This window comes from Limosilactobacillus oris DSM 4864 (assembly GCF_001434465.1).
In the GTDB taxonomy this organism is placed as follows: Bacteria; Bacillota; Bacilli; order Lactobacillales; family Lactobacillaceae; genus Limosilactobacillus; species Limosilactobacillus oris.
Map to the genome: position 1 here is coordinate 1 of NZ_AZGE01000006.1, position 57,671 is coordinate 57,671.

Sequence of the window (57,671 nt, forward strand, 5' to 3'; positions counted from 1 at the left end):
CCATCAGTACTTAAAATTGTAGAGCCAATTATCAAAACTAACCTTGGAGGAACCTTTATGAAACAGCAATCCAGTACCATTGGAGCCTGGGTGGTCGTGGCAGTCGTTGCGGCGGGGATCATGTCCTTTGCCGGAGTGGTTGTCGAGACCGCCGTCAACATTTCCTTTCCGACCCTGATGCGTGAATTTGGCGTGTCCACTAGTCTGGTCCAGTGGATGACGACGATTTGTCTGCTGACCATTTCACTGACGGTGCCGCTCTCGGCCTACCTCAAAAGGCGCTTTAAGACTAAGCACCTTTTCGTCTTTGCTAACCTGACCTTTACCTGTGGTCTCTTAATTGATATTTTTGCCCCTAATTTTGGCCTGCTCCTACTCGGCCGCTTGGTGCAGGGAATTGGCACCGGGGTTGCGTTGCCCCTAATGTTTAACATCATCCTTGACTGGGTTCCGCAAAACCGGGTCGGCACGATGATGGGCGTGGGGACGATGATTACGGGGATTGCCCCGGCGATTGGACCGACTTATGGGGGCCTCTTGGTCAATAGCCTCGGCTGGCGCTGGATTTTCATCTTCCTCCTTCCATTGTTAATCGCTTCTTTAGTGATGGGGCTGTTCACAATCCGCCAGCAGACTTCCTGTACCCGTCCCCGCTTTGACTGGTGGGGATTAATCAGTCTCGTCTTGATGTTCGTTGGGCTCACGATGGGCTTTGCCAACATGGGCAGCCAGCCGTTCTGGTCACTGCTGGTGGCGGGCAGTTTTGTCCTTGGCCTCCTGGGAGCCGGCGCCTTTATCCGGCGTTCCCTGGCAGTCAGCGCGCCCATCATCAACCTGCGGATTTTCCGGAACAGCAGTTTTGCACGTCTGGCGCTCGGTTTTCTGCTCTTCCAGCTTGTTGCCCTGGGGCTTTCATTCCTGCTGCCTAATTACATCCAGCTCACCAACCACGCGACGGCCATGACGGCGGGCTTGGTTGTCCTTCCCGGTGCCGCCCTAGGTGCCATCACCGGGCCGTTTGGCGGCCGCCTGCTCGACCAGTGGGGTGCCCGCCGACCGGTCCTGGCTGGTTCGGGCCTCAGCTGGTTGGCGGTAATCGGTCTGGCCTTTCTAGCGGGCGGGTTGCTCAGCAATGGCCTGATTGTTTTCCTTTATGCCTGCTTCATGCTGGGTATTGGCCTTTCTTTTGGCAATATCATGACCAGTGCCCTTGCTAGTCTGCCGGACGCGGAAAACGGGGACGGTAACGCCATCCTGAACACGCTCCAGCAGTTTTCCGGGGCGGTCGGGACGTCAGTCGTTTCCGCAATCGTGGCCGCGAGCCAGCGCAACCACCAGCTTTCCCTGGCCCAAACGACCGCGACTGGGACCCAGCACGCCCTAGTGGTCCTCGTCGTAGTTCTGGCAGCCGAATTGGTAATTGTCGCGGTGACCCTGCCACGGCCCCGGCGGGCGTAATTATTAAGAAATTCTCCAGATAAGCCGTAGAATTTGCAGTTCTAGTGGCAAATCGGTAAACTTTCTTTGTATGAGACTACGTGAGCTTGGAGGAAGAAATTGATGGAAGAAGTTTACATTGTGGCAGCGCAGCGGACCGCGATCGGCAAGTTTGGCGGGGCCCTCGCACCACTAACGGCGGCTCAGCTCGGGGCGGCGGCAATTAAGAGTGCCTTGGCGGCCAGCGGGTTGGCAGCAGAGAAGGTCGACCAGGTCCTGATGGGGAACGTCATCCAGGCTGGCGGTGGTCAAAACCCGGCGCGTCAAGCAGCCATTGCGGCGGGACTCCCCCAATCAGTTCCGGCCATCACGGTCAACGATGTGTGTGCTTCGGGGATGTCCAGTATCAACCTAGGTGCTAGTCTGATCCAATCCGGCCAGGCCCAAGTAATTGTTGCCGGGGGGATGGAAAGTATGTCCAACGCGCCCTACCTCCTGCAACGGGCGCGGCAGGGTTACCGTTTCGGTGACGGCCAGCTGGTCGACGCCCTCCAGCGTGACGGCTTGAATGACGCTTGGGGCGGCTACCCGATGGGGATGACCGCTGAAAACGTCAATGACCGCTACCAAGTTAGCCGGGAAGAGCAGGACCAGTTTGCCCTGACCAGCCACCAGCGGGCGGTCGCGGCGCAACGTCAGCACGCCTTCGATGATGAGATTGTCCCGGTGACGGTGCAAAGCCGCAAGCAAACCGTGGTAGTGGACCAAGACGAGTCCCCACGGCCTGACACTTCACTATCCGCGTTAAGCAAACTCAAGCCAGCCTTTAAGCCGGATGGGTCGGTGACGGCGGGGAACTCCTCCGGCTTAAATGACGGCGGGGCGGCCGTAATCCTGGCATCCCGGGAAGCGGTGGAAAAGTACCAGCTCCGGCCGCTAGCTCAATGGCGGGCGTCGTCCTTGGTCGGCTTAGACCCGCAGCTGATGGGGCTGGGACCTTACTATGCCGTCAGCAAGCTCTTCCAGACAACCGGGCTGACGGAAAAAGACGTCGATATCTTTGAACTGAACGAGGCCTTTGCCAGCCAGACGCTTGTCAGCCAGCGCCTGCTTAAATTGCCGGCGGCCAAGGTCAACCCGTATGGCGGTGCGATTGCCCTGGGGCACCCCCTTGGCTGCTCCGGGGCCCGGATTATCGTCACCCTGGTTCACCAATTGCGGAGCCTTAACCAGCGGGTCGGTGTAGCCAGCCTCTGCGTCGGTGGCGGAGTGGGCGCTGCCACTTTGATTACAAGATAAGAAGCCGTGTGCCAAATCAAGTGGCCACGGCTCTTTCTTCGCCTTCATAATGAAAACGGTTAATTATTTTTGCGCAAACGGTTGCACGATTCAAACTAATCTGTTATATTATTATTGCAATTTGATATGAAGCGTTTTCAAAAACGCGTGATAGTTAGGAATTGTTGTATAAAGGAGTTGTTTAGTAATGAGTGAAAAGTCTACTGCGGCTGGATTACCTGCGCTCTCTAAGTCAACCATCTGGATGATTAACTTCGGGTTCTTGGGTGTCCAAACCGCCTTCACTTTGCAAAGTTCGCAAATGAGCCGGATCTTCCAAACCATTGGTGCCGACCCGAATAGCTTAGGATGGTTCTTCATCCTGCCACCACTGATGGGGCTGGTTGTTCAACCAATCGTTGGTTACTACTCTGACCGGACCTGGGCACCAAAGCTCGGGGGACGGCGGCTGCCATACCTGCTCTTGGGGATGATTGTAGCTGTGATCGTGATGCTGCTGTTGCCAAACTCCGGGAGCTTCGGCTTCGGTTACGGGTCACTAGCGGCCCTCTGGTTTGGTGCCATCACCGTGGCCTTCCTGGACTTGTCATCTAACGTGGCAATGCAGCCATTCAAGATGATGGTTGGGGACATGGTCAACGATGACCAGAAGAGTTACGCCTACGGGATCCAGAGTTTCTTGTCCAACACGGGTGCCGTTTTGGCCGCTATCTTCCCATTCCTGTTCACTTGGTTTGGTGTTAAGAACATCGCGCCAAAGGGTGTTGTTCCAGATTCAGTTAAGGTCGCCTTCTACGTTGGGGCCGCACTGCTGGTCATCACCAGTCTCTTCACCGTTTTCCGGGTTCATGAATACGACCCAGCTACTTACGCGAAGTACCACGGTATTTCCGAAGAGGATAACAAGGAGGGTGGTAACTGGTTCACCCTGCTGAAGCACGCGCCAAAGGCCTTCTGGACCGTTACCCTGGTACAATTCTTCTGCTGGTTTGCCTTCCAATACCTCTGGACTTACTCCGCTGGGGCCATTGCCCAGAACGTTTGGAACACGCATGATGCTACTTCAGCTGGCTACCAGGCCGCTGGTAACTGGTACGGTGTTTTAGCCGCCGTCCAATCCATCGCCGCCGTTGTCTGGTCATATGTTTTGGCAAAGGTGCCAAACAAGTACCACAAGTACGGTTACGCCGGCAGTCTGCTGCTCGGTGCCCTCGGTTTCCTGTCAGTCTTCTTCATCCATGACCAATGGACGCTGATTCTTTCCTACATCCTGGTCGGGATTGCTTGGGCTGGTATGAACACTTACCCACTGACCATCGTTACGAACGCCCTGACTGGTAAGCACATGGGTACTTACCTCGGCCTTTTCAACGGTTCGATCTGCCTTCCACAAATCGTGGCTTCACTGCTTAGCTTTGCATTGTTCCCACTGCTGGGCTCTTCCCAAGTTAACATGTTCATCGTTGGTGCGATTGTCATGGCCTTGGCTGCCCTTTCGGTTGGTACGATTAAGGAAACCTACGCCGAATAAATTAATTTCGTTGTAAAACGCTGTTATAATGAGGGATGAGGCGGGAGCCAGCGCTGCTTCCACCTTGTCCACTGTCGAATCAAAATATTTGAGAGGTTGAGCTAGTTCCCAGCCTCTTTTGATAGAGAAAGGACTTGAATTGAATGAAACGGACTTTTGACATTGCCCCATGGCACGTTGCTACCAAGAACTGGGATCCCCAAGACAAGCGTCTCCAGGAATCAATGACCAGTTTGGCAAACGAAAACCTCGGGATGCGGGGCTTCTTTGAAGAAGGTTACTCCGGCGACTGCATGGAAGGGGTCTACCTCGGTGGTGTTTGGTTCCCTGACAAGACCCGTGTTGGTTGGTGGAAGAACGGTTATCCAAAGTACTTCGGTAAGATGATCAATGCGGTCAACTTTATGAAGCTGATCATCAAGGTTAACGGCGAACAGCTGGACCTGGCTAAGCAAACGCCAAAGGACTTCAAGCTGGACCTCGACATGAAGCGCGGCGTCCTCGAACGTGAATTCACTGTTGAAATCGGTGGTACCGAAATGTACTTCAACTTTGAACGGTTCGTTTCCGTTACCCAGAAGGAATTAGTTGGTCAACGGCTCCACATCAAGAACCGTGGTGACAGCGATGCGAAGGTTGAAATCACCAGCATGATTGACGCCGACGTTTACAACGAAGACGCTAACTACGACGAACAATTTTGGAACGTTTTGGGCAAGAGTGCCCAGGGCGAACACGCTGAACTGACTTCCATGACGAAGAAGAACGACTTCGGAACGCCACAATTCACTGTTGGCATGAAGACGACTTCCAAGACCAACCTGGACCACGTGGGTGACGGCACTGACGATAAGGATGCTTACAACACCTTTGCTGGCACCGTTGCTGCGGGCAAGGAAGTTAACTTTGAAAAGCGGACGGTCGTTGTTACTTCCCGGGACTTCGATGGTCAGGAAGCCATTGAAAAGCACCTGGACGAACTGAGTGCGCAACTCGACGCCCAGAGCTTTGACGACCTGCTCGATCCCCACGTTAAGGAATGGGCTGACCGCTGGACCAAGTCTGATGTTGAAATTGACGGTGACGAAGGGGCCCAACAAGGGATTCGCTTCAACCTCTTCCAACTCTTCTCCACTTACTATGGTCAAGATTACCGGCTGAACATTTCACCAAAGGGCTTCACTGGTGAAAAGTACGGTGGTGCTACTTACTGGGATACCGAAGCCTACTGTATTCCGGTTTACCTGGGGGTTGCCAACCCAGAAGTTGCTCGTAACCTGCTGATGTACCGTTACAAGCAACTGGATGGTGCCTACATCAACGCCCAACAACAGGGCTTGAAGGGTGCGCTATTCCCAATGGTTACCTTCAACGGGATCGAATGTCACAACGAATGGGAAATTACCTTCGAAGAAATCCACCGGAACGGGGACATTGCCTACGCCATCTACCTGTACACTAAGTACACCGGTGACAAGTCATACGTTCTCCACGAAGGTGCCAAGGTCCTGACCGAAATTTCACGGTTCTGGGCTGACCGGGTTCACTACTCACAAAACAAGAACAAGTACATGCTCCACGCCGTTACTGGTCCGGACGAATACGACAACAACGTAAACAACGACTGGTACACCAACCTGCTCTGCCGGTGGACGCTCCAATACACGCTGGAAATTCTGGATCAGGTTGACCCAGAGGTTGCTAAGAAACTTGACGTTTCCGAAGACGAAAAGCGGCGTTGGAAGGGCATTGCCGACAACATGTACCTGCCATACGACAAGCAACGGGACATCTTCCCAGAAAACGACGGCTTCATGGACAAGGACCTGACACCAGTTTCCGAAATTCCAAGTGACCAACTGCCACTGAACCAAAACTGGTCGTGGGACCGGATCTTACGTTCACCATACGTAAAGCAGGGTGACGTCATCCAGGGTCTCTGGGACTTCATCGACGACTTTACGAAGGAACAAAAGAAGCACAACTTTGACTTCTACGAACAATTCACCGTTCACGAATCAAGTCTGTCCGCTTCCGTATACTCCATCATTGCCGCTGACCTGGGTTACGAAGACAAGGCCGTTGAACTGTACGAACGGTCGGCCCGGCTTGACCTGGACAACTACAACAACGATACTTCCGACGGTCTGCACATCACTTCGATGACTGGTAGCTGGCTGGATATCGTTCAAGGGTTCGCTGGGATGCGGGTTCGTGACAACGAACTGCACTACGCACCATTCCTGCCAAAGAAGTGGAACTCCTACCAATTCCGTCAGATGTTCCGTGGCCGGATTCTGAAGGTCAAGGTTGACAAGCACGGTACGAAGATCGACTTGGTATCCGGTGACCCAATCACGATTGATCTGGATGGCAAGAAGCTGGAATTAAAGTAATAGCGGAGGCATTTAGAGAATGAAGTTTGAAGACTTGAAGGGTTTTGCCTTTGACCTTGACGGGGTGATTGCTGACACTGCCCGTTTCCACGGCCAGGCTTGGCACCAACTCGCTGACAAGGTCGGCACCGAATGGACGCCTGAACTGGCGGACAGTCTCAAAGGGGTTAGCCGGATGGACTCCCTGGAACTGATCTTAAAGGCGGGCGGTCACGAAAATGACTACACCCAGGAAGAAAAAGAAGCCCTGGCAACCGAAAAGAACGACAACTACATCAAGTTAGTTGAAACCTTGACGCCAGCGGACATCCTTCCCGGGATGAAGAACCTCTTGGATGAATTAAAGGACAACGGTTACCACATCGTTCTGGCATCCGCATCCAAGAACGCACCAAAGGTTCTGAAGTACCTGCAGATTACCGATTACTTCGAGGGAATCGTGGATCCCGCTAAGCTGAGTCACGGTAAGCCGGACCCAGAAATTTATAGCGAGGCCGCAAAGCTGATGAACCTGCCTGCCAACCAGGTGGCCGGATTGGAAGATGCCCAAGCAGGGGTGGAATCCATCAACCGGGCAGGCGAGGTGTCAATTGGCTTTGGCGCGTCACTTAAGGACGCGGCGGTCAAGTTTGACGATACCAGTGAAGTTTCATTGGCTGCCATCGAGGAGCAAATGGCCTAACATCCTTTATACAACCTATCAATCACATTGCTATTTGCTTCTGAGCAACGGGTCGACCGGATTTCCGGCTGGCCCGTTTGTTGCTTGGAGGGGGAATTATGCGAAAAATAAACTTGGCAATCCTAACTATTCTGCTAGTCCTTACTAGCAGTTCAACTGTTGGGGCGGCCCAGCGGCAGCTGACGGACCAGCAGCTTGGTATTCTAGTGAGCTTGGCAGTCGATTCCCGCTGGGTGCGGCAGGAAGCTGCCAGCCAGTCCCTGGTCTACGGAGTCGTCCACCCTGCTGACCAGGTGCCGACCGGTGTTACTGACGATGATAGCTATATCGTGGCCCGCGATGGCCGCGCCCCGGCAGTCGTGTATTACCGGGTAGGTGCTAACCAGCATGTTCAGGTCACTTATCCGCCGGCTGGCAAGGAGGGGCGGTTGCGAACGACTGATTTCACCGTTAAGCAGCTGCGGCGGCGCTTTTTCCGGACGGCGGCCCAACGAAAGCGGGTCAACGCCTACGTCGGGAGTTTGCAAACAGAGTAGCCGGCGATTTCCATCGTTGCCGGGTAGCTCACCATGGCCGTGCTAGTTAATCCCGTGGAGAGCTACCACGGTCCCGGGAAAAGTTATATAATTAAAAGTAAGCGAAACGGAAAGGATGGTTGTGATGGTCGAACTAAAAAACATTAATTCACTGTACCACTTAAATAATGGGGTGACGATTCCCTGCGTTGGCTACGGAACTTTTCGGACGCCCGCTGATGTGGCTGAGCAGGCGGTGGCAGACGCCATTGACGTCGGCTACCGGCTGATCGATACGGCTGCCGTATACGGCAACGAGGAAGCGGTTGGCCGTGGAATCAAGGATTCGGGGATTAACCGCCACCGCCTCTTTGTGACCAGCAAGCTCTGGAATGACCACCGGGGCTATGACAAGGCCAAGCAGGCCCTGGACGAAACGTTGGAACGGCTCCAGATGGACTACCTGGACCTCTACCTGATTCACTGGCCGGCGAACGAAAAGCAGTTTGGTGCCCGGGCAGCCGAAATTAACGCCGAAACCTGGCGGGCGATGGAGGAGGCCTACCACGAAGGTAAAATTCGTGCTCTGGGGGTAAGCAACTTCATGCCCCACCATATTATTGAACTGATGAAGACCGCGGAGGTGGCTCCCGCTGTTGACCAAATTGAAGTTCACCCTGGCTGGCCCCACGTTGAGGAAGTTAAGTACCTGCAGGCCCACAATATCCTGGTAGAAGGGTGGGCACCGCTGGGTGGTCAGGGTGCCGAGGTAATGACCAACCCCACGATTTTGCAGCTGGCTGAAAAGTATGATAAGACGCCGGCCCAGCTGTGCTTGCGCTGGCTGATCCAGCGGGGTGTCCTGCCATTGCCAAAGTCAGTCCATAAGGAACGGATGGTTCAAAACACCCAGCTCTTTGACTTTGAAATCAGTGACGAGGATATGCAAAAGATTACCGCCCTGCCAAACCTGGGCGGCCAGTGCGCAGACCCGGACGCGGTTGACTTTTAGAAGGGATGGTTAAAGCCAGTGCAATTCATTAAAACAACACCGGACGTTGACTTGGCGGAAAATATCGTCGAGACGCCTCGCCAGACCGTTACTCATTTGGTGATCCCAGCGGGGAAAGCCGTCCCCAAGCACCACGTTCCTGAAGACGTGGTAGTTGTGCCGATCAAGGGCCGGGTAGTTTTTGAAGATGTCAGCAACGGGACTGCCCAGGCCCTTGTCCCAGGCGACATTGTCAAGCTGGCGCCAAACGAGTGGCACGCCTTAGAGGCAGTTACGGACACGGAAGTAATGGTAATTAAATCCCAGCTCGCCGATTAGCGAGGAATAATTAACACCAGAAGAGCGGCTAGAAAGCCGGTTTTCTGGTGTTTTTGTTCACCCTCCGTCCCGGATTGTTTTATGATAGAGGTAGTGAATTTTTGATAAGGAAATGATAGAAAATGGCAGACAGGAAGAAAGAGACGATTTTTTCGAAGGACGTTGTGCTGGTAATGGCCGCGGCGTTCTTCTTCATGTTTAGCAATATGTACTGTAATCCGTTGATTAACGGCTATGCGAAGAGCCTTGGTGCCAGCAGCGCCTTCGCCGGGGTCATTGTCGGAATGATGAGCATTGTCGCGATGTTTTTGCGGCCAATCGCGGGCAACCTAACTGACCGCTTTTCCAAGTACCAGCTGTCCTTGATTGGGGGTCTGTTATCGTTTGCCGGCGTCATGGGCTATGTGTTGACCCCGAATAGCGGGATACTGCTCCTCTTCCGGCTGGTTAACGGCTTGGGTTATGTCCTCTGTACGGTCTGCATGACAACCTGGCTCTCCTACCTGGTACCCTTTTCCCACGTCGGCGAGGCGATGAGCTTTTACGGGCTGATGAACGCCCTGGCAATGTCGCTGGCGCCGGCAATCTCAATTGACCTCTACCGGGTGATTGGCTACCGGCTGGCGATTGTGATTTCGGCCGTTTCTGCTCTGATGGTCGTCGTCACAATTCAGTTCGTCAGCAACCGGGCCGTCCCGGATACCGCTGCCGCGCCAGCACCAGGGATCCGCCACCTCAAGATTATCCAGCGTGACTCTTTACCCGTGGCCGCCCTGATTGCCCTCTTTGCTATCCCCTATTTTGCAACCCAGGCAGACATTGTCAGCTACGTTGAACAGCGGCACCTGAATGTGGCAGTTGGCGCCTACTTCCTGATTTACGCGGTCGTATTGCTGGCAATCCGGCTGGTGCTGCGCAACCAGTTTGATACGGTGCGCTTCGGGGTCTGGCTTGTCGGCTGTACAATTGCCACCGCCTTTTACCTGGTGATGCTGGCGGTCATGGAGAATAATTGGCAGATGGCCCTAGCCGCGGCGGGGATGGCCTTGGGCTATGGAATCATTTACTCTGTTTGCCAGTCGACTGCCATGATGCTCGCGCCAGGAAACGAACGCGGACTGGCGAGTGCCACTTTCTTCGTGGGAATGGACATTGGAATGTCGCTTGGTCCGATTGCCGGGGGAATTATCGACAGTTTGCTGCCGGTAGAGTATTTCTACCTGGTAATGCTGGTGGTTGTGCCGGTAATTTTGCTGATTTACCTGGCTAACCGGCGCAAACTAAACCAGGCGGTTATCCAGCACCAGCAAGACGTTAACTAGCGGGGGCTGAGTGATGAAAAATATTTTGACTGCAATCGGCCAGCAGACCCGCGCTTTTCAACGGCACTGGCTCAGCTATTTTAGCCTATTTGTCAGCGTTGACCTGGTGATTCAGCTAATTGTAATCCCGCTTTTCCGGCTAGCGACAACTGTGATTTTGCAGGCGGCGCAAATCCCGTTTATTTCCTACCAAAATGTGGTGATGATTGCCCGCCACCACCCGCTAGTCGTTGTGGCCCTGCTGGTGGAATTGATCTGCCTGTTGCTGGTAGTAGACCTGCAATTTGCCGCGGTCCTGCTCGGCATTCGTGATATTTCCCGGGAAATGTTTACCGTCCGCGGCCTGGTTAGGAAAATTTGGCAGACGTTGCGCCGCTTGCGCCCGAGTTCGCTCCTGGTCCTAATGGTTTATTTCATTTTAGTAATCCCCTTCGCGGACCTCGTCTACCGGACGCCCCTGCTAGCGAAAATTCAGGTGCCCCAGTTTATCCTCGACTACCTGACCCGTAACGGCTTGCTGCTGACCGCCACGGTAACGATTTATCTTGTCCTGACCTTCCTCGGCCTGCGCCTGGTCTGGGCCCTCCCCTTAATGGTTTACCAACGACTGCGCCCGCGGGCGGCCTTTCACCAAAGCTGGCAGCGAACCCAGGGTCGGCGGTGGTTAGCGGTAGCCCTGCGCTTGCTGGCCATTGGTTTTCTCGCGGTGCTGGTCATGGCGGCCTTTTACACACTGGTAATCGGGGCTCAATGGCTGCTGGACTTCCTGCCGCAGCCAGTGGCGGCGCTGTTTGCCAACATTAACCTGCTAATCATTCAGCTGGGCAGCGAGTTGGTCACCACCTGGACCGGGGTGGTCACGGTTAGCCTGCTGTTCTTGCCGTTAACCACGGCTGCTCCGGTGACGGCCTCGCAACGGCTGGCTGCGAAGGGCAACCGGGTCTTTGCCGGTCTGATCCTGGTCGTTTTGGTGGTCGTAGCGGCCGCCGGGAACGGCCTCTACCTCTCGACGAGCCAGCACCACCGGCCGGTGACGATTTCCCACCGGGGGGTAGCGGAAGAAAATGGGGTGCAAAACACCATCCCGGCGTTGAAACGGACCCACCGCCTGCACCCGGACTACGTGGAGCTAGATGTTCACGAGACTAAGGACCGGTAATTCGTGGTCCTGCATGATGAAAACCTCAAAGAGCTAGCGGGGGTTAACAAAACACCGCGCCAGCTGACGCTCAAGCAGTTGACCCGGTTGACGGTTCACGAGAACGGCCACCAGGCCAAGCTGGCTAGTTTTACCACCTACCTGCGGACTGCTGACCGTCTCCACCAGAAGCTGCTGGTGGAGATTAAGCCCACCCCGGCGGATTCACCTGGGATGGTGAAGCGGTTTGTAGATCGTTATGGCACTGACCTGATCCAGCACCATGCCCTGGTCCACTCGTTGGACTACGGGGTCGTTGAACAGCTAAAGCGGCTGGAGCCACGGCTGCCGGTGATGTATATCCAGCCCTATAATTTCACCTATCCGAATACCGCGGCTAACGGGTACTCGATGGAGTATTCGACCCTTACCTATGACTTCATTACGCTGGCCCATCTGCAAGGCAAACGGGTGTATGCTTGGACTGTCAATGAGCCGGCTGTTATGATGCAAATGATGTACAAGAACGCCGATGGGATCATTACCGATAACCTGGCGGAATTGAACCGGCAAATCGCAACTTACGAGGATCAGCGCAGCTATGCCCGGCAGCTCTTAAACTACATCCTGGTCGTGCCGACTAACACAGAATTTGCGCCTTAACGGAATTTTAAGGGCTTGCCCCCTAATAAAGTCAAATAAACGCTGTTAAAATAGCAAAAAGACACAAGGAGTTGGAAACACAATGTCGATTTACGGGCCTTATGAAGAAACTCTTAATAATATCCTGGCAGACGTTGAACAGCAGCTGGCGGAGTGGAATGATCACCAGCTGGCGGCTAACCAACCAAAACTGTACGAGCACCTGATTGGCCGGGTGAAGACGCCCGCTAGCATGGCGGAAAAGTGCCGGCGCAAGGGCTATCCGGAGAGCACGGCCGCGGCCCTGCGTCAGTGCCGGGATGCGGTGGGAGTCCGGCTGGTCTGTAACTTTATTAGCGACATTACCCGCTGCCTCTCCTTGATTGAGCAGGCGGACTGGTGCACGGTGGTTAAGAAGAAGGACTATATCACCAATGCCAAGCCCAACGGCTACCGGAGCTACCACCTGATTTTAGACGTGGTGGAACCCTACGAAGACGTCGACGGGCAACGGCCCGGTCACTTCTTCGTGGAGGTACAGCTGCGGACGATTGCCATGGACTCCTGGGCGAGCTTGGAACATGAGATTAAATACAAGCACCACGTTGCCAACCCAGAGCGGATCAGCAAGGAATTGAAGCGGTGCGCCGACCATTTAGCGTCGTGTGACATCCAGATGCAAACGATTCGGCAGCTGGTCCAGGAAGGAGAAAGAGATAAATGAAAATTCTGCTTGCGGAAGATGAGGCCCAGCTGGCCCGGGTGTTAAAGCTGGCAATGACCAGCAGCGGCTACCAAGTTGACGCGGTCGACAATGGACAAAAGGTTGTGGACTTGGCAGCGGCTAACGCCTACGATGTGATGATTTTAGATATTATGATGCCGGTCAAAAGCGGCCTGGACGCCCTCCGTGAATTACGGGCCCGTGGCGACCGCACCTATGTCATTATGCTGACGGCGATGGCGGAGGAAGACGACCGGGTGACTGGTCTGGACGCGGGGGCGGATGATTACCTGACTAAGCCATTTTCGCTCAAGGAACTGCTGGCCCGCTTGCGGTCATTAGAACGGCGGGTCAAAAGCTATGATGACCAAGATCTGGCCTTTGCTGACCTCCACCTCAATAGCGGCGAGCAGGTCTTAGAAAGCCATAATTCCATCAGCCTATCCCGGGAAGAAACCAGGATGTTGCAATACTTGATTCATAACGCGGGAAAGGAGCTCCCGGCAGCCGACATTTTGCAGCGGGTGTGGGACGGTGACCAGGGCGCGGATGAAGAGGATGTCTGGATTAACATCTCCTACCTTCGCCACAAACTGCAATCGATTCAGTCAACAACCGAAATCGTTGGTGAAAAGGGCGGTCCGTACGTACTAAGGGGGTGAGCTGTGATGATTCAGCATTTTCGCAAGAAATTTATCCTCATTTCAACCAGCGCGTTGCTGGTCGTGATTATCACAATCATTGGCAGTATTAGCGCCGTAACTTACTTTCAAGCGCGACAGGAGGTTAACTCTGTGTTGTCGATTCTGAGTGACAATCAGGGGCGGATGCCGGCCCGTCAGGTTCCCAGCCAGTCGAACTTCTTTCCCCAGCAGCGCTTTACACGGGAAAGCCTTTCCCAGTATCGCTACTTTAGTGCCACAATTCCGCACAACGGCGACCCGATTCAGGTCGATAACCAGCACATTTTGTCGGTGTCGGTGGCCACGATTCGGCAACTGGCGCAGCGGGTGGAGCGGCGGAATAATGACCATGGTCAGGTCCTGTACAACAGCAACGTGTATGCTTACCAGGTTCGGCGGATGGGCAAGCGCACGCTGGTCGTCTTTTTGGATGAGAGTTTGATGATGTCCCGTGCCCGTGAAATTATCAATCTGGGAGTCTTGCTGGGTGTGGTTAGCTTGGTTCTCTATACGATTATCCTGGTCCTCTTTTCCCGGCGCGCAATTCGGCCCATCATCGAGGCCGAGCAGCGGCAAAAGGAATTTATCACCAATGCCGGTCACGAGTTGAAAACGCCGCTGACGGTGATCTCTGCCAACACCGAAATGCAGGAACTGACGAATGGGGAGACAGAACTAACGACCAGCACGAAGGAGCAGGTCAGCCGGATGACCAAGCTGATCAACTACCTGGTATCGCTCGCCCGCCTGCAGGAACAGCCGCAGATGAACATCGTCCTGGTTGACGCGAGCGCGGTGGTGGACAGGGCAGTGGCGGGCTTTAAGAATGTTGCGGCCAATGCGGGCCACCGGTTTGAAGCGACGGTCGCGCCCGCTATTACCGTGATGGCCGACGAAAACTACCTGTATGAGTTGGTTAGCATTCTGATCGATAACGCCAATAAGTACTGTGACCCCGATGGTACCGTTAGCGTCCAGCTCGCCGCGGTCAAAAAGAACGCGGTCCTGACGGTTACCAACAGCTATGCAAAGGGCGCACAAGTGGATACGAAGCGCTTTTTTGAGCGCTTTTACCGGGAAAACAAGGCCCGGACCCTGTCGAAGAACGCGGGGTATGGGATTGGCCTGTCGATGGCGCAGACGATTGTTCACAACTTCAATGGCCGGATCAGTGCGAAGTACGCTGATGGTCGGATTTCCCTAGTGGTGAGCCTCCGGCAGGTAACGAAGTAATAAAAAACGCAAGCGATTCATCGCTTGCGTTTTTTATAGTCTTAGTAATCACCGTTCAAAATGGAGTTCTTGACGATAACGTAGTCGACCTTGCGAATCGCTTCCAGGTCGCGGCCACCAGCATAGGAAATCGATGACTGGAGGTCTTCTTGCATTTCCTGGAGCGTATCCTTGATGGAGCCGCGGAATGGGACCAGCATTTGTTTGCCTTCGACGTTCCGGTAGGCACCCTTCTGAACTTCCGAAGCAGAGCCCCAGTATTGCTTATACTGCTTGCTATCAATTGTAATTACGTGACCGGGAGACTCGAGGTGACCGGCCAGCATGGAGCCAATCATAACCATTGAGGCCCCGAAGCGGACGGACTTGGCGATGTCCCCGTTGTGGCGGATCCCGCCATCCGCGATGATTGGCTTTCGGGCAGCCTTAGCGCAGAGCCGGATTGCAGCCAATTGCCAGCCCCCGGTTCCGAAGCCGGTCTTGAGCTTGGTAATGCAGGCTTTGCCGGGGCCGACCCCGACCTTGGTTGCATCCGCGCCAGCGTTTTCTAAGTCCCGCACGGCTTCCGGAGTCGCGACGTTGCCGGCAGTCACAAAGCTGGTCGGCAGTTGCTTTTTGATGTACTGGATCATTTTAATAACAAAATCCGAATGACCATGGGCGACGTCAATTGTAATGTATTCTGGAACCGATTGTTCGGCCTTTAGCTGATCGATGAAGTCGTATTCAGCATCCTTGATGCCGACAGAAATAGAGGCAAATAGCCGCCGGTCATGCATCCGTTGAACAAAGGCCAGCCGGTCCTCAGGCTGGAAACGGTGCATGACGTAGTAGTAACCGTTTTGCGCTAGCCAGACTGCTAAATCTTCGTCAATGACGCTTTCCATATTTGCCGGGACAACCGGGATTTTAAAGGTCCGCGGGCCAAACTGAATGCTGGTATCAGCCTCTTTCCTGCTCTTGATCACGCACTTATTCGGAATCAGTTGAATATCATCATAGTCGAACGTTTCCACAATAACGGCTCCTTTTCGTTAAAAAATTCCGTTAGTTATTATGCACTAAACTTTGTCATCCGTCAATGATAATTTCGTACAATTTTGTCAATAATTTTAAAAATAGTTCGATTCATCATTGACCTTTAGGGTGAACTTCGGTAGGATAAGGAAGTAAAAACGTCTTTTTACGAAAATAAACGATGAGGTGAAAATAAATGTCATCAGTTGTTATTGTTGGTAGTCAATGGGGAGACGAGGGAAAGGGTAAGATGACCGATTACCTGAGTCAGGACGCGGATGTCGTTGTTCGTTCCCAGGGTGGTAACAATGCCGGGCACACGATTGCCTTCGATGGTAAGAAGTTCGCGCTGCGGCTGGTACCGTCCGGCATTTTTGGAAAGGACAAGTTAGCGGTAATTGGTAACGGCGTTGTTATCAACCCACCAGCCTTGTTGAAGGAATTGCATTACCTCCAAGACAACGGGATTGACATCTCGGGCCTGCGGATTTCCAGCCGTTCTCACGTTACCTTCCCTTACCACATTCTCTTGGACAAGTGCCAGGAAGAGGCTAAGGGTGATCACAAGGTCGGCACGACTAAGAACGGGATTGGCCCAACCTACATGGACAAGGTTTCCCGGGTCGGTATCCGGATGTGCGACCTGCTTGAAAAGGATACCTTCGAGACTAAGCTGCGCCGGAATCTAGCGGAAAAGAACGAGCTGTTTACTAAGCTCTACCACGTCGACCCAATCAACTTCGATGATATTTTTGAAAGCTACTACGAGTACGGTCAAGAACTGAAGAAGTACGTTACCGACACTTCCCGGATTGTCAACGACGCCCTTGATAATGGCCAACGGGTTCTCTTTGAAGGGGCCCAGGGGGTAATGCTGGACGTCGACCAGGGAACCTACCCATACGTAACTGCTTCAAACCCGATTGCCGGTGGTGTCTGCACCGGGGTTGGGGTTGGCCCGAACAAAATCAATACCGTTGTCGGCATCTGTAAGGCCTACTCGACCCGGGTCGGTGCTGGTCCGTTCCCAACTGAGCTGACGGATGAAATTGGTGACCGGATCCGTGAGACTGGTCACGAATACGGGACCGTTACTGGACGGCCACGGCGGGTCGGCTGGTTCGACAGCGTAGCCATGCGGCATGCTCGGCGGGTTTCTGGGATTTCCTGCCTCAGTCTAAACCTGCTGGACGTCCTGACTGGCTTGAAGACTGTCAAGATTTGTAAGGCTTACAAGCTGGACGGCAAGGAAATCGACTACTACCCAGCCAGCCTCAAGGAATTGGACCGTTGTGAACCAGTTTACGAGGAACTGCCGGGCTGGGATGAAGACATTACCGGGGTCAAGAAGTTTGAGGACCTGCCGGTGAATGCCCAGAACTACCTCAAGCGTGTCAGCGAGTTATCCGAAGTACCGTTGGCAACTGTGTCCGTTGGTGCCGACCGGATCCAAACGATTATCGTTAAGAACCCGTGGGAATTAGCTGAATAGTTAAAAATAAGTAAGGTTTTGGCCGTGGGGCTGAAACCTTTTCTTATTTCTGGCCAAAACGCGGTACAATATTACTAAATCAACAGAATGAGGGATGAAGATGGCAAACTTGACAATTACAGTGAGCCGGCACTACCTGGACTGGCCGCTCCACCAGACAATCAACCAGGCCGACCTGGTTCGGCAGCTTGGCGTGCACGTAACCGGCAGCAATGGAGAAGATTTGATGAACAAGCTCGTGATTAACTTGACCCAGGTCAACATTGACCAACAGGGTGAGTATCCGGTGATGCTGAGCGCGATGGATGCTACCGGGCAGACAGCTCAGCAGAGTGTCACCCTGCACGTCCGTCCGGCGGAACAAGTTGGCAATAGTCAGCAGGCCGCGGCTCCGGCACAACAGACAAAGGGTAAAAAACGGAACTGGCTGTTAGCAATTTTGGCAGTTATTATTCTCCTGCTGGTGTGGTGGGGAGTGAGCGCTCATCACCGTGCCCAACAGCAGGAACAGGCCGCTAATAATGCCCAGCAAAGCAGCCAGATTTCGGATAATTCCAGTAGCATCGCTAAGCTGAGTTCCGATAACCAAAAGCTGGCTAACCAGGTTGCCCAGCTGAAGGGTGCCGCCAAGCAGTACCAAAAGGATCATGACCAGCAGGCCTTGAATGAGCGGTTGGATCAAATTCAGTCGCAAAACCAGGAATTGCTTAACCAAGCCCAAAACTCAACCACTAAGGAACACCTGAATGAGGTTACTAACGTTGTTAACCAGGTGCGGCAAGATCCGGATAACGGTGTTAGCGTTGTGAATGACCTGAAGAACCAGCCGGGCTTTAATCAAATTTGGACTACCGTTTCCCAGCGCCTGTCGACTTGGCTGAGTCGCTTTAGTAATTAAACGATTGACAGTGGATTGGGAGCCAATTACAATAAAATAAATAGTTTCCTTTAAGTGGCCCAGTGAGACCGGCAAGGACCGATGGAATGTTGTTCTCCGTTAGTTACTTGTGCTGCTAACGGAGCTTTTTGGTTGGAAGAGAGAGTGGAATTAAAAAGGAGTGGCAATTATGGCACATGAAATCGTTGATGGCTCAAGTATGCAGCGGGCATTGACCCGGATTACCTACGAGATTATCGAACAAAACAAGGGGGTCGAAAACCTGGTCTTTGTGGGGATCAAGACCAGGGGGATCTACCTGGCTGAGCGGCTCGCTAAACGGTTGAACCAGCTGGAAAAGGTCGACGTTCCGGTGGCGGCCCTCGACGTGTCGCTATACCGTGATGACCGTCATGTGCCAGACCACCATATCGAACCAACCGTCAACACAAAGCAGCTGGATGTCGATATTACTGACAAGCACGTGATCCTGGTCGATGATGTGCTCTTTACCGGTCGGACAGTGCGGGCAGCCTTGGATGCCTTAATGGACATGGGCCGGCCGAAGCGAATTTCACTGGCTGTGCTGGTCGACCGGGGCCACCGGGAGTTGCCAATCCGGCCGGACTTCGTGGGGAAGAACATCCCGACTTCCTCTGACGAAACGGTCCACGTGGCTGTGGAAGAATACGATGGTCACGAGGACATTACAATTGAACGCAATTAGGTAAGCTAAAAGGGAGCGTGACAGAAGTCATTTATGACTTCGTCTTCACGCCCCTTTGTGTACTGCGCTGTTCGCTTTTTGTTAAAGTAATAGGACTTATGTCACAGCCCTTTTTATGTGTCGGGGAATGTTTCCCGGGAAATTATTTTTCCTTCCAGTAACGGGCATTGGTTAGGATTTGCCGGGAGCGTTCGTCTGCTGGCCGGTAACCTTTATTGAAGAGGTGCCGGAAGTACATCATGTTGTAGAAGAAGGCAAAAACGACGGAGGGAATTGGAAATTCCAATAGCCAGTTAAGGCCAAAGAACAGGGCCACCAGGGCGTAGTCCAGGTCTAAGACGATGATTAACAAGAAGTTGTAATAGTCGCCCCGAAAGAGTGCCGGTAGTGGGCCAAACCAGAGGGTCGTCCATGAGATTCCCACCTTGGCGATCCGGATGTCACCCTGATCGTTAACAATCTTGGTGTAATTTGGTGGGAGGGGGAGATTATTCAAGTTAAACGGGTTTTGGTCATTATTATTGTTGTTGCCAAATGGGTTTTGCATATCTCTTGTCCACTTCTTTCTGTTAAATAATAATGATAACACATTCGGGTGACTGACACTACTTTAGTGCCGGAGAGACAGCTTGACGACAGCTTCACAGCGGGCCGTCTGGGGCATCATGTCGATGGGCTGGATGTAGTCAACGTGGTAGACGCTGGTTAGCCGCCGGAGATTGCGGGCTAAGGAGGCCATTCCACAGGAAACGTAGGCAAATTTGCGGGGCTTGACCCGTAGAATCTGTTTAATCAGTTCGTCATCTAAACCGGTCCGCGGTGGATCGACAACCAGGGCGTCAAATTGCAACCCTTCATCGAGCCAGCGCGGCATCAGCTCTTCGGCCTTGCCAACTTCGTACTGGGCGTTGGTAATACCATTTAGCTTGGCATTGGCATTGGCGTCCGCGACGGCCTCAGGGATGACTTCCATCCCCCGGACGGCCTTCACCCGGGAGGCCAGCGAAAGACCGATGGTACCAATCCCGGCATAGGCATCAATCAAGGTGTCTTCCGGGGCGAGTTCCAGGGCTTCAGCAGCCTGCTCGTAGAGGACCTCCGTTTGTTCCGGGTTCAGCTGGAGGAAGGACCGGGCGGAGAGTTCAAAGTCGAGCCCCATCAAACTTTCGGTGATGGTCTCCTTCCCTGCCAGGTGGATCATTTGCTCACCCCAGACAAGTGGTGTATCACCGGGATTGACGTTTTGCATGACGGAAACGACCTCTGGCAGCTGCTGGGCGATGGCTTCCAGGAAGGGCCGCTTGTGAATCAGCTTGGGGGTATTGGTGATCAGGGTCAATTGGAGTTCGCCGGTTGTCCAGGATTCGCGGACGACGATGGTCTTGATAATGCCGCTGTTGTGGTCTTCATCGTAAACGGGGATTTGCAAGTCCTCAATCAATTGGACGACCGTCCGGACAACCTTCATTGTCCGGGGCATTTGAACCGCACACTCCTGCATATCAACGAGGTCATGGCTGTTAGGCTTGTACAGGCCCGCCGCCACGTGACCGTCCACCATCCGGACCTGGAACTGAGCCTTGTTGCGGTAATGATATTCTTCCGGTGCCTCAATCGTCCGGCGAACGTCATAGTTGCGGTAGCCGTATGGTTGAAACTTTGCGAGACTATCAAGGACGACCTGCCGCTTAAAGGCCAGCTGCTGCGGGTAGGCGAGGTTTTCCAGCTCAAACCCGCCAGCAACATTGGCGTAGCTATCCCGCGGGGTGACCCGGTGACGGCTGCGCTTGCGGATGCGGTGGATGGTTGCCTCTAAGAAACGGGGATGAATACGGGTAACTTCGGCAACCACGACTTCGCCCGGGAGCGCGCCGGAAACAAAGCAAACCTTGTGCTTGTAGTAGCCGATTCCGTGCCCATTTACGCCCAAGCGGCGAATCGTCAGCGGGAAACGCTCCCCAATGTTAACCTCAACGTCCGTTTTTACTTGCTCTTTTGCCATGTTTTTACTCCGTTCATTATAATATCCCTTCATTTTACCATCTTCAGCCGGGGAGTGGGGAAATGATAAGGCTAAGATTATAACCAAATCGTTGAAAAGTATCTATTAAGTGGAAAGAATACTAATAATTAGCCTGCTTTGGTGTCGCTGGCATTGAAATTATAGTAAAATGGCAGTGTGAAATGTTGCATAAATAATTATAAGGAAGTGACAAGTTTGAAGATTGCTGCGATTGCAGGATCCAATGCGAACCATTCTTATAATCGAATGCTGTTAGAGTACATCGCGAAGGACTTTCGCGACACTGACGATGTCGATGTGATTGACATTCGCAAGGTTCCACTATTTAACGAAAACTACAAGGGTAAGACACCGGACGTAGTAGCTGATATTGACCGCCGGGTAGCTGCGGCCGATGCGGTGATTATTGCCAGTCCCGAATACAACCACTCAATTACCTCCGCACTAAAGAGTATGGTAGAGTGGCTTTCTTATGAGCTGCACCCGTTGGAGAACAAGCCCGTTATGATTATCGGGGCTTCGACCCACGAGCAGGGTTCTTCCCGTTCACAGGTTCAGTTGCGGGATATTTTAATTTCTCCTGGGGTCAACGCCCACGTCTTCCAGGGAGAAGAATTCTTTATGAGCAACGTTGCCAGCTTGATGGATGAGGATGGCAACATTACTGACCCAGGGACAATCAAATTCCTCGAAAAGTGCATGCGGGAATTTAAGCCCTACGCAGCGGCGATTAACGGGATGGTTGCGAAAAAGGAGGAGGCAAATAACTAATGAAAATTTTAGCGCTTGTCGGAACGAACGCAAACTTCTCCTATAACCGGATTTTACTCCAGTTCATGAAGAAGCACTTCCAGCAGATGGCCGACATTGAAATTTACGAAATTAGCAAGTTGCCCGCTTTCGGGGTCGACGTCCCGCTGAGTGAGCAGACAGAGGTATGGAAGCTCAAGCAGAAAGTCAAGGCCGCGGATGGGGTGGTGTTCTCCACGCCCGAATACGACCACGGGATTCCAGCAGCCCTCAAGAGCGCGACGGAATGGTTATCCTACCACACCGAAGTTTTGAAGCATAAGCCGGTGATGGTTGTTGGGGTTTCTTACGGACGGCAAGCCTCTGCCCGTTCGCAGGTTCAAATGCGGCAGATTCTGATTTCACCTGACTGTGATGCCAACCTCCTTCCCGGAAACGAAGTGCTGATCGGTGGTGCGAGCCGGGTCTTTTCTAAGGACGGCCGCTTGATCAACGCCGAGATGCGTGACAACCTGGAAAAATGCTTTACGCACTTTATCGAATACATTCAAGTATTTAAGAATATTACTAAGGAGGAAGCTGAGATGCCTATTAAACGCCCAACTATCAGTGATGCTTACATTAACTTCCCGACTGGCCGCTTGACCCTGAAGGAAGTTCAACAGATTTTCAGTACGATTCCGTTTGAAATTGACCTGGTAGATAGCTCTGACCGCTTTGCTTGGTACTCAGACAAGCCCAACCGGGAACACGTCCGCAGCGTGGCTTCGCTGAACGAACCGGTTACGGAATGCCACCCGCCAAAGGCTGTTCCGATCGTTATGCAAATTATCAACAGCTTCCGTGATGGCAAGAAAGATGTTGTTACCCGGCCATTATGGATGAACGGCCACCGCTCTCTGATTCAATACTACGCCCTGCGCGATGTTGACGGCCACTACCTGGGGACGATCGAATTTACGGGGAGTGTTGAATACATCCTCAACCTGTTTGAAAATGGCGGCTGGGACCAGAATCCGGACGCGACGACTGGTGCCTCCAAGCATGATGATGCTCCAGCAGACGCGGCGGCACCCGTTGCTGATGCTTCAACTGGTGCTTCGGAATCCTCTGCTGACGATGACACTGCTAGCCCTGCGGAAGCCGCAGGAACGCCAGCTGCGGATAGCGAAGATGGCGACGACGCAACGACCGGCGCCTCCGAAAGTGGCAGTGTGGATGCTGACGACGAAACTGCCGATGCTTCTACCGGTGCCTCCGAAAACTAGGGATGGCAAGTGAATTGATGGCCCAGCAGCACAGCATGGTTCACCGGGCCCTGGGGACCAAAATTGTGCTGACGGTCTATGGGGACGAGTATTTTCCCCTGCTGAGCCAAGCGATGAAGATGATTGATGGCTACGAGGACCGGCTGACGGTCAACCGGCCGGTCTCCGAGGTGATGGCGGTCAACCAGGCTGCCGGGCGGACCCCTAAATTAGTGTCGCCAACGACCTATGAACTGGTCAAGCTGGCGGTTCATTATAGTCGGGAGAATTTTGGCTTCAATGCCCTGATCGGCCCGCTGGTAAAGCTGTGGAAAATCGGTTTTGCCGGGGCGAATGTTCCTAGTGACCAGGCGATTAAGGACCGGCTCCGGCTCATTGATCCCTACCAGGTGCTGCTGGATGATGATAACCGGACTGTCTACCTCGAGCAGCCGGGGATGGAATTGGACCTGGGCGGGATCGCAAAGGGCTACATTGCCGACCGGGTCCGGGACTTTTGGCTGGCTCAGGGAGTTCCTGCTGGGATCATTAACTTGGGCGGCAACCTGGTTTTTGTCGGTCAATCACCCCGGCGAGCAGACGGTCAGTGGATTATTGGTGTCCAGGACCCGCAGCTCAAGCGGGGGCATGACCTGGAAACGGTTCGCCAGCCGGCGTGCTCGGCGGTGACCTCGGGGATTTACGAGCGCTTCCTGGTAAAGGACGGGCGGCGTTACCATCACCTTTTGGATCCCCGGACTGGCTACCCGCTGGAGACCGACCTTAGCAGCGTAACGGTCTTTACTGACCAGTCGGTGCTGGGTGAAATCGAGGCCAAACGGCTCTTCTTTAACGGGGCGCCCTTGGCTGGCTGGGCGAGTCACCCGGGCAACCGGGGGGCGGTCTTTATTCACAATGACGAACGCGTCGAAAATATAAATATTTAAAATGGGGGACGGCCGCTGAGCACTAGCTGTATGCTTGGCGGCCGTCTTTTTTGGTGAGAAATAATTAAATTTCGATTGCTTAATTTGAATAAATGTAATATGATAATGGCAAAATCAAACACGGAAGCATTTCAAGTAGGTTATTCAGAGAGGCCGCGGCTGGTGTGAGCGGCTGACCGAAACTCCGGTGCTGTTAAATGTGGGCGGGTAATGCCGCACGGCGGATGGCCGTTATCCATCACGAGGGTGACAGTTTGACTGTCGAACTTGGGTGGTACCGCGGAACTAAGAGCCATTTCGTCCCAAAATTTTTGAGGATGGAATGGCTCTTTTCGTTAGGAGGAATTCAGATGCTAGATATTAAGAAGATTCGTCAAAACCCAGACTTTTACAAGCAAAAGCTCGCTACCCGGGGTATTCAGGCGGAAGAAATCGATGAAGTCCTGGCCCTTGACCAAAAGCGGCGGGACCTGCTTCAGCAGACGGAAACGATGAAGGCGCAACGGAACGCCGCATCAAAGAAAATTGGTGAAGCCAAGCGCAACGGTGAATCCGCGGATGAAGCCATCAAGGAAACCCGGGAACTCGGCGATAAGATCAAGCAGCTGGACGAACAGGTCGAAGCTAACGACGAAGAACTGCACGACAAAATGTCCCGCCTGCCTAACGTTCCGCACGATGGTGTCCCGGTCAGCCTGACCGAAGACGGGGCCGTTGAACTGCGGAAGGTCGGCAGGATCCGTGACTTTGACTTTGAACCCAAGCACCACTGGGACGTTGGTGAACAGCTTGGCATCCTTGACTTTGACCGGGCTGGGAAGGTTTCTGGCTCCCGGTTCGTCTACTACCTTGGCTTGGGGGCGCAGCTGGAACGGGCCGTTTACAACTTCATGCTCGATGAACACATGAAGGATGGTTATACCGAAGTGCTGCCGCCATACATTGTTAACGCCGACTCCATGTACGGGACGGGGCAGTTCCCGAAGTTCAAGGAAGGGGTCTACCAGGTCAATGGCGAAGACATGACCCTGATTCCGACGGCGGAAGTGCCGTTGACCAACTACTACCGTGGCGAGGTCATCCCAGAAGAAGAACTGCCGGTTTACGTGACTGCCCTGACGCCTTGCTTCCGTTCTGAGGCGGGGGCTGCTGGCCGGGATACCCGGGGCTTGATCCGGATGCACCAGTTTAATAAGGTTGAAATGGTGAAGTACACGAAGCCAGAAAATTCATGGGATGAGCTTGAAAAGATGACGGCCAATGCCGAAAATATCCTGAAGAAGCTGGACATTCCGTACCACGTGATCACTTTGACAACGAGTGATATGTCCTTCACCGCTTCTGAGACCCACGACCTGGAGCTGTGGATGCCTGCCCAGAAGAAGTACCGGGAAGTTTCCAGCTGTTCTAACTGCCTGGACTTCCAAGCACGGCGGATGCACACCCAGTACCGGGACGAAAACGGTAAGCTGCAATATGTTCACACCCTGAACGGTTCTGGACTAGCAGTCGGCCGGACCGTGGCTGCAATCTTGGAAAATTACCAAAACGCGGACGGCTCCGTGACGATTCCAGAGGTCTTAGTACCTTACATGCACGGGGTAACCAAGATTACCAAGGAAAACGCGGTACCATTCCGGAATAAGAAGTAACTAGCAATCGCAAGAGAGTGAGAGAACACCGAAAATCGGCTGGCAAGCTGGTTTTCGGTGTTCGTCTTTCGCCGCGCGGCAAAACGGTTGGCCTGTCTGCCAGCTGACTGCGCCCCCCTCCGCGATTTCTGTTCATCTCCACCTATGCCCTATATATAATTTCTGTTATAATTAACGGGGAAGTAACTTTAATTTTTACGGGGGGTTATTAGTGATGGTAAACAGAAACGTTAATCAGGCGGAAGTTAAGCAGCGGTTCAGCTTGCGAAAGCTCAAGATTGGCACCGTATCAGTACTCTTGGGGGCCACTTTCTTCCTCCTTGGTGGCAATGGTTCGGTCAAGGCGGATACGGCTAACCCTGGTTCGGCCACCGTCCAAGTTTCGGCGAGTCACCAGGAGCAGGTAAACAACCAGCAGCAGACTCAGGATGCAATCAAACTGGTTCAACAGGACCTGGGCGATAATGGCGAAGTCCAGAGCGACCAGGCGGTAACGATTGACCGGACCATCCACTACCAAGAACAGGGAACTAATAAAACGCTGGCGGATGATGCTAACCAAAATATCAGTATCGTGCCCTACTACCAGCTTGGGCACGTCACGGTTAACTACGTCGACCAAGATGAAGGCAATAAGGTTTTTGCTTCTAAACCGTTGAGTGGCCGGCGCGGGAGTGCGGTTAACTATGATGCGCAAAACACTATTTTTGATTATGAAAATATGGGTTATGAATTAGTGTCGAATGATTATCCGCAGGACGCGACCTTTACTGGCACGCCGCAGGTCTTTACGATTGTGTTTAAGCACCTTACAACGCCGGTGACGCCGGACAATCCAAATGTTCCCCGGACAGTTGCTCTTTACGCCGCGGCGGGCGCAGACCAGGCCCAGGACGAGGACGGTCTTTACTATGACCTTGTTCAGGGCAACAAGATTATCGCGAAGGGCTTGACGAAGGATCAGGCCTGGGCAAAACTGGCAGAAATCGTTTCGCCGGAGATTGTTGGTTACCACCTAGTAAACAATAAGCAAAAGGTGATTGACGACCTGATCGCTGACGCCCAGGCGAATAGGCACACCGTCTATACGGTCTACTACACCCGGGACCAGCAGCCAACCCCGACCCCAGCTCCAGGTGAGACACCAACGACGACCCCCGCGGAAACGCCAGTAACGCCGGAAACGACTGGCCACGAGACTGCTACTCCGGTAGGGGGGGTCCAGACTGGCCGGACAGCGCTTGTTAGTGCCACTACTACTAAGCAGGCGGCTTCAGCAACCCAATTGCCGCAAACGGGGACGCAAGCAGGACGGGAGAGTGTGCTGGGCTTAGGCGTAGCAATGCTCACCACGCTGTTTGGCCTGTTGGGAATTAAGAAACGCGAATATTAAAACGGAAACCGCTGGCGGCAGTGATACTGCTACCGGGAGTTCCTACCAAGAATCATCAGGGTCCAGATTTCGGCAGTGCCGGAGCTGGGCCCTTTTTAGTACCGCAGCCCCGTTTTGGAAATTGACTGAGAAAGTTCTAACCAAAACAGGATTAGCCATCAAAACTGCTTAATAAAATTAAGCACTCTCCCGGTTCTACATTAACTTTTCACTATGTAAGAGCGCTTTCACGTTGGATAAATACACGATTCTCGTATATCTATTCACTTCCGGCTTCACAGATGATAATGTATTATCAACGTTAAAATTTGATTAGAAAAGGAGTCGGTAGATGATGCGGAGAACGGTTTTAAGAAAGTGGCTAACCGCCGTTGTTGCAGTCGTTGGGATTGCAGTGGGGTGGTTATTAGTCGAACCACAGAGCGTGTCAGCTGCGGAACCGACTTATACCTTTGCCACCAACAACACCTTTGCCCCCTTTGAAATTCAGGATAGCAAGGGTGGCTACTCGGGGAAGAACCCCGGAATCGAAATTGAAATTCTGAAGAAGATTGCCAAGCACGAGCACTTTAAATACAAGCTCAAGCCAATGAGTTTTAACGGGGACCTGCAAGCCCTCGAAGGCGGCCAGGTGGATGCCGTGATTGCCGGAATGAGTGTGACGGACGAACGGAAAGCCAAGTTTGACTTTTCCAAAGCCTACTACACGGATGGGGTAGAAATGGCGGTTGCCAAGGACAGTAAGATTCACTCCCTCAAGCAGCTCAAGGGCAAGACCGTTTCCGCTAAGGCGGGGACCAGTGCCGCCCTCTTCTTGAAGAAGAACCAGAAGAAGTACGGCTACCAGATCAAGTACTTCGATTCCTCCAACACGATGTGGAACGACGTCAAGAACGGCAACACGGCCGCAACCTTTGATGATGGGCCGGTTCTGGAATACGGGATCAAGACTGGGGTCCCGCTGAAAATCGTGACGAAGAAGCCAATCGACGCCCAGCCGGTGGCCGTTGGTTTCCAAAAGGGCAAGAACCTCGCCCTGCAAAAGAAGATTAACAACGGGATTGACTGGCTGAACGAAACCGGTCAGATGAAACAAATCGTTGACAAGTACACCAAGAGTGACAAGACGGCGAAGTCCAGCACGGCTAGCCGGACCATCTGGGGCCTGCTGAAGGCCAACCGGGTCGCCCTCCTGAACGGGTTATGGATGACCATCCAATTGACGATTGTCGGGATTGCTTTGGCCCTGGTCTTCGGCCTGATCCTCGGGGTGCTGGGAGTAATGCAGAGCAAGGTTGCCAACGCCATCTCCAGTACGATTATTTACATCTTCCGGGGGCTGCCAATGATCGTTTTGGCCTTCTTCATCTACATGGGGTTGCCAAACGTGATTGGTCATAAGGTACCGCTCTTCCTCGCTGGGGTTGTGACCCTGATGCTTGACGAAGGGGCCTACATTGGGGCCATCGTTAAGGGTGGTTTTGACGCCGTGGACCCTGGACAGTGGGAAGCTGCGCGGAGCCTTGGTTTGCCATACCGCAAGGCCCTAGTCAAGGTCGTTGCGCCGCAGGGGATTAAAATCATGGTACCGTCACTGGTCAACCAGTTCATCATTACCTTGAAAGATACGTCGATCCTGTCGGCCATCGGGGTGATGGAGCTGACCCAGACGGGGACCGTGATCATCTCGCAAAACATGGAAGGGTTCCGGATGTGGCTGATTATCGGGACAATCTACATTATTATCATTACCCTGTTAACTTGGTTGTCAAACTACATTCAAAAGAGGATGGCTTAATATGGATAAACAATATAAGGTACAAGTAAAAGACTTACACAAGAGCTACGGTAAAAACGAAGTCCTCCAGGGAATCAATTTGAACGTCTTACCGAGCGAAGTGGTCTGCATGATTGGCCCGTCTGGTTCCGGTAAGAGTACCTTCCTGCGCTGCCTGAACCGGCTGGAGGTGCCGAACGGCGGTCACATTTACGTTGATGGCTATGATATTGCGGACCCGAAAATCAACATTAACAAGGTCCGGGAAAACATCGGGATGGTCTTCCAACACTTCAACCTCTTCCCGAACATGACGGTGCTGGAAAACGTGACCCTTGCACCAATTCAGCTGAAAAAGGCCAACAAGGAACAAGCAGTCGAAGAAGCACTCCACTACCTGGAAATCGTTGGCTTAAAGGAAAAGGCGAACGTCAACCCGAAGACCCTCTCCGGGGGCCAAAAGCAGCGGGTGGCAATTGCCCGTGCCTTGGCGATGAAGCCCGACGTGATGCTCTTTGACGAACCGACCAGCGCCCTTGACCCTGAAATGGTGGGGGACGTCCTGGAAGTAATGAAGAACCTGGCAAACCAGGGAATGACAATGATTGTCGTCACCCACGAAATGGGCTTTGCCAAGCAAGTCGCAGACCGGGTCGTCTTCTTCCACGATGGCAATATCCGTGAGCAAGGGACGCCAGAACAGATTTTTGATCACCCGCAGCACGCCGATACGCAGAACTTCTTGGATAAGGTATTAAACGTTTAGTGCTTAATAAATTAACGTGAACATACTTGCCTAGTGACGCCCTTGGTTTATAATACTAAGGACGTCTTAGCTGTCTTCAAGGAGGGATTCGATGGCTAATAAAAATGAACCAAAATTGGAACGATCGCTGAAAAGCCGTCATGTGATGATGATCGCGATTGGTGGTGCGATCGGGACCGGGCTGTTCTTAGGCTCCGGTGAAGCAATTAAGCAGGCCGGCCCGGCAATCATTCTTTCGTACTTAATCGTGGGGATTTTTGCCTTCTTTATGATGCGGGCCCTCGGTGAACTGATTTTAGCGGACCCGACCAAGCACTCCTTCATTGAACTGATCAAGGTGTACCTGGGCGACCGGGTCGAATTTATCGCCGGTTGGATGTACTGGGCCTGCTGGCTGACCCTGGCGATGGCCGACCTGACCGCCACCGGGATTTACCTGCGCTACTGGTTTCCCAGCCTGCCGCAGTGGGTGGGCCCGCTGGTAATCATCATTCTGCTGATGCTGGTCAACATGGTCAACGTCGGCCTCTTCGGTGAACTGGAGAGCTGGTTCTCGATGATCAAGGTCGTGGCGATTTTGCTGCTGATTGGAATCGGCGTGGTGCTGATTGTGATGCACGCCCGGGTTAACGGCCGCTTTGTTGAGTTGCAGAACCTAACCCGGTACGGGGGCTTCTTCCAGAACGGCCCGGTGAACTTCTTAATGTCTTTCCAGATGGTTGTCTTTGCCTTCGGGGGGATTGAGATGGTTGGCCTGACCGCGGGGGAAACTAAGGACCCGGAAAATGATATCCCCAAGGCGATTAACTCCCTGCCAGTCCGGATTGGGCTGTTCTACATCGGCTCGATGATTGCTCTGATGTCGATCTATCCGTGGTTCAAGATTGAAACAACTTCGAGCCCCTTCGTCCAAGTCTTTGCTGCCATCGGGATTCCAGCTGCGGCGGGAATCGTGAACTTCGTGGTACTGACTGCGGCGATGTCAGCAACCAACAGTGCCATTTTTAGTACCAGCCGGTCGCTTTATTCGCTTGCCCGGGGCGGTAACGCACCGCGGTCCTTCGGCAAGCTGAGCACGAAGGTTGTGCCGAGTCGGGCCCTGTGGTTTTCCTCGGCCATCCTCTTTATCACGGTGGTCCTGAACTACATCATGCCAGCGGGAATCTTTAACTTTATTGCCAGCGTCTGCACGATTGCCTTTATCTACATCTGGCTAATCCTGCTCTTCGCCCACATCCGCTATCGGCAGCAGAATCCTGCTGGTGCCGCGGCCTTTAAGATGCCCGGTTACCCGGTCACCAGCTGGCTGACAATCGTGTTCTTTGCGGCCGTACTGGTCGTGCTGCTCTTTAGTGCAACCAGCCGGATCCCGGTTTTGGTATCCTTCGTCTTTCTCGCAATTCTTGCCGTGGTATATGAAATAAAAAAACGGCGGCAGGCGCAAAAGTAGGCTATTATCGGAATGGCAGCGATTGCAAGAGACGAATAATTAGACTAAATTGCTAAATTTCGTTTGACATTTATGATAGAATACTTATAATTATTAGTAAATTCTAATCACTGGTTAACAGAGACCCTCACAAGTGCTGAAAGTAGGGACCAGTTTAATGGCATGTTCGTAAAAGTGGGTGGTTCCCTTATCGACTGAGAGGTAGTTCACGAATAGTGGGCTATGAAGATGGGTGGAACCGCGTTAAAAACGTCCCTGGCTAAAGCTAAAGCCAGGGACGTTTTTTACGTTCACGCTGAAAATGACTAAGGAGGTCAACAATATGGATGAACAGCAAAGCCAAAAACTGCAACGCTCGCTAAAGAGCCGTCACATTACGATGATTGCCATCGGTGGGGCCATCGGAACGGGATTATTCCTGGGCTCCGGTTCTGCCATCCACGCTGCCGGTCCATCGATCATCCTTTCTTACTTGATTGTTGGGGTCTTCATCTTCTTCATGATGCGGGCCTTGGGGGAATTGCTGCTGGAGGACCCCTCCCGCCATTCCTTTATCGACGCCATTCAATACTACCTGGGTGACCGGATGGAATTCATCGCTGGCTGGATGTACTGGGCCTGCTGGCTGACCCTGGCGATGGCCGACCTGACGGCCACCGGGATCTACCTGCGCTACTGGTTTCCCAACCTTCCACAATGGGTCGGACCACTGGTCATCGTGGTAGCGCTGATGCTAATCAACATGATTAACGTCGGCCTCTTCGGTGAGCTGGAGAGCTGGTTCTCGATGATCAAGGTCCTGGCAATCGTTGCTTTGATTATCACCGGATTAGTGCTGATTCTGCTGCACAGCCACGTTGAAGGTCGGACGGTATCACTAAGTAACCTGGTCAACCAGGGAGGCTTTTTCCCAACAGGACTAGCCGGTTTCCTGGTCTCGTTCCAGATGGTCGTCTTTGCCTTTGTCGGCATTGAGATGGTCGGCCTGACGGCGGGGGAAACCCGGAATCCGCAAAAGGATATTCCGAAGGCCATCAATACCCTGCCAGTTCGGATTGGTCTCTTCTACATCGGTTCGATGATTGCCCTGATGTCCATTTATCCCTGGTTCCATGTCAAGACGACTTCCAGCCCCTTCGTGCAGGTCTTTGCGGCCATCGGTATTCCCGGAGCGGCAGGGATTTTGAACTTTGTGGTGCTGACCGCGGCAATGTCGGCCACTAACAGTGCTATTTTTAGTACCAGCCGGTCGCTCTACGCCCTGGCCGAAAGCGGCAACGCGCCGCAACGCTTCAAAGAGCTGAGTCCCCAGGCGGTTCCGACCCGGGCACTGACTTTTTCGACCATTATCTTATTTGTTACCGTCATTTTGAACTACATTATGCCAGCAGGAATCTTCGATGTTATCGCCGGAGTTTCGACAATTACCTTTGTCTTTACCTGGCTGATTATCCTCTTTGCCCACATTAAGTTCCGGCAGGCGCACCCGGCGGGGATCACCAGCTTCAAGATGCCTGGTTATCCGCTCACCAGTTGGCTGACGATTATCTTTTTCTTCGGCGTGCTGGTCATCCTCTTGTTCATTGATACCACGCGGATTCCGTTGATTATTTCCGTGGTGATCTTTGTTCTGTTGGCAATCGGGTTTAACTACACCCCAAAGGGAAAAAAGAAATAAAATTTTTTCAAAATGAGATACTGACCAAACTAGGGTTAAACAGTTTAGAAGCAGTGAGCTAACCACTCAAAAACCGCAAATCGTCTAAGTTTGCTAATCGCTACCAACGTTGTCATGCCGCGGTTTGTTTGACCTCATAGTGGCAATGGATTATACTAAAAATGTGAAAGGGCGACGGCTAGTTTTGAACAAACATCTTCTCATAATAAACTACTTTAAAGCTGGTTAATTAATAACACGATAATTAACGACACCCCACTCCACATGAAACGCTTTAGTTTCCTTGAAAAGTATGGTAGCTAAAAATTAGTGGCCATATCTACAACCTTAAATGATTGAGCTTCAGTTCTTCATCCTTGGCGGAAGAACGCAAGATACGTTAACAAACCTTAATAGAGTTAACCGCGGCTGTTGTCCTTTCATTGGGAGCACGGAGACATCTACTTGTCTCCGCTTTTTTGTTATAATGATGGTCCTTGGCAGGGGCGGTCCCGGTAACAAGCAGTGAGTTTGTGACTGGGACTTCTTTTTTGTCAGTACTGAGGAAGCGCTTTCGAGAAATTTCAGCGAGTTTGTGAACGCTTCCAGAATCAGTAAAACGTTTCAATAACCGCGATAAGTAAACCGATTTATGACCTATTAGCGCAACTAAACCGTTCTCAGTTCACAAACTTGTTTATATTTAAGCCTTTACACAAGTTTGTTTTTAAGATATTCTTAAAGTCGTAAAGTTGTCTCGTCGAACAAAGCAATTATAATTTTTTCGATTTTAGTAGTAGAGGCGACAGTGTTTATTACATGGATTTTTTATTAAGGGGTGTATACAACCATGTATCTTGCAATCAATATTCTAGGTTTGATTGTTTTCCTAGCGATTGGTTGGCTGTTCTCAAAGAACCGCAAGGCCATCAATTGGAAGACGGTTGCCATCATGGTCGTGCTGAACTTGGTTTTGGCATGGTTCTTGACGGGTTCTTCAGCGGGCCGGGCCGGTGTTAAGGCCGCTGCTGACGGCTTCGTTTGGATTGTTGACGTGTCCGCAAAGGGGACGGTCTTCGCACTGGGTGACTGGTACAACGTTAAGAACTTGAACTTCATTTGTTCTGCGCTGATGCCAATCCTGATGATTGTTCCGCTGTTCGACATCTTGACTTACATCGGCTTCCTGCCATGGATTATCAAGTGGATCGGACGGGGACTTTCCTACATCACTGGTCAACCGAAGTTTGAATCATTCTTCGCTGTTGAAATGATGTTCTTAGGGAACACTGAAGTGCTGGCCGTTTCCGGGATGCAAATCCGGAAGATGAGCAAGGAACGGAACTTGACACTGGCCATGATGTCAATGTCTTGTGTTACTGCTTCTATTCTGGGGGCCTACATTGAAATGATGCCGGGTCAATACATTTTGACTGCTGTTCCAATCAACATTATCAACGCGCTGATTGCCACTAGTATGTTAAACCCAGTTCACCTTTCACCAGAAGAAGACACCATCGAAAAGGTTGGTGCAACCGACAACGGCAAGAAGGAACCATTCTTCAGCTTCTTGGGTGACTCCATCCTGGGCGCTGGTAAGCTGATCCTGATCATCGTTGCAAACGTTGTTGCCTTCGTTGCCTTAGCTGCTCTGATTGACAAGATTCTGGCATTGTTCTGGAAGCCACTGTCACTCGAAAGCATCCTGGGTGTAATTATGTTCCCATTCTCCTGGTTACTTGGTCTGCCAGTTCACCAGGCATGGCAATTGGCCCAAGACATGGGGATGAAGTTAGTTACGAACGAATTCGTTGTTATGGGTAAGGTTACGGCTGACATCGCCCACTACCCTGAACACTTGAAGGCCTGCCTGACGGTCTTCGTTACTTCCTTCGCCAACTTCGGTACCCTTGGAATGATCATCGGTGCCTTCAAGGGCTTGGCTAACAAGGAAGATAACGACTACATCGCTTCTAACATTGGCTACCTGCTGTTGTCTGGTATCTTGGTATCACTCTTATCAGCTGCCTTTGTTGGCCTGTTCGTTTGGTAAAAAATTAAAGCAGCTTGCGGGCTGCTTTTTTTAACCTAAAGGCTCGTAAACGCTTGCAATTCAAACAAGGAGGAATTTACAATGACTACTAAAATTATTATGGATACTGATCCGGGGATTGATGATGCTGCTGCTTTGACCATGGCGATTAACGATCCGTCAATCGACCTGAAGCTGGTAACGGCCGTGGCTGGGAACGTCACTGTTGATAAGACGACCGCCAACGCCTTGAAGATTATCCACTTCTTTGGCAAGGACATTCCAGTAGCTGCTGGGGCAGAACAACCGCTGATCAAGCCGTTTGAAGATGCAGCCCGGATTCACGGTGAATCAGGGATGCCGGGGTACGACTTTGGCAACGACTACGGTCAGCCAATCAAGACGACGGCGGTTGAAGCCCTCCACGATGCTATCATGGCCGAAGACGAAGTTACCCTGGTGCCAACTGGTTCCTACACCAACATCGCCCTGCTTTTCAGTGAATACCCAGAAGTGAAGAGCCACATCAAGCGAATCGTTGCCATGGGTGGCTCGATGTCCGGCGGTAACATGACCAGCGTGGCTGAATTCAACGTCTTTACTGACCCTGACGCTGCCCGGATCATGTACAACTCCGGTATTCCGATTGTCATGGTTGGCCTTGACGTTACTTTGAAGGCCCTCCTGACCAAGGACACCATTGAAAAGCTCGGTCAGATGAATAAGACTGGTGAAATGCTACACGCCCTGATTACCCACTACAACGACGGTACGGACGAAGGGCGGCCGATGCACGACGTTAACACCATCTTCTACCTGCTCCACCCGGAAGCGTTTACCACTAAGAAGATGTGGGTCGACGTTCAGACGGAAGGTCCAACAATTGGTGCCACGGTTGGCGACGTGCGGGCGGCTTACCACGACGGCAAGACGAACGCGGAAGTCTGCTTAGACATCGACGCGGACTACTTCAACAAGTGGTTCCTGGATGAAGTTAGCAAGATGAACTAAGCACCATTTGTTCGGGTGCGAAACGGGGTTGGGAATTAACTCAACCTCTTTAATACTTTAAAGTTAGTAATGCCTCAGCGCAGTAGCTGGCTGGCAGTTCAAACGCTGATAAATCAGCATTTGAACTGCCCCAAATAGGCTAGCTGCGCGTCGAAAGACAAACGTCTAAAATCAGCTTGTCAGCCGATTTTAGGCGTTTTTTCTCACTNACTGCCCCAAATAGGCTAGCTGCGCGTCGAAAGACAAACGTCTAAAATCAGCTTGTCAGCCGATTTTAGGCGTTTTTTCTCACTCTCTTGTTGTTTTAAAGTTGGCGCGGCGTGGTGCTGGGATGGGAGCGTCAAACCAGGACAGTTGCTTCTGTCCACCTGCCTTTCATTTCCCGGGAAATAATTGCCGATTATCTCAGGCCAAGCAGTTGAAAGAGCGGCCATTTTAGAGTACAGTATAAGGGTACGTGAAACATAAATGTTTCACGAAAAGGAGCGCTTACTTAAATGAACCCAGAACAATTTCAACAGGCACTTGCTGATCGGGGGATTAACCTTACCGACCGGCAGATGCAACAATTTGCTGATTACTACCAATTGTTGGTGACGACCAACCGGCAGGTGAATTTGACCCGGATCACAGAAGAAAACGATGTGTACCTCAAACACTTTTACGACTCATTGACGGGGGCATTTGCTGAACCGCGGCTCCAGACCGAGCAGCTGACCCTTTGCGACATTGGTGCCGGCGCCGGCTTTCCATCGCTGCCGCTCAAAATTGCTTTTCCCCAGCTCCAAGTAACCATTGTTGATTCCCTGAATAAACGAATCAACTTTCTGCAGGAGCTAGTTGCTAAGTTGGGTCTGAGCGGGATCACCCTGGTTCATGACCGGGCGGAGACGTTTTCAGCAAAAAAGGCGGCAAACCGGGAAAAGTATGACCTTGTCCTTGCCCGTGCGGTTGCCCGGCTCAGTGTTCTAGCTGAACTGTGCCTTCCCGCAGCGCGGGTCGGCGGTGAGCTAGTAGCGTATAAGGCGAGTGCGGCCGACGACGAACTGGCGGACGCACAAGGGGCAATCAGTAAGCTGGGCGGCGAAGTGCAGAAGGAGTTTGCAATGACTCTGCCAGGAACTGCTGACCAGCGCAAGATCATCATCATCGATAAGGCCACGGCAACGCCACCGAAGTATCCCCGTCGTCCGGGCCTGCCAAATAAGAAACCGTTATAGAAGTAAGGAGGATGAAAGATGGCTTTTTCATTATTTAACTTTGGGAAGAGCGACAGTAATGACAGCAAGCAGAAGGTCGTAGAGATCAAGCTCGACCAGATTGTTCCTAACCGTTATCAGCCCCGCCAGGTCTTTGATAAGGAAGGAATCCAGGAACTGGCCCAGACGATTGACGAACACGGCCTGCTCCAGCCGATTGTAATTCGGGAATACGAACCCGCTAAGTACGAAATCATTGCTGGGGAGCGGCGTTTTCGCGCGATGAAGCTGTTGCAGTGGGAAACCGCGCCGGCAATTATCGAAAAAATGAGTGATCATGAGGCCGCCTCCCTTGCCTTAGTAGAAAATCTCCAACGCTCCCAACTGAGTTCGGTCGAGGAGGCCCAGGCCTACCGTCGGCTGATGGATCTCAACCACTTGACCCAGGCGGCCTTAGCGAAGGGGATGGGCAAGAGCCAGTCCTTTGTGGCGAATAAGCTGCGCCTCCTCAAGCTGATCAAACCGGTGCAAACGGCCATCCTTGACCACCGGATTTCTGAACGGCACGGACGGGCAATGTTGGACCTCAACGAGAAACAACAGCGTGAGATGCTGATGCGGGTAGTCAATAACCGCTTGACGGTTCGCCAAACCGAAGACGAAGTGGCCCGGTTGTTGGGCCGGCCACTGCCGTCAGAAATTGCCAAACAGAAAGCGGCCGCTCGTCAGCGGGAATTATCCACGATTGCCCCGGTCGCCGAACCAGGCCAGGAAGCAAGTCCCGCCCCGGCGCCGGCTAATGACGCGACCCCGGCTAACAAGCCGGCGAAGAAGGCTCCCCGCAAGAAGAATAAGACGAAGCCAGCCAAGCAGATCAATGATGCCCGGTTAGCGTTGAATACGATTAAGAAGTCAATCAAACTGGCAACTGATAGTGGTTTTAAGGTCACGACCAAGGAATCGGACAACGACCAATCCTACCAGCTGGTAATTGAGATTCCGAAGAAGCAGTAGGAGGCATATTAATGGGTTCAGTAATTGCATTAGCTAACCAAAAAGGCGGCGTGGGTAAGACCACCACGAGCGTTAACTTGGGTGCCTGCCTGGCAGACCAGGGCCAGCACGTTTTGTTAATTGACCTTGATCCCCAGGGGAACGCCACCAGTGGCTTAGGAATTGAAAAGCGCAATATTGAAAAGAGTGTCTACGACGTTTTAATCAATGATGAGCCACTAGCCAATGTCATCCAGCATTCCAGCCATCCGGGCTTGGACATTGCACCGACCACCATTGAGTTATCCGGGGCGGAGATTGAGCTGACGAACTTGATGGCGCGGGAGACCCGGCTCAAGGATGCCTTTGGGGACGTCAAAGATGACTATGACTTTATCCTGATTGACTGTCCGCCGTCGTTGGGACTGTTGACCATCAACGCCTTTACCGCTTGTGACTCCATTTTGATTCCGGTCCAGAGTGAATACTATGCTTTGGAGGGGCTGAGCCAGCTGCTGAACACAATCAAGCTGGTTCAAAAGCACTTCAATCCGGCGCTCAAAATTGAGGGCGTTCTTCTGACGATGTATGACAAGCGAACCAACCTCGGCCAGCAAGTTAACGCGGAAGTTAAGAAGTTCTTTGGCAATCAGGTCTACCAGACCGTGATTCCACGCAACGTCCGTCTATCGGAAGCCCCGAGCCATGGCTTGGCAATTGTCGATTATGATAAACGGTCGACCGGTGCCGCAGTCTATCAAGCATTAGCAAAGGAAGTGTTGGCGAATAATGGCAAAGCGTAAAAAGGGCGGCCTTGGTCGCGGAATTGAAGCCCTATTTGAAGAAAATACCATTGAAGAGCCGGTAAATGGCGAGACGGTCCAGGATGTTAAATTGTCACTAATCCGCCCCAACCCCTACCAGCCGCGGCGGACATTTGATTCCGCGGCTTTGCAGGAGCTGGCCGATTCAATCAAGGAAACCGGTGTTTTTCAGCCGGTTATCCTGCGGCAGCCGGATGCGGCGGTCGAACGGTATGAGCTGATTGCCGGTGAACGGCGCTTTCGGGCGTCAAAAATGGCCCGGCAGGAAACGATTCCGGCGATTGTGCGGAATATGACCGATGAACAGATGATGGAGGTCGCGGTCCTCGAAAACTTGCAACGGGAAGACCTGACCCCCTTGGAAGAGGCTCAGGCCTACCAGACGCTGATGGACAGGCTTTCCCTAACGCAGGCTCAGGTTGCTAACCGCTTGGGCAAGAGCCGGCCTTACATCGCCAACTACTTACGCTTGCTCGGCCTGCCACCCCTGATCAAGGAAGCCTTGAACGAGGGGCGGCTCTCAATGGGGCAGGCCCGGACGATTCTGGGACTCAAAGATAAAAAGCAGCTGGTCGGTCTGGCGAAGCGGGCGATGGACAAGAACTTGACTGTCCGCCAACTGGAGGAAATCGTTGCCCAAATGAATGGGACCAGCAAGAAGAAGGCCCAGAAGAAGGGACAGCGGAAGCCCGTTTACCTGCGGGAGGCAGAAGCCCAGCTGCAAAGCAAGTTTGGTGCGAAGGTCGCTGTTTCACAAAGTCGCAAGCGCGGTGCCGGCAAGATTGAAATTCCGTACACGTCCAATGATGACTTAACCCGGATTTTGGAAGTATTAAACATCTCTTTAGACTAGGAGGGACTTAACCATGGCAGCTTATGATAAGGGCGATGTTGTTTTGATGAAGAAAGCCCACCCCTGTGGCACCAACCGCTGGCTGATTACCCGGGTCGGCGCTGATATTAAAATCCAGTGCCAGGGCTGCGGCCACGTCGTCATGATGACCCGTCAGAAATTTGATAAGGGCTTTAAGAAAGTCCTTGAAAAAGCACCAGCAGACAATCAATAATTAGGTGTTCTTAGTTAAAAAATATAATTAAAAAGGAAAGTGAAGATTTCATGTCATTAACTGCAGGAATTGTCGGCTTGCCAAACGTCGGCAAGTCAACGTTGTTTAACGCAATCACGAAGGCGGGCGCTGAAATGGCTAACTACCCGTTTGCCACGATTGACCCGAACGTGGGGATGGTGGAAGTGCCGGATAAACGCTTGGACCGGATTCAAGAACTGATTCCGGCTAAGAAGATTGTTCCGACCACCTTTGAATTTACCGACATCGCCGGGATCGTCAAGGGTGCCAGCAAGGGTGAAGGACTGGGTAACAAGTTCCTGGAAAACATCCGGCAGACCGACGCCATCGTTCACGTGGTGCGGGCCTTTGACGACGATGACATCACCAGTGTTTCCGGGAAGGTCGACCCAATCGAAGACATCGACACCATCAACCTGGAACTGGTCATGGCGGACCTCGATGCCGTTAACAAGCGCTTAGCCAAGGTTCAGCGGGCAGCCAAGGGCCGTGATAAGGACGCCCTGGCTGAGCTGGCGGTGCTCAACAAGATTAAGCCGGCTCTGGAAGACGGGAAGAGCGTACGGTCCCTCGACTTTAGCGACGATGAAAAGAAAATCGTCAAGGGCCTCTTCCTCCTGACCAGCAAGCCGGTGCTCTACGTGGCCAACATCGCGGAAGATGATATGGCGGATCCAGATGCCAACAAGTACATGGACCAGATTAAGGAACACGTGAAGGACGACGGTGAAGTCATCGGTGTGGCTGCCGCGGCCGAAGAACAGATTGCTGAAATGGACGATGCCGATAAGGCGGACTTTTTGGAGATGGAAGGGGTGACCGAACCAGGGTTGAACCGGTTGATCCGGGCAGCTTACAAGCTCCTGGGTCTGGAAACCTTCTTTACTGCCGGGGGTCCCGAAACCCGGGCTTGGACTTACCGGAAGGGCACGAAGGCCCCTCAAGCGGCTGGAATTATTCACTCTGACTTTGAACGGGGCTTTATCCGGGCCGAAGTAATGAGCTTTGAAGACCTGGACCAGTTAGGCTCAGAGGCGGCCGTTAAGGAAGCGGGTAAGCTGCGGCTGGAAGGAAAAGATTACGTCATGCAGGACGGCGACATCGTTGAATTCCGCTTCAACATTTAAGCGCCGTTAAACTCAGAAAAGTAAAGTGATGAGAGGAGTTTCACATTGAGCGAGGAACAACCACGAAATGCGCAGGCCGGCCAACGGCAAAAACAGCGTGAGAAAGCCCAACGGCAAGAAAAGGGCAACGCTTTTGCTAATTTTGGCCTGACCCGGAAAAACGAAGAATTTATTTATCAGCTAAACAAACAGCTTGACCGGCTGGGTGTCGCTAAGGACAAGCGGGACACGATGATCAACGAGACGGTTGCCAAGCTGCAGGCTGGTCAAAAGAAGGGGCAGACCGCGAAGACCCTTTTTGGCACGCCGACGGAATACGCCAAGGAATTAAAGAATCCGAAACCTAAGGATGAACCGGCGGATGGCAAGCAGTCGATGAAACTGTTGTCCATTGACAATACCCTGATCTTCTTTAGTATCTTTACCTTCATGTACGGAATTATGTTCCTGCTGTCGCCAGAAATCCTCAAGACGAAGCAGTATGGTAGCTCTGGAATTACCGCAATCGTCCTCGTGGCGGTCATCGGGGGTGTCCTCTTTAGCTACATTATGCTCCAGTTGCAACCGCGGGGTCGGACGAAGAAGCGGCCACTGGCGACCCGGATTTTAATCCTGGTCTGTGGGCTGATCCTCTGGCTGGGAATCTACATGATGGCTAGCTGGCTGCCGAACGTGATTAACCCACGGCTGAATGCTTGGGTCTACATCATCTTGGGGATGGTGGCCTTCGGTGGAGATATGTACTTCCGGAACAAGTACCACGTTTCCGGGGGGTACCCAGTTGGCCGGCATTCGCAACGGCGCTAAAATTATAACAACTGAGATTAGAAGCGAGTGAAACACCGCAAATCGGCTGGCAAGCTGGTTTGCGGTGTTTGTCTTTTACTGCCCAGCTGGCTATTGTGCTGAGCTAGCGTAATCTAGCAAGTAGCTAGGAGGTTGAGCTAATTTCCCGCCTCCCCGCTAGTTTTTGGAAAGCACAAATGGGTCCCTCCTGGAGTTCGGTTTTACCGAGCGCAGGAACTCATTTGTGCTTTTTATTAAAGTGGTGGAATTTACACGTCCCAGCCATTTCTACGGCTATTATCAAAAAAATCATTAAACAGTGACGATTATATCAATGTTGTTAAGGCTAATACAAAGTTATTTTTATTTGAGGATTTATAATTTTAAAGATATGATGATGGCTAGGAGGTGGTCAGATTGAACCTACAAGAGGTTATTGATAATAATTTGGCTAAAACTGCTAATGGAAAAGTAGCAGACTACATTCCTGCGCTCGGCCAAGTCGCGCCTAAGCAGCTTGGCGTTGCGCTTTACAATTTAGATCAAAACGAATTAGAACAGGCTGGTGACGCGAACGTTCGCTTTGCCATTGAAAGTATTTCGAAAGTAATTGTTTTTTTATACGCCGTAAAGCAGCTGGGGCTGGACGAGGTGACTAAACACGTAGGCGCCCGACAGACCGGCTTCCCATTTAATTCCATTTTAAATCTAGAAATTGAACGGGCCCAGCACCCGCTGAACCCGTTCGTTAACGCGGGCGCGATTGAGGTCACGTCGTTGATCAAGCCGCTTGCCGACCGGCAGCCGTTTGAACAGATTATCATGTTTGCCCGGGAAATCTGCCATGACCCGCAAATTACGCTCAATAATGAAATCTTTGAGTCTGAAGACCGAACCGGCGATACGGACCGTTCTTTGGCATACTACTTGAAAGCCAATGGGATAATGCAGGGTGACGTGACCGCGAGCCTGACGACCTACTTTAAGCAGTGCTCGATGATGGTCACTGCCGTGAGTCTGGCGAACCTTGGTGCGGTCCTGGCAAATAACGGGGTCAAGCCCTGGGACCAGGACCGGCTGATTTCCAGTCAGGCGGCGACCTACGCCAAGTCATTAATGATGACGACCGGCCTTTACAATGAGTCAGGGACTTATTCGTCTATTATCGGGGTGCCGACAAAGAGCGGGGTTGGCGGCGGCTTAATGTCTGCCGTGCCAAACCGGGTCGGGGTCGGGATCTTTAGCCCTCCCTTGGATCAGGCAGGCAATAGTGTGGCGGGCTTAGGCGCCTTAGGGGACCTGAGCACCGATTTGAAATTAGATATTTTCCGGTATTAAAATGCGTTCTCCCAAGCATTGCAGCAAACAGTTATATCAATATTAAAGGTCCTTGTGCGGTTCATCGCTACGGGGCCTTTTATAATACTTTCCTAAAAGTCTTTAGTTTTTGAAAAAATGTTCCCGGATTATGTGGACATTTTTTCATTTAATGTTAAACTATACACATAGCGAAAATGAAAGCGAATTCAAAAAAAGAGGAGATTTAAGAATGAAGTTAACACAAGCACAATTAGCCAAGTACATGGACCACACGATGCTCAAGCCGGAAGCAACGGCGGAAATGATTGACAAGACGGTTGAGGAAGCTCGGAAGTACAACACCGCTTCTGTCTGCATCAACCCCTACTGGGTCAAGCGGGTTCACGAAGGCCTAGAAGGAGCGGACGTTAACACTTGTACTGTGATTGGCTTCCCTCTCGGGGCAACGTCAACGGCCAGCAAGGTCTTCGAAACTAAGCAGGCGATTGCCGACGGGGCTGATGAAATTGACATGGTTATCAACATCGGCGAATTAAAGGGCGGCAATGACCAAGCGGTTGAAGACGACATCCGGGCCGTGGCCGAAGCAACCCACGCCGAAGGCAAACTGCTAAAGGTCATTATTGAAAACTGCCTGCTGACTGACGAAGAAAAGAAGCGGGCTTCTAAACTGACCGTCAAGGGCGGCGCGGACTTCGTTAAGACGTCCACCGGGTTCTCCACTTCTGGTGCCAAGGCCCAGGACGTTAAGCTGATGCGGGAAGCAGTTGGCCCAGACTTCAAGATCAAGGCCGCCGGTGGCATCCACAGCTTGGCTGAAGCCTACGACATGATTGAAGCGGGCGCTAACCGGCTTGGGGTTTCCGCCTCTGTGAAGATTTTGGAAGAAGCCGCTAAGCAAGATTAACTTTCGGCCATGTTGCATTTTTAGTTAACAAATTGGAGGGGTCAAGATGTCATATAAACGTGTATTTGTGATTGTAATGGACTCAGTTGGTACTGGTGCCGCTCATGACGCCGACAAGTTCGATGATGTTGGTTCAGATACCTTGGGCCACGTTGGTGAATACTACAAGGGTAAGCTGGCTTTGCCAAACCTGGGCAAGCTGGGAATCAGCAACCTGCGGGACACACCTATCGAGGGCGTTCCGGTCGCTGATCCGGCAATTGGTGACTACGGCAAGATGGAAGAAATCTCAGCTGGTAAGGATAGTATGGATGGCCACTGGGAAATGATGGGCCTGCCGGTTACCAAGCCACTGTCGACCTTCCCGAATGGTTTCCCACAGGAAATCGTCGACAAGTTGGAGAAGTTTTCCGGCCGGAAGGTCATCGTTAACAAGCCGTACTCCGGAACCGAAGTTATTCATGACTACGGTGAACGGCAGATGAAGACCGGCGAACTGATTCTCTACACTTCTGGGGACTCAGTAATGCAAATTGCCGCCCATGAAGACGTCATTCCAGTTGAAGAACTCTACAAGATCTGTGAATATGCCCGGACCCTGGTGAACGGCCCTGAATACACGGTAGGACGGATTATTGCCCGGCCATACGTGGGACCTGACAAGGACCACTTTACCCGGACCGCTAACCGCCATGACTTTAGCCTAAAGCCAATCGGTGAAACCGACATGGACCGTCTGCGGGCCGCTGGCTACGACGTTATTGGTGTGGGGAAGATCAACGACATCTTCTCCGGCCAAGGAATTGACAAGGGTTACCACAACGAAAGCAACATGGACGGGATGGACCACGTGGACGAAGTGATGAAGCGGGACTTCACCGGCTTCTGCTTCACCAACCTGGTGGACTTTGATGCCATGTACGGTCACCGGCGGAATCCAAAGGGTTTTGGTCAGGCACTGATGGACTTTGACAAGCGTCTGGGAACCGTCTTGAAGGAAATGAAGCCGGATGACCTGCTGATGATTACGGCCGACCACGGGAACGACCCTGGCTTCCGGGGCACTGACCACACCCGTGAAAATGTTCCATTGCTGGTTTACTCCCCATCAATGAACAAGAGCAACCAGTCACTCGGCCTGCGGAAGACTTTCTCCGACCTCGGGGCGACGATTTTGGAAAACTTTAATGTGGAAGCAAAGCGGGGGACGAGCTTCTACAAGGAAATCAGCAACGACTAATTAAAAAGGAGGACGCCAACGATGCGGATGGTGGACATAATTGACGCCAAACGAAACGGCCACGAGTTGACCGACGACCAGCTCCAGTTCTTCGTGGACGGAGTGGTTGACGGGTCAATCCCGGACTACCAGGTCAGTGCGCTGTTAATGGCAGTTTACTTTCAGGGGATGACGAGCGAAGAACAGACTAGTCTGACCATGAAAATGATGCACTCGGGAACCCACTTGGATTTAAGTGCCATCCCGGGAACCAAAGTTGATAAGCACTCGACTGGTGGGGTCGGTGATAAGGTGAGTCTACCACTCGCAGCGATGGTGGCGGCCACGGGGATCCCGGTACCGATGATTTCTGGCCGGGGACTTGGCCACACTGGTGGAACCCTGGATAAACTGGAGGCGATTCCCGGGTTCAAGGTCGAGATTAGCGAAGCCGATTTTATCCGGCAGGTGGCTGACGAGAAACTAGCCATCGTTGGTGCGACCGGGGAAGTGGCACCGGCGGACAAGAAGATTTACGCTCTCCGTGACGTGACTGACACGGTGGACTCAATTCCGCTGATTGCCAGCTCGATTATGAGCAAGAAGATTGCTTCGGGTACCGACGCCCTGGTGATTGACGTCAAAACGGGGGCCGGAGCCTTCATGAAGACCCTCGACCAGTCACGGGCCCTGGCACACGCCCTGGTTGGCATTGGCAAGCAGGCCGGTCTCCAGTGCATGGCGGTAATTTCAGACATGAACCAGCCCTTGGGGAACAAGGTCGGCAATTCCTTGGAAATCGAAGAGTCGCTTGACGTCTTGAAGGGCAAGGGCCCGGCTGACCTGACCGAGCTGGTACTGACCCTCGGCAGTTACATGGTGGTGATGGGTGGCAAGGCTGCTAACCCTGCGGAAGGCCGGCAGCTGCTGGAACAAACCATTGCCGACGGAACGGCTCTCGACCGTTTCCGGGCGATGGTGGTAGCCCAGGGCGGCGATCCCCGGGTGATTGATGACTATACGGTAATGCCACAGGCCCAGTACAAGATTCCGTACCGGGCAAAGCGGGCCGGAGTCCTTAGCCGGCTGGCGGCGGATGAAGTCGGGATGGCAAGTATGCTCCTCGGCGGCGGCCGCCAGCAGGCCGATGATCAGCTGGATTACAGCGTCGGAATCGAGCTCCACCACAAACTTGGCGACCAGGTCGAAGCGGGCGAACCGCTCCTGACGATTTACAGCAACCAGGAGGAGGTACCAGCCGTCGAAAAGCTCCTCGATGAGAGCATTGAAATCAGCGACCACTATGACCAGCCAGAATTGATTCACGAAATTATTGAATAATTTAAGGAGGAACACGAAATGAGTACACATATTGGCGCCCAAATGGGTGATTACGCAGACACTGTTTTACTTCCGGGTGACCCTCTCCGGGCAAAGTACATTGCGGAAAACTTCCTGGACAACGTTAAGCAGGTTAACTCCGTCCGGAACGCCTTTGGTTACACTGGTGAATACAAGGGCCACCGGGTTTCCGTCCAGGGCTCTGGGATGGGGATTCCGTCAATGTCCATCTACATCAACGAACTGGTTAAGTTCTTTGGTGTTAAGACGATTATCCGGGTCGGCTCCTGTGGGGGGATTGCACCGGACGTTCACCTGCGGGACGTCATCTTGGCCCAAGGTTCCTCAACGGACTCCGCGGTAACGGTGAACACCTTCGGCCCCGGCTTCCACTACGCACCATTGGCTGATTTTAAGCTGCTGGATACTGCTTACCACACGGCCGAAAAACTGGGAATCGACACCAAAGTGGGGGACATCTTTGCGGCGGATCGCTTCTACAATGATGAACTCGACATGCAGAAACTCCGTGACTATGGCATCCTGGGAACGGAAATGGAATCTGCCGGCCTGTACCTGCTTGCCGCTAAGCTGCACTTCCGGGCCCTATCCGTACTGACCGTCAGTGACCTGATCTTTGGCGAAGAAAAGACGACTGCGGAAGAGCGGGAGAAGACATTCAACGATATGATTAACATTTCACTGGAAACTGCGATTGCTGGGAAGTAATGGTATAATAGGCCGTAATTAATGACGGCCAGTCAGTGACGATAGTGGGGGCCTGTTTCAGAAAAGTTCTGTAACGGCCCCTTCTTTTGTTGAGGAGGAGCAATGATGGTTAATGATGATACAAAGAAGATAAGTCAGGCCCTCAAAGTGGCGACCCTGTACTACCGGGATGGCTACAACCAGCAGGATATTGCAACCGAACTGAATATTTCCCGGGCAACGGTTTCCCGCCTGCTGCAATTTGGTCGTGACCAGGGACTGGTGACCGTCAAAATCAATAACCCGTTGGCCCCCCTCCAACAGTTGGAGTCCGAGCTGTTAGCGAAGTACCCGACCCTGAAAAAAATAATTATCGTTCCGGGGAAAAAGGACCCGCTGGAAGAGGTGGGAGTTGCCGGTGCCCACTACCTGGAAGAAATCGTCCAGGATAACGACATCATTGGTCTCGGCTGGGGACGGACGGTCTACCAGGTGGCCTTGCACATCGCACCGAAGGACGTTTCGGGAGTGAAGGTTGTTCAGATGAAGGGGAGCATGGCAAACACTGAAACCCGGAATTACGCCTTTGAAACGGTCAATACCTTTGCTAGTGCCTTCAGTACGCCGCCCCAGTATCTACCGGTTCCGGTCATCTTTGACCATGCCCAGACGAAGGAACTGGTCGCCAACGATACCCACATTAAATATATTCTCAAGCTGGGGCGGGAGGCCGATATTGCCATGTTCACCGTCGGCACCGTTCGGGATTCGGCCCTGCTCTTCCGCTTGGGCTACTTCAAAGAGCATGAGCAGCAGGTCCTCCAAAAGGCGGCGGTCGGGGACGTCTTCTCCCGCTTCATCGACGGTCAGGGGCGGGTTGTCAACCAGGACATTAACCGCCGAACCATCGGCATCGACCTGCCAGAGTTAAAAAAGAAGAAGCACAGTATTTTGGTCGCCGCCAACGTTGCCAAAGTGCCGGCAATTAACGGTGTATTGACTGCTGGCTATGCCAATACCCTGGTGATTGACCAGGAAAGTGCGAACGATTTACTGACTTTTTCGCCGGAATCTTAACTTTTTCTTGATTTTGTTCCCAATTCCTAGTAGCATTGACCTAACCAAAATTAAGGAGTGTGTATGATCAATGTCAAATTGGGACACAAAGTTTGCCAAAAAGGGCTTAACTTTTGATGATGTTTTACTGATTCCAGCAGAAAGTCACGTTTTACCGAACGAGGTTAACCTGAGCACACAGCTGGCGAAGAATATTAAGTTAAATATTCCGCTGATTAGTGCTGGAATGGATACCGTTACGGAAGGGCCGATGGCAATTGCGATGGCTCTCCAGGGCGGTCTTGGCGTTGTTCATAAAAATATGTCGATCCAGGCCCAGGCAGGGGAAGTTGCTAACGTCAAGAGCGTGGTTGTTCCCGCTAACGCTACTAAGGCGGCTGTTGACGACCAAAACCGGCTGCTCTGTGCCGCAGCGGTGGGGGTTACCAGCGACACCTTCGAACGGGCAACCGCCTTGCTGGAGGCTGGTGCCGACGCGATTGTGATCGATACTGCCCATGGTCACTCTGCCGGGGTTTTGCGCAAGATCAAGGAAATCCGCGACCACTTCCCAGACGCAACCTTGATTGCTGGAAACGTAGCGACTGGTGAAGCCACTAAGGCGCTCTTCGATGCCGGGGTTGACGTGGTGAAGGTCGGGATTGGCCCTGGTTCAATTTGTACGACCCGGGTTGTCGCTGGGGTCGGTGTTCCCCAAATTACGGCCATTTACGATGCGGCTTCCGTTGCCCGTGAATACGGCAAGCCGATCATTGCCGACGGGGGAATCAAGTACTCTGGCGACGTCGTGAAGGCCCTGGCCGCCGGTGGAAACGCGGTAATGCTCGGGAGTATGCTTTCCGGGACGACCGAGGCGCCGGGTGAAGTCTTTGAAGAAAATGGCAAGCGGTACAAGTCCTACCGGGGAATGGGATCCGTTGGCGCCATGGCCCAGGCCCACGGTTCCTCTGACCGGTACTTCCAAGGTGGGGTCAATGAAGCCAACAAGCTGGTCCCAGAAGGAATTGAAGCCCGGGTTGAGTACAAGGGTGACGTTTCCGACATCGTCTTCCAAATCGACGGTGGCCTGCGCTCCGGGATGGGCTACGTTGGGGCTCCTGATATTCCAACCTTGATTGACAAGGCTCAGTTTGTCCAGATTACTAATGCCGGCCTACGGGAGTCACACCCGCATGATGTGCAGATTACCAAGGCTGCTCCTAACTACAAGTAGTGGTTAATCAAAGCGAGATTAAAAAGCTCCGAGAAATTTCGGGGCTTTTTTGTTTGCCGGGGAGAGAAACTGGTACAATCAGTAGTGAGATTGAATAATGGGGGATTATAAGCATGAATAACCAAGATGAGGAGCAATTTGAAAAACGCAGCGACTACCGCCAACGGGAGGACCGGCCCCACCGCCACTGGAAAATCTTCGGCTGGCTAGTCCTGATTGTAGCGGTAATTGCCGGGATCTACGCCTTTTTGGCCTGGCACAACGTCAAGGTAACGACTAATCAAATGTTTAATTCGTCTGGTGCGACCCGGCAACGGGATGCCCAGAAAGTGCTTGACCAGCGGCGCCCAGTGTCAATCTTATTGCTGGGAACTGATACGGGGGCGCTCGGGCGTTCCTACAAGGGTCGGACCGATACGGTAATGGTCATGACGATCAACCCGCAGAAACAACAAACAACGATTGTCAGCATTCCCCGGGACATGAAGGTCAACCTACCGGGCTACCCGGAGGATTCACCCGCCAAAATTAACGCGGCCTACACTTTCGGTGGTGTTAAGGAGACCATCAACGTGGTCCAAAAGCACTTCAACATTCCGATCGACTACTACGTCCTCGTTAACATGGGTGGCCTCAAGCAGGCGATTAACCAGGTCGGTGGGGTCACCGTTACCTCGCCACTGACCTTCGACTATGAGGGCAGCCACTTCGAAAAGGGTGAAACCTACCACCTGAACGGGGCCACGGCTTTGAAATTTAGCCGGATGCGCTACGACGATCCCCAGGGAGACTATGGCCGGCAGCAGCGTCAGAAGCTGATAATTGAGGCCTTATTGAAGAAGTCTGTTTCGTACAAGACGGTCCTGAACCAGGCCTTCCTCAAGTCGATTTCGCATAACTCCAAGACTGACCTGACTTTTGATGATATGCTCCAACTGGCCCGCCACTACCGGAAGGCGACGAAGAACATCAGCCAGGACCACGCCCAGGGTGAGGGCGAGAACAGCGATGGTCAGGCCTTTGAAGTCGTTCCCCAGGACGAACAGCAGCGGATTTCCAACCTGCTGCGGAAGAGCCTTGGACTGGAAACGGCTAACCTCGATGCTGAAAACTAGCCGGCCCGGCTTAAACTTTTCGTTAAGCTAGCGCGAATCCATCGTTATTAACCAAGGAGTTCGGTATAATAGATAATGAGATTAAGTGCGAAAATAAGGAGTGGCCATAAATGAAAATTCTAGTTGTTGATGATGATAAAGAAATTGTTCAACTGCTTGAGATTTATATCCGCAACGAGGGCTACGAGCCGCTATCCGCGTATGACGGCAAGGAAGCGTTGACTAAGCTCAACACGAACCCGGACATTAACCTGGTAATTTTGGATTTGATGATGCCGGAAATGGACGGAATGGAAGTCATTAAGCAGGTGCGGAAGGATTCAGACATTCCAATCTTAGTTTTATCAGCCAAGACGGCGGATATGGACAAAATCCAGGGGCTGATTTCCGGGGCGGACGACTACGTTACCAAGCCGTTCAACCCGCTAGAAGTGATGGCCCGGGTCAAGTCCCTGCTGCGGCGGACCCAGGGGGAAGTGACCAACGACCAGCCAGATGTCCTGAACGTCGGTCCGTTGATTATCAACAAGGACTCCCACGAGGTTAAGACAATCAAGGGGGATGTCATTCAGCTGACGGCCCTGGAATTCGGGATCCTGTACCTGCTAGCGAGCCACCCGAACCGGGTCTTTTCGGCCGATGATATTTTCGAACGGGTCTGGCAGCAGGAGAGTGTTGTTTCGGCCAAGACGGTCATGGTCCACGTCAGTCACCTGCGGGATAAGATTGAAGAAGCTACTAACGGTGAGAAGGTTATTCAAACCGTTTGGGGCGTTGGGTATAAGGTTGAAAGCCATTAATTGCGGTTGCCGGAGGAAAAAGAGTGAAGTTAACTGGACGTGAAAAAAGTTCGTTGATTTTGGAGGGGGTCGTTACCGTCGTCCTCCTGGTCTTGCTTAACATGGCGATCATCATGATTATCCAGGACGTGATTCAGGGCAACCCTGGCGTCACGAACGGGATTTTTATGATTAAGCAGTCGTTGCGGCTGGGCCCGTTTCAGACCCAAATCTGGAGTTACCAGCGGATTATCATCGCCCTTTTTGTGGTGATTGATGCCTGGGTTGTCTGGTGGCGACTGCGCCGGCGTTACCACCTCTACCAGATGAACCATATCATTGGCGAACTGCACTACATTGCTCAAGGGCACCTCGACCACCGGATTCCGTTCCGGCTCAAGGGGAGCGAGCAGCACGTTATCAGCAGTGTCAATGCCTTGGTAGATAGCGCGGTCAAGTCAATGGATGACGAACGCAAGATCGAGAAGTCAAAGGATGAGCTGATTACCAACGTCAGTCACGACCTGCGGACCCCGCTGACCAGTATCATTGGCTACCTGGGGCTGATTGAGGACAAGCAGTACCAGAGTGAAGAGGATATCCTCAAGTACACCCACACGGCTTACGAGAAGGCCAAGCAAATGAAAAACCTCGTGGAGGACCTCTTTGAATACACCAAAGTCCAGCAGCACGGCGCCCCGGTCAATATCATGCGGATTGACCTTAACCAGCTGTTAGAGCAGCTAACCGCGAGCTTCGAACTGGAAGGCCAGCACCGGGGGATTGAAATCTCCTCCAAGGTGGTGCCAAACCCGTTGATGATTGAGGCTGACCCAGAAAAGCTCGGCCGGGTCTTCAACAACCTGGTTGCAAACGCCTTTAAGTACGGCAACGGTGCGAGCTATATCAGGGTGGATGCCCGCCAACGGGCTGACCAGGTGGAGGTAACGGTTGCCAACGACGGGACCCCCATTCCTGCCCAGTCCCTTGACCACCTTTTCGAACGCTTTTACCGGGCGGAAGCCTCCCGCTCTCGGGCAACCGGGGGGACGGGACTAGGATTGGCAATCGTCAAGAGTATCGTTGATCTTCACCACGGGACGGTGACGGTGACCTCGGATGAAAACGAAACGGCCTTCGTGGTCACTTTGCCGTTAAAACAGGCTGAAAAATAAGGAAGAGCAGAAAATTTCCCGGGAAATTTTCTGCTCTTTATATACTCAAGCAATTTATTGTATGTTAGACTAAAGAGGCATTGTGTCGTCTTAATTATTAATAAGTTGACAAACATTGGAGGAAATTCTGTGGCAAAAGCACAAATAAATCCAGGTAGAGCACGCTGGCTCGAAGTCCTCGGGGTTTCGATGCCGCTTTGCTTGAGCTATATTCCGATTGGGTTAGCTTGTGGGATTTTATTGCACGCGGCGGGCTTCAATTTTATTATGATCCTGATCGTGTCGATCGTTGTTTTTTCAGGCGGTGCCCAGTTTATTCTGGCGTCCCTGTTGACCATTAACGCGCCCCTATCTTCAATTTTCTTAACGCTCTTTTTCTTAGAGCTGCGGTATGCGTTGCTGGGTTCGAGTCTATCCAAGTATATTAAAAGTGAGTCGCAGCACTTTATCTGGCTGTTCGCCGTTTCAATGAACGATGAAAACTACGCGATCAACTACTTGAAGTTTGCGACGGACAAAAAATGGACCCCGAAAGATGCCTTGATGGTCGAACACTACTCACTGATTTCGTGGTCGGTCGCCAACATGGTCGGGGGACTGATCGGTAGTGCCATTTCAATCAACCTGGAAGTGGTTGACTTTGCGCTGACGGCCCTGTTCTTATACATGATCGTTATGCAGGTTCAAAGCCACCTGACCCTGCTGATCAGCATCCTGTCAGCGGTTTTGGCAGTCGTCTTTATGGTGCTGACCAAGAGTATCATTGGGGTCATTATTGCCACCCTGATTGCCTCCTTTGTCGGTTTCCTGATTGAAAACACTGTCCGGCGGCGCAGCAAGCACCCGGAAAGCAACTGGTTCTTGACGAAACTATTCCGGCCGAAGATTACCCGGACCACGGTGGAAGACCAGCAGGAACGCCGGCAGTTAGCCGAGGTTAAGAAGCAGCTTGAGGCTCAAGAGCAGTCACAGGATAAGTAGTGGGGACAGAGGATGGAACAGCTATTTAGTAATCTGCCGGCATTAATTGCACACGCCGGTCAAAACAAAATTTTATATCACCTGGTAGTTATCATTTTCGCTGCCTTTGCGGCTTTCATTCCCCGCTATTTCCCGGTACTCTTTTTCTCAACCCGGCATATCCCGGAGTGGTTCAACGAGTGGATGAAGTACGTGCCCGTCAGCCTGTTCACGGCCCTGGTCGTGAAGAATATCTTCATTACCACAGCGGGCTACCGTTTCGTGCCGTTTGGTCATGTTGAACAAATTTTGGCTGCGGTGATCGTAATGATTGTTGCCTACTTTACCCGGTCGATGTCGATGTCCGTCATTGCCGGCTTGGTCGGTGTCTGGCTGTTGAGCCTGGTGGTATAGCCAGAATTGCGGGGAAAAGGGAGTTGACTTTTTCTCCCGGAGTGATTATTATCAATACTAACAAATTTACCTTTAAACTAGTCCCGTGAGGCTAAGAAGGATTTAATTGTGCGTTACCAAAAACGGCCTTCTTAGTCCACTGCTAAGATGGCCTTTATTTTTGCCAGAATTTCTCCAGCCATCTGCAGTGGATTGAGGTGCCGGGAGCGGAAACCATCAATGTGATCAAAGGTATTTTGTTGAATACGAAAACCATTTAATTGACTCCTGTGAGAGCAAAACGGTACGGTGTTTGGCATTAGAGAAAGACTAGAGCACAGCGATCGCTTAATCAGGATGATTAGGTGGCTCGCTGTTTTTTTGTTGTCGAGCGAAAGGAGCACGTTTAGATGGAAACTGCACAACGGTTAGCGGTCGACCTTCCCGGGTTGGCGCTTAAAAACCCAATTATTCCCGCCAGCGGAACCTGCGGCTATGGGCAGCAGGTGGCGAAAAACTATGATCTCAACCTACTTGGTTCGTTGGTCTTAAAATCAACCACCCTTCACGCCCGGGCAGGGAATCCCCAGCCCCGGGTCTGTGAAACCAGTGCCGGCTGGCTCAATGCTAACGGCCTGCAAAACGTTGGTGTTGGTGCGGTCGTGCGGGAAAAGCTCCCCTGGCTCCACCGCTACTATCCCGACCTACCGGTAATTGCGAGTGCGGCTGGCTTCTCCACGGCGGAGTACGAAACGGTCGTTGAACAACTGGCTGCGGCACCAACGGTCAGCGCCATCGAGCTGAACGTTTCCTGCCCAAACGTCAAACATGGTGGCCTGGCGATGGGGACCGACCCAGCGGTATTAGAGGACTTGACCCGGAAGGTGGTTCGGCGTGCTAAGGGCAAGCCGATTTACGTTAAATTGACGCCCAACGTGACCGATATCGTTCCCCTGGCGCAGGCGGCCGAACGGGGAGGGGCTAATGGTCTGACGATGGTTAACACGCTGACCGGTTTGAGCATCAACCTGCGGACCCGGCGTCCAGTCCTGGCGAACGTCACGGGTGGGCTGTCCGGCCCGGCATTGAAACCCATGGCTCTACGGATGATCCACCAGGTGCGGTCAGTTTCCAGCCTGCCGATCATCGGGGTCGGTGGGATCGAAAGCGCTGAGGACGTGTTGGAATTCATGATGGCGGGTGCAAACGCCGTTGAAGTCGGTGCTGCCAGCTTTCACGATCCCCTGGCCTGCCCACGAATCGCGGCAGACCTCCCTCTGGTGATGGACCGGTACGGAATTAATAAGCTGACTGATTTATGGGAGGTAAGATTTTGAAGCGTTATTCTCCAATGGTTGCTATTGACGTCGCGACGAAGGATGAGGCCATCAGCCTGTTTGACCAGTTGACGGTCGAACCCCGGCCGATTTTAAAGCTCGGGATGGAACTTTATTATCATTTTGGGCCAGAAATTGTCAGGGCGGCCCAGCAACGGGGCTTCAAAATTTTCCTCGACTTGAAGCTCCATGATATTCCCAACACTGTGAAGCGGGCAATGTTCGTGCTTGGTCAGCTGGGGGTCGACTTTACAACGATTCATGCGGCTGGGGGCAGCGAGATGGTGGCTGCCGGTGCGGCAGGTCTCCGAGCGGGTGCTGCGGCGGCGGGGCTGCCAGCGCCGCGGCTACTAGCGATTACCCAGCTGACCTCGATTGACGAAGCAGCCCTCCATAATGAGCAGCACGTTGACCTTTCACTCGTTGAATCCGTGCAAAATTACGCCCGGCTGGCGGAGGCTGCCGGTGCGGACGGGGTAGTTTGCTCCGCCCAGGAAGTCCAGGCTATCCGGCAGGTGACGGGGCCGGACTTCCTCTGTGTCACTCCCGGTATCCGTCCGCAGAATGCGGCTAAGGGTGACCAGAAGCGGGTGGTTACCCCCCGCCAGGCCCGACAACTCGGCAGCAATGCAATTGTCGTTGGCCGACCAATCACACAAAGCGGGAATCCAGTCAAAGCCTACGAACAGATTGAATATGACTTTTTAGAAGCGGAGGACTAACCATGACCTATTCAGAAACAGTTGCTAAGGACCTGCTAGAAATTCATGCGGTGACGCTCAGCCCAGACCAGCCTTACACCTGGGCCAGCGGCTTGCATTCGCCGATTTATACCGACAACCGGCTGACCATCTCCTACCCCAAGGTCCAGCGGGCGATTTATCAAGGAATGACGGCCTTGATCAAGGACCACTTTACGGATGTTGACGTCGTAGCAGGGACGGCAACAGCCGGGATTCCCCATGCTGCCTGGGTAGCGGAAGAACTGGGCAAGCCCTTGATTTATGTCCGTTCTAAGCCCAAGGACCACGGCCGGGGAAAGCAAATTGAGGGCGTGCTGACGGCTGGGCAACGGGTCGTTGTAATCGATGACTTGATTTCGACTGGTGGCAGTGTCCTCAACGCGGTCCGGGCAGTCCAGCAGGCCGGCGGTGAGGTCGTCGGTGTGATTGCCGTCTTTAGTTATCAATTACCGGCGGCAGATCAGAACTTCGCAGCGGCGGGCCTGAATTACTATGCCGTTACTAATTACCCGACCTTGATTAACGTGGCTAAGGAAGACGGGTTAATCAGTGCCGCTCACCTGAGCTCACTGCAAGACTGGCGCCAAGACCCGGCAGCCTGGAGCGCCCAGCACGCCAATTAGAAGTAGCCCCCTAGGGAATAATGGCTGCATATCGAAAGACAACCCCCGAAAATCAGCTTGCCAGCCGATTCTCGGGGGTTGTTCTTATCCCCCCTATATCACGCCCATAAAAAATCCTGGTTGACTTTTACCCCACCAACGATTAAAGTATCATTAAAATAAAATTAGAAAACGACAAGGCGAATAGTGGAAAGGAAGGGACCGTGGATGACACGAAAAGTTGGTGTGATTGGTCAGGGCCACGTTGGTGAGACCCTGGCGAATAATTTATTAGTAACGGGGACGGTGGATGAACTGGTCCTAGTCGATACCGACCAGAAAAAGCTCAACGCCAACGCGACGGACTTCGAGGACGCGGCGGCGAACCTGCCGACTCATACCCGGATCAGAAAGAATGATTATGCCGCGCTGGCGGACGCCGATGTGGTAGTAATCGCTGTGGGAAATATCGGCATTCAAAATGACGATGCTAAACACGATCGCTTCATGGAACTGAAAGTGACGAGCCGGGCAGCCAAGGAGGTCGGGACGAAGCTCAAAGAGGTGGGCTTTAAGGGAGTGTTAGTTTCAATTAGCAACCCCTGTGACGTTATTGCAGCCCTGTTTCAAAAGTATACCGGCTTGCCGAAAAAGCGTGTGATTGGGACAGGGACCCTGCTTGATACGGCCCGCTTAAAGAAGGTTGTGGGTCAGGCCCTGGATGTTGATCCGCGGTCCGTATCTGGTTACGCGTTAGGTGAGCACGGTAATTCCCAGTTTGCGGCCTGGTCGCAAGTTCGGGTTCTGGGGCAGCAGATCACGGACTTAGCCGCGGTGAGTGACCAGCTGGACCTTGATGGCCTGGCGGAAGCAACGAAGGCGGGGGGCTACACGGTCTTCCATGGAAAGTTCTACACGAACTTTGGCATTGCCGCGGCGGCACTCCGCCTTGTCACCGCCATCCTTAACGACGCTAACATTGAACTGCCAGTCTCGAACTTCCGTGAAGAATACG

Annotated in this window: 52 protein-coding genes and 1 pseudogene (1 of these 53 running past the window's edge); 50 read left to right on the top strand and 3 right to left on the bottom strand. The window is 52.5% G+C overall.

Features of this window, described 5'->3' with window-relative positions; translation table 11 throughout:
- Positions 1 to 57: 57 nt before the first annotated feature.
- From FC49_RS03885 to FC49_RS03945, 13 genes and pseudogenes are all read left to right on the top strand, one after another.
- Positions 58 to 1,458 (top strand): MFS transporter, encoded by a 1,401-nt coding sequence (locus FC49_RS03885; protein ID WP_056984334.1) that lies wholly within the window; start codon positions 58 to 60, stop codon positions 1,456 to 1,458.
- A gap of 102 nt (positions 1,459 to 1,560) precedes the next feature.
- Entirely contained in the window at positions 1,561 to 2,736 is a 1,176-nt protein-coding gene (locus FC49_RS03890; RefSeq protein ID WP_056984335.1) for a thiolase family protein, read from the top strand.
- Between the two features lie 187 nt (positions 2,737 to 2,923).
- Entirely contained in the window at positions 2,924 to 4,267 is a 1,344-nt protein-coding gene (locus tag FC49_RS03895; protein WP_003713235.1) for an SLC45 family MFS transporter, read from the top strand.
- A 143-nt stretch (positions 4,268 to 4,410) separates the two neighbouring features.
- The gene (locus tag FC49_RS03900) at positions 4,411 to 6,663 is read left to right on the top strand and encodes a glycoside hydrolase family 65 protein (RefSeq protein WP_003713242.1); all 2,253 of its coding nucleotides are present in this window, start codon (positions 4,411 to 4,413) and stop codon (positions 6,661 to 6,663) included.
- A gap of 19 nt (positions 6,664 to 6,682) precedes the next feature.
- Positions 6,683 to 7,345, top strand: coding sequence for a beta-phosphoglucomutase (gene pgmB / locus FC49_RS03905; RefSeq protein WP_056984336.1), 663 nt, complete (start codon positions 6,683 to 6,685; stop codon positions 7,343 to 7,345).
- A 98-nt stretch (positions 7,346 to 7,443) separates the two neighbouring features.
- On the top strand, positions 7,444 to 7,881 hold the full coding sequence (locus FC49_RS03910) for an Lreu_0056 family protein (RefSeq protein WP_056984337.1): 438 nt from the start codon (positions 7,444 to 7,446) through the stop codon (positions 7,879 to 7,881).
- 124 nt (positions 7,882 to 8,005) lie between these two features.
- On the top strand, positions 8,006 to 8,872 hold the full coding sequence (locus FC49_RS03915) for an aldo/keto reductase (protein ID WP_003715672.1): 867 nt from the start codon (positions 8,006 to 8,008) through the stop codon (positions 8,870 to 8,872).
- A gap of 18 nt (positions 8,873 to 8,890) precedes the next feature.
- Positions 8,891 to 9,190: a cupin domain-containing protein gene (locus tag FC49_RS03920; protein WP_056984338.1), complete on the top strand. Its 300-nt coding sequence runs from the start codon at positions 8,891 to 8,893 to the stop codon at positions 9,188 to 9,190.
- A gap of 122 nt (positions 9,191 to 9,312) precedes the next feature.
- Positions 9,313 to 10,512, top strand: a complete 1,200-nt coding sequence (locus FC49_RS03925; protein ID WP_056984339.1) for an MFS transporter — start codon at positions 9,313 to 9,315, stop codon at positions 10,510 to 10,512.
- A 13-nt stretch (positions 10,513 to 10,525) separates the two neighbouring features.
- Positions 10,526 to 12,313, top strand: a pseudogene (locus tag FC49_RS03930) (glycerophosphoryl diester phosphodiesterase membrane domain-containing protein).
- Between the two features lie 82 nt (positions 12,314 to 12,395).
- Positions 12,396 to 13,016 carry a GTP pyrophosphokinase gene (locus tag FC49_RS03935; RefSeq protein ID WP_056984340.1) on the top strand — a complete coding sequence of 207 codons (621 nt, stop codon included), beginning with the start codon at positions 12,396 to 12,398 and terminating at the stop codon, positions 13,014 to 13,016.
- Positions 13,013 to 13,678 carry a response regulator transcription factor gene (locus FC49_RS03940; protein ID WP_056984341.1) on the top strand — a complete coding sequence of 222 codons (666 nt, stop codon included), beginning with the start codon at positions 13,013 to 13,015 and terminating at the stop codon, positions 13,676 to 13,678. Before FC49_RS03935 ends, FC49_RS03940 begins: the two co-directional genes overlap by 4 nt.
- 6 nt (positions 13,679 to 13,684) lie before the next feature.
- On the top strand, positions 13,685 to 14,932 hold the full coding sequence (locus FC49_RS03945; protein WP_056984342.1) for a sensor histidine kinase: 1,248 nt from the start codon (positions 13,685 to 13,687) through the stop codon (positions 14,930 to 14,932).
- A gap of 41 nt (positions 14,933 to 14,973) precedes the next feature.
- Here FC49_RS03945 and FC49_RS03950 read toward each other — a convergent pair whose 3' ends face one another.
- A complete protein-coding gene (locus FC49_RS03950; protein WP_056984343.1) occupies positions 14,974 to 15,948 on the bottom strand; it encodes a GMP reductase in 975 nt (324 codons plus the stop codon).
- Between the two features lie 197 nt (positions 15,949 to 16,145).
- Between FC49_RS03950 and FC49_RS03955 the strand changes: the two genes are divergently transcribed.
- The 3 genes from FC49_RS03955 to pyrR all read left to right on the top strand — a co-directional run bounded on the left by FC49_RS03955 (position 16,146) and on the right by pyrR (position 19,045).
- Entirely contained in the window at positions 16,146 to 17,441 is a 1,296-nt protein-coding gene (locus FC49_RS03955; protein WP_056984344.1) for an adenylosuccinate synthase, read from the top strand.
- Between the two features lie 100 nt (positions 17,442 to 17,541).
- Positions 17,542 to 18,339, top strand: a complete 798-nt coding sequence (locus FC49_RS03960; protein WP_056984345.1) for a hypothetical protein — start codon at positions 17,542 to 17,544, stop codon at positions 18,337 to 18,339.
- Positions 18,340 to 18,508: 169 nt separating this feature from the next.
- Positions 18,509 to 19,045 carry a bifunctional pyr operon transcriptional regulator/uracil phosphoribosyltransferase PyrR gene (gene pyrR, locus FC49_RS03965; RefSeq protein ID WP_003711659.1) on the top strand — a complete coding sequence of 179 codons (537 nt, stop codon included), beginning with the start codon at positions 18,509 to 18,511 and terminating at the stop codon, positions 19,043 to 19,045.
- A gap of 142 nt (positions 19,046 to 19,187) precedes the next feature.
- On the opposite strand, the gene FC49_RS03970 is transcribed toward pyrR, so the two are convergent.
- Together FC49_RS03970 and rlmD are read right to left on the bottom strand one after the other, a co-directional pair.
- On the bottom strand, positions 19,188 to 19,592 hold the full coding sequence (locus FC49_RS03970; RefSeq protein ID WP_056984346.1) for a hypothetical protein: 405 nt from the start codon (positions 19,590 to 19,592) through the stop codon (positions 19,188 to 19,190).
- Between the two features lie 63 nt (positions 19,593 to 19,655).
- Positions 19,656 to 21,047 (bottom strand): 23S rRNA (uracil(1939)-C(5))-methyltransferase RlmD, encoded by a 1,392-nt coding sequence (gene rlmD / locus FC49_RS03975; protein ID WP_056984347.1) that lies wholly within the window; start codon positions 21,045 to 21,047, stop codon positions 19,656 to 19,658.
- A 216-nt stretch (positions 21,048 to 21,263) separates the two neighbouring features.
- Between rlmD and FC49_RS03980 the strand changes: the two genes are divergently transcribed.
- The 34 genes from FC49_RS03980 to FC49_RS04145 form a co-directional block, all read left to right on the top strand.
- Positions 21,264 to 21,839: an NADPH-dependent FMN reductase gene (locus FC49_RS03980; RefSeq protein ID WP_003711681.1), complete on the top strand. Its 576-nt coding sequence runs from the start codon at positions 21,264 to 21,266 to the stop codon at positions 21,837 to 21,839.
- Entirely contained in the window at positions 21,839 to 23,086 is a 1,248-nt protein-coding gene (locus FC49_RS03985; protein WP_003711688.1) for an NAD(P)H-dependent oxidoreductase, read from the top strand. The genes FC49_RS03980 and FC49_RS03985 overlap by 1 nt, the downstream gene beginning before the upstream one ends.
- Positions 23,087 to 23,088: 2 nt before the next feature.
- Complete coding sequence (locus FC49_RS03990; RefSeq protein ID WP_003714951.1) at positions 23,089 to 24,012, top strand: FAD:protein FMN transferase; 924 nt, start codon at positions 23,089 to 23,091, stop codon at positions 24,010 to 24,012.
- A gap of 350 nt (positions 24,013 to 24,362) precedes the next feature.
- A complete protein-coding gene (serS, locus tag FC49_RS03995) occupies positions 24,363 to 25,664 on the top strand; it encodes a serine--tRNA ligase (RefSeq protein WP_003711685.1) in 1,302 nt (433 codons plus the stop codon).
- A 214-nt stretch (positions 25,665 to 25,878) separates the two neighbouring features.
- Positions 25,879 to 27,057 carry a mucin-binding protein gene (locus FC49_RS04000; protein ID WP_056984348.1) on the top strand — a complete coding sequence of 393 codons (1,179 nt, stop codon included), beginning with the start codon at positions 25,879 to 25,881 and terminating at the stop codon, positions 27,055 to 27,057.
- 334 nt (positions 27,058 to 27,391) lie between these two features.
- Entirely contained in the window at positions 27,392 to 28,855 is a 1,464-nt protein-coding gene (locus FC49_RS04005) for an ABC transporter substrate-binding protein/permease (protein ID WP_404802656.1), read from the top strand.
- A gap of 1 nt (position 28,856) precedes the next feature.
- Positions 28,857 to 29,600 carry an amino acid ABC transporter ATP-binding protein gene (locus tag FC49_RS04010; RefSeq protein ID WP_003711668.1) on the top strand — a complete coding sequence of 248 codons (744 nt, stop codon included), beginning with the start codon at positions 28,857 to 28,859 and terminating at the stop codon, positions 29,598 to 29,600.
- A gap of 91 nt (positions 29,601 to 29,691) precedes the next feature.
- On the top strand, positions 29,692 to 31,050 hold the full coding sequence (locus FC49_RS04015; RefSeq protein WP_056984349.1) for an amino acid permease: 1,359 nt from the start codon (positions 29,692 to 29,694) through the stop codon (positions 31,048 to 31,050).
- Positions 31,051 to 31,372: 322 nt separating this feature from the next.
- Positions 31,373 to 32,728, top strand: a complete 1,356-nt coding sequence (locus FC49_RS04020; protein WP_056984350.1) for an amino acid permease — start codon at positions 31,373 to 31,375, stop codon at positions 32,726 to 32,728.
- Positions 32,729 to 33,557: 829 nt separating this feature from the next.
- Positions 33,558 to 34,760, top strand: coding sequence for a NupC/NupG family nucleoside CNT transporter (locus FC49_RS04025; RefSeq protein ID WP_056984351.1), 1,203 nt, complete (start codon positions 33,558 to 33,560; stop codon positions 34,758 to 34,760).
- 81 nt (positions 34,761 to 34,841) lie between these two features.
- On the top strand, positions 34,842 to 35,750 hold the full coding sequence (gene rihC / locus FC49_RS04030; protein ID WP_056984352.1) for a ribonucleoside hydrolase RihC: 909 nt from the start codon (positions 34,842 to 34,844) through the stop codon (positions 35,748 to 35,750).
- Between the two features lie 497 nt (positions 35,751 to 36,247).
- Positions 36,248 to 36,970, top strand: coding sequence for a 16S rRNA (guanine(527)-N(7))-methyltransferase RsmG (gene rsmG, locus FC49_RS04035; protein WP_056984353.1), 723 nt, complete (start codon positions 36,248 to 36,250; stop codon positions 36,968 to 36,970).
- An 18-nt stretch (positions 36,971 to 36,988) separates the two neighbouring features.
- Complete coding sequence (locus FC49_RS04040) at positions 36,989 to 37,963, top strand: nucleoid occlusion protein (protein ID WP_056984354.1); 975 nt, start codon at positions 36,989 to 36,991, stop codon at positions 37,961 to 37,963.
- Between the two features lie 11 nt (positions 37,964 to 37,974).
- Complete coding sequence (locus tag FC49_RS04045; RefSeq protein ID WP_056984355.1) at positions 37,975 to 38,745, top strand: ParA family protein; 771 nt, start codon at positions 37,975 to 37,977, stop codon at positions 38,743 to 38,745.
- Positions 38,732 to 39,619: a ParB/RepB/Spo0J family partition protein gene (locus FC49_RS04050; protein ID WP_056984356.1), complete on the top strand. Its 888-nt coding sequence runs from the start codon at positions 38,732 to 38,734 to the stop codon at positions 39,617 to 39,619. Before FC49_RS04045 ends, FC49_RS04050 begins: the two co-directional genes overlap by 14 nt.
- Before the next feature lie 13 nt (positions 39,620 to 39,632).
- Positions 39,633 to 39,833, top strand: coding sequence for a DUF951 domain-containing protein (locus FC49_RS04055; RefSeq protein WP_003711677.1), 201 nt, complete (start codon positions 39,633 to 39,635; stop codon positions 39,831 to 39,833).
- Between the two features lie 50 nt (positions 39,834 to 39,883).
- On the top strand, positions 39,884 to 40,981 hold the full coding sequence (ychF, locus tag FC49_RS04060) for a redox-regulated ATPase YchF (protein ID WP_056984357.1): 1,098 nt from the start codon (positions 39,884 to 39,886) through the stop codon (positions 40,979 to 40,981).
- A 45-nt stretch (positions 40,982 to 41,026) separates the two neighbouring features.
- The gene (locus tag FC49_RS04065; protein WP_003711663.1) at positions 41,027 to 41,788 is read left to right on the top strand and encodes a DUF1129 domain-containing protein; all 762 of its coding nucleotides are present in this window, start codon (positions 41,027 to 41,029) and stop codon (positions 41,786 to 41,788) included.
- Positions 41,789 to 42,184: 396 nt separating this feature from the next.
- Entirely contained in the window at positions 42,185 to 43,105 is a 921-nt protein-coding gene (gene glsA, locus FC49_RS04070; RefSeq protein ID WP_056984358.1) for a glutaminase A, read from the top strand.
- A gap of 211 nt (positions 43,106 to 43,316) precedes the next feature.
- Entirely contained in the window at positions 43,317 to 43,994 is a 678-nt protein-coding gene (gene deoC, locus FC49_RS04075) for a deoxyribose-phosphate aldolase (RefSeq protein ID WP_056984359.1), read from the top strand.
- A 46-nt stretch (positions 43,995 to 44,040) separates the two neighbouring features.
- Complete coding sequence (locus FC49_RS04080; RefSeq protein WP_056984360.1) at positions 44,041 to 45,234, top strand: phosphopentomutase; 1,194 nt, start codon at positions 44,041 to 44,043, stop codon at positions 45,232 to 45,234.
- A 21-nt stretch (positions 45,235 to 45,255) separates the two neighbouring features.
- Positions 45,256 to 46,554: a pyrimidine-nucleoside phosphorylase gene (locus tag FC49_RS04085; protein ID WP_056984361.1), complete on the top strand. Its 1,299-nt coding sequence runs from the start codon at positions 45,256 to 45,258 to the stop codon at positions 46,552 to 46,554.
- Positions 46,555 to 46,572: 18 nt separating this feature from the next.
- On the top strand, positions 46,573 to 47,283 hold the full coding sequence (deoD, locus tag FC49_RS04090) for a purine-nucleoside phosphorylase (protein ID WP_003714944.1): 711 nt from the start codon (positions 46,573 to 46,575) through the stop codon (positions 47,281 to 47,283).
- A 105-nt stretch (positions 47,284 to 47,388) separates the two neighbouring features.
- Entirely contained in the window at positions 47,389 to 48,339 is a 951-nt protein-coding gene (locus FC49_RS04095) for a sugar-binding transcriptional regulator (RefSeq protein WP_056984362.1), read from the top strand.
- A gap of 70 nt (positions 48,340 to 48,409) precedes the next feature.
- Positions 48,410 to 49,552 carry an IMP dehydrogenase gene (guaB, locus tag FC49_RS04100; protein WP_003714953.1) on the top strand — a complete coding sequence of 381 codons (1,143 nt, stop codon included), beginning with the start codon at positions 48,410 to 48,412 and terminating at the stop codon, positions 49,550 to 49,552.
- A 113-nt stretch (positions 49,553 to 49,665) separates the two neighbouring features.
- Complete coding sequence (locus FC49_RS04105; protein WP_056984363.1) at positions 49,666 to 50,667, top strand: LCP family glycopolymer transferase; 1,002 nt, start codon at positions 49,666 to 49,668, stop codon at positions 50,665 to 50,667.
- Between the two features lie 110 nt (positions 50,668 to 50,777).
- Positions 50,778 to 51,467, top strand: coding sequence for a response regulator transcription factor CroR (gene croR, locus FC49_RS04110; protein ID WP_003711679.1), 690 nt, complete (start codon positions 50,778 to 50,780; stop codon positions 51,465 to 51,467).
- Between the two features lie 23 nt (positions 51,468 to 51,490).
- Positions 51,491 to 52,621: a sensor histidine kinase gene (locus FC49_RS04115; RefSeq protein ID WP_056984364.1), complete on the top strand. Its 1,131-nt coding sequence runs from the start codon at positions 51,491 to 51,493 to the stop codon at positions 52,619 to 52,621.
- 129 nt (positions 52,622 to 52,750) lie between these two features.
- Entirely contained in the window at positions 52,751 to 53,602 is an 852-nt protein-coding gene (locus FC49_RS04120; RefSeq protein ID WP_003715033.1) for an AzlC family ABC transporter permease, read from the top strand.
- 12 nt (positions 53,603 to 53,614) lie between these two features.
- Entirely contained in the window at positions 53,615 to 53,995 is a 381-nt protein-coding gene (locus FC49_RS04125; protein WP_003715014.1) for an AzlD domain-containing protein, read from the top strand.
- Between the two features lie 389 nt (positions 53,996 to 54,384).
- Positions 54,385 to 55,311, top strand: a complete 927-nt coding sequence (locus FC49_RS04130) for a dihydroorotate dehydrogenase (protein ID WP_056984365.1) — start codon at positions 54,385 to 54,387, stop codon at positions 55,309 to 55,311.
- Positions 55,293 to 56,033, top strand: a complete 741-nt coding sequence (gene pyrF / locus FC49_RS04135; RefSeq protein ID WP_191980128.1) for an orotidine-5'-phosphate decarboxylase — start codon at positions 55,293 to 55,295, stop codon at positions 56,031 to 56,033. The genes FC49_RS04130 and pyrF overlap by 19 nt, the downstream gene beginning before the upstream one ends.
- A 2-nt stretch (positions 56,034 to 56,035) precedes the next feature.
- The gene (gene pyrE / locus FC49_RS04140) at positions 56,036 to 56,677 is read left to right on the top strand and encodes an orotate phosphoribosyltransferase (RefSeq protein ID WP_056984367.1); all 642 of its coding nucleotides are present in this window, start codon (positions 56,036 to 56,038) and stop codon (positions 56,675 to 56,677) included.
- Between the two features lie 207 nt (positions 56,678 to 56,884).
- Positions 56,885 to 57,671 carry the 5' portion of an L-lactate dehydrogenase gene (locus FC49_RS04145; protein WP_056984368.1) on the top strand. It continues 158 nt past the right edge of the window, so the window shows 787 of its 945 coding nt (coding positions 1-787); its start codon is at positions 56,885 to 56,887; the stop codon falls past the right edge of the window.

Excerpts from the sequence above, each read along its gene's own strand:
- FC49_RS03885 (WP_056984334.1), top strand. The coding sequence starts at position 58 with ATGAAACAGCAATCCAGTACCATTGGAGCCTGGGTGGTCGTGGCAGTC.
- FC49_RS03890 (WP_056984335.1), top strand. The coding sequence starts at position 1,561 with ATGGAAGAAGTTTACATTGTGGCAGCGCAGCGGACCGCGATCGGCAAG.
- FC49_RS03895 (WP_003713235.1), top strand. The coding sequence starts at position 2,924 with ATGAGTGAAAAGTCTACTGCGGCTGGATTACCTGCGCTCTCTAAGTCA.
- FC49_RS03900 (WP_003713242.1), top strand. The coding sequence starts at position 4,411 with ATGAAACGGACTTTTGACATTGCCCCATGGCACGTTGCTACCAAGAAC.
- pgmB (WP_056984336.1), top strand. The coding sequence starts at position 6,683 with ATGAAGTTTGAAGACTTGAAGGGTTTTGCCTTTGACCTTGACGGGGTG.
- FC49_RS03910 (WP_056984337.1), top strand. The coding sequence starts at position 7,444 with ATGCGAAAAATAAACTTGGCAATCCTAACTATTCTGCTAGTCCTTACT.
- FC49_RS03915 (WP_003715672.1), top strand. The coding sequence starts at position 8,006 with ATGGTCGAACTAAAAAACATTAATTCACTGTACCACTTAAATAATGGG.
- FC49_RS03925 (WP_056984339.1), top strand. The coding sequence starts at position 9,313 with ATGGCAGACAGGAAGAAAGAGACGATTTTTTCGAAGGACGTTGTGCTG.
- FC49_RS03935 (WP_056984340.1), top strand. The coding sequence starts at position 12,396 with ATGTCGATTTACGGGCCTTATGAAGAAACTCTTAATAATATCCTGGCA.
- FC49_RS03940 (WP_056984341.1), top strand. The coding sequence starts at position 13,013 with ATGAAAATTCTGCTTGCGGAAGATGAGGCCCAGCTGGCCCGGGTGTTA.
- FC49_RS03945 (WP_056984342.1), top strand. The coding sequence starts at position 13,685 with ATGATTCAGCATTTTCGCAAGAAATTTATCCTCATTTCAACCAGCGCG.
- FC49_RS03955 (WP_056984344.1), top strand. The coding sequence starts at position 16,146 with ATGTCATCAGTTGTTATTGTTGGTAGTCAATGGGGAGACGAGGGAAAG.
- FC49_RS03960 (WP_056984345.1), top strand. The coding sequence starts at position 17,542 with ATGGCAAACTTGACAATTACAGTGAGCCGGCACTACCTGGACTGGCCG.
- pyrR (WP_003711659.1), top strand. The coding sequence starts at position 18,509 with ATGGCACATGAAATCGTTGATGGCTCAAGTATGCAGCGGGCATTGACC.
- FC49_RS03970 (WP_056984346.1), bottom strand. The coding sequence starts at position 19,592 with ATGCAAAACCCATTTGGCAACAACAATAATAATGACCAAAACCCGTTT.
- rlmD (WP_056984347.1), bottom strand. The coding sequence starts at position 21,047 with ATGGCAAAAGAGCAAGTAAAAACGGACGTTGAGGTTAACATTGGGGAG.
- FC49_RS03985 (WP_003711688.1), top strand. The coding sequence starts at position 21,839 with ATGAAAATTTTAGCGCTTGTCGGAACGAACGCAAACTTCTCCTATAAC.
- FC49_RS03990 (WP_003714951.1), top strand. The coding sequence starts at position 23,089 with ATGGCAAGTGAATTGATGGCCCAGCAGCACAGCATGGTTCACCGGGCC.
- serS (WP_003711685.1), top strand. The coding sequence starts at position 24,363 with ATGCTAGATATTAAGAAGATTCGTCAAAACCCAGACTTTTACAAGCAA.
- FC49_RS04000 (WP_056984348.1), top strand. The coding sequence starts at position 25,879 with ATGGTAAACAGAAACGTTAATCAGGCGGAAGTTAAGCAGCGGTTCAGC.
- FC49_RS04005 (WP_404802656.1), top strand. The coding sequence starts at position 27,392 with ATGCGGAGAACGGTTTTAAGAAAGTGGCTAACCGCCGTTGTTGCAGTC.
- FC49_RS04010 (WP_003711668.1), top strand. The coding sequence starts at position 28,857 with ATGGATAAACAATATAAGGTACAAGTAAAAGACTTACACAAGAGCTAC.
- FC49_RS04015 (WP_056984349.1), top strand. The coding sequence starts at position 29,692 with ATGGCTAATAAAAATGAACCAAAATTGGAACGATCGCTGAAAAGCCGT.
- FC49_RS04020 (WP_056984350.1), top strand. The coding sequence starts at position 31,373 with ATGGATGAACAGCAAAGCCAAAAACTGCAACGCTCGCTAAAGAGCCGT.
- FC49_RS04025 (WP_056984351.1), top strand. The coding sequence starts at position 33,558 with ATGTATCTTGCAATCAATATTCTAGGTTTGATTGTTTTCCTAGCGATT.
- rihC (WP_056984352.1), top strand. The coding sequence starts at position 34,842 with ATGACTACTAAAATTATTATGGATACTGATCCGGGGATTGATGATGCT.
- rsmG (WP_056984353.1), top strand. The coding sequence starts at position 36,248 with ATGAACCCAGAACAATTTCAACAGGCACTTGCTGATCGGGGGATTAAC.
- FC49_RS04040 (WP_056984354.1), top strand. The coding sequence starts at position 36,989 with ATGGCTTTTTCATTATTTAACTTTGGGAAGAGCGACAGTAATGACAGC.
- FC49_RS04045 (WP_056984355.1), top strand. The coding sequence starts at position 37,975 with ATGGGTTCAGTAATTGCATTAGCTAACCAAAAAGGCGGCGTGGGTAAG.
- FC49_RS04050 (WP_056984356.1), top strand. The coding sequence starts at position 38,732 with ATGGCAAAGCGTAAAAAGGGCGGCCTTGGTCGCGGAATTGAAGCCCTA.
- FC49_RS04055 (WP_003711677.1), top strand. The coding sequence starts at position 39,633 with ATGGCAGCTTATGATAAGGGCGATGTTGTTTTGATGAAGAAAGCCCAC.
- ychF (WP_056984357.1), top strand. The coding sequence starts at position 39,884 with ATGTCATTAACTGCAGGAATTGTCGGCTTGCCAAACGTCGGCAAGTCA.
- deoC (WP_056984359.1), top strand. The coding sequence starts at position 43,317 with ATGAAGTTAACACAAGCACAATTAGCCAAGTACATGGACCACACGATG.
- FC49_RS04080 (WP_056984360.1), top strand. The coding sequence starts at position 44,041 with ATGTCATATAAACGTGTATTTGTGATTGTAATGGACTCAGTTGGTACT.
- FC49_RS04085 (WP_056984361.1), top strand. The coding sequence starts at position 45,256 with ATGCGGATGGTGGACATAATTGACGCCAAACGAAACGGCCACGAGTTG.
- deoD (WP_003714944.1), top strand. The coding sequence starts at position 46,573 with ATGAGTACACATATTGGCGCCCAAATGGGTGATTACGCAGACACTGTT.
- FC49_RS04095 (WP_056984362.1), top strand. The coding sequence starts at position 47,389 with ATGGTTAATGATGATACAAAGAAGATAAGTCAGGCCCTCAAAGTGGCG.
- guaB (WP_003714953.1), top strand. The coding sequence starts at position 48,410 with ATGTCAAATTGGGACACAAAGTTTGCCAAAAAGGGCTTAACTTTTGAT.
- FC49_RS04105 (WP_056984363.1), top strand. The coding sequence starts at position 49,666 with ATGAATAACCAAGATGAGGAGCAATTTGAAAAACGCAGCGACTACCGC.
- croR (WP_003711679.1), top strand. The coding sequence starts at position 50,778 with ATGAAAATTCTAGTTGTTGATGATGATAAAGAAATTGTTCAACTGCTT.
- FC49_RS04125 (WP_003715014.1), top strand. The coding sequence starts at position 53,615 with ATGGAACAGCTATTTAGTAATCTGCCGGCATTAATTGCACACGCCGGT.
- FC49_RS04130 (WP_056984365.1), top strand. The coding sequence starts at position 54,385 with ATGGAAACTGCACAACGGTTAGCGGTCGACCTTCCCGGGTTGGCGCTT.
- pyrF (WP_191980128.1), top strand. The coding sequence starts at position 55,293 with ATGGGAGGTAAGATTTTGAAGCGTTATTCTCCAATGGTTGCTATTGAC.
- pyrE (WP_056984367.1), top strand. The coding sequence starts at position 56,036 with ATGACCTATTCAGAAACAGTTGCTAAGGACCTGCTAGAAATTCATGCG.